The organism is Steroidobacter cummioxidans (genome assembly GCF_003104955.1).
On record NZ_LSRW01000011.1, the window covers coordinates 1 to 55,538 of the forward strand.

Sequence of the window (55,538 nt, forward strand, 5' to 3'; positions counted from 1 at the left end):
GCAGCGTCAGATGTGTATAAGAGAAGTGTACGGCACCGAGGCTGCAATCTGCTTCCACTGGTTCTGCACGCCGCCGCCAAGAGAGGTTTTGCAGGGGAAGAGAAAAGCGCGAGTGTGCGCTCTACCGCTCTACCGCTCTGCCGAATGCAACCGACGTCTCAGCGGTGGCTGTCGGGGGGAAGTGTCCTCCCGGCAAATGGATCCATCCAGGGATGGTGGTCCATTAGCAGCCACATGGGCTCGGCGGTGTCTTTCAGCGAAGCACGGCTTCGCTCCGCCGAGCGGGTGTACATGGATGTACACCCTGGGCTTGCGCGGAGCAGGACTGCGCAGCGCAATGTGCAGCAAAGTCGCGCGCGTTAGCGCGAGCGAAGCGGAGCGACGGCGTGTGTCGCGGTGCCGGGAGGACACTTCCCCCCGACAGCCGCCGCAAGCCACAACGCGGCTCTTAACTCTTAATCGAGCTCGACGATGCAATCGATCTCAACGTTCGCATTCTTCGGCAGCGCCGCCACCTGCACCGTCACTCGCGACGGATAAGGCTCGCTGAAATACTCCGCCATGATCTTGTTCAGCGTCGGAAAGATGCCGAAGTCGAGAATAAATACCGTCGCCCGCGTGACGTGCGAGAAATTTCCACCGGCCGCCGTGACGATCGCTTTCAGGTTGTCGAACACACGTCGGATTTCGACCTCGATCGAGCTGTTCTGCAGCTCGCCCGTGGTCGGATCGAGCGCGATCTGACCGGACACGTAGACGGTCTTGCCGACCTTCACGGCCTGGGAATAGGTGCCGATGGCCTTGGGAGCGTTCGGAGTCGAGATGATTTCGCGCGCCATGATGGTCCAACCGTTGCTGACGAGAAGCGCGGATTTTGCGCGTGTTCGCGCGCAATGGCCACCCGACTAGGCGATGACGCGCGTTACGCGAAGCACTTCCGGCATCTTGCGCAGATTCTTGATCACGTGCGCCAGATGCTTACGGTTGCGCACCTGCAGATCGAAGATCAGCGTCGATGCGTCGCCGTCGCGCTCGTCGACCGCGACATGCTCGATGTTGGTCTCCGTGGTCGCGATATTCGATGCAATCGCCGCGAGCACGCCCATGCGATTCGCCACGTCGATACGCACTTCGACGTTGAACAGGCGATCCACATTCGGCTGCCACGTAACCGTGAGCCACTTGTCCGGCTGCTTGCGGTAGTTGCGCAGATTGCCGCAGGCCTCGCGATGGATCACGACGCCTCGGCCGCTCGACAGATACGCCATGATCGGATCGTTCGGGATCGGGAAGCAGCAGCGCGCGTAGCTGACCACCATGCCCTCGGTGCCCGCAATTGCGAGCGGCTCGGCGTGCGTGGTCGTTTCCGGCTGATGGCTGCCGTCCGCGGGCAGCAAGCGACGCGCGACCAGCGCAGCCAGTCGTTCGCCGAGGCCGATCTTTTCGAGCAGCTCGTCCGGTGTCTTTAGATTGAGCTCCACGGCGACCGCCTGCAGGCGCTCCTCGGGAATCTTCTTCAACACCAGCGACACGTCCTGCAGCGCCTGGCTCAGCATGCGCTTGCCCAGCTCGATCGCTTCGCTGTGTTTCAAACCCTTCAAGTAGTGACGAATTGCCGCGCGCGCCTTCGCAGTCACGACAAAGTTCACCCACGCTGGATTTGGCGTCGCGCCTTTCGCGGTGATGATCTCTACCGTCTGGCCGTTACGCAGCGGCGTGCGCAGAGGTACGAGGCGTCGATCGACCTTCGCGGCGACGCAGTGATTGCCGATGTCCGTATGCACGGAATATGCGAAGTCCACCGCAGTGGCGTTACGCGGCAGACGGCGAATCTCACCGCGCGGCGTAAATACGTACACCTTGTCCGGGAACAGGTCGAGCTTGACGCTCTCCATGAATTCTTCGGCGGAGTTGCCACTGTGGGGCATCTCCATCAAATGCTGCAGCCACTCGCTCGCGCGGTCGCGATATGCGCGGCCCGCGTCGTTGGCATCTTCACCGGTCTTGTATTGCCAGTGCGCAGCAATGCCCGACTCGGCGATGCGATGCATGTCTTCGGTGCGGATCTGCACTTCGATGGGCATGCCGTTCGGACCGAACAGCGTCGTATGTAACGACTGGTAGCCGTTGATGCGCGGGATCGCGATGTAGTCTTTGAAGCGTCCCGGCATCGGTCGATACAGGCCGTGCACGATACCGAGCACGCGATAACACGTGTCGATCGAGTCTACGACGATGCGGAAGCCGAACATGTCGACGATCGACGCCAGCGGGATGCGTTTACGGCGCATCTTTTGATAGATGCTGTAGAGGTGCTTCTCGCGGCCTTCCACACGGCCTTTGATCTGCGCCTTCCCCAGCGCCGTGCGCAGGTTGTCCGCGATCTTGCCGACGAACTGTTTCTGATTGCCGCGCGCCTTTTTCAGCGCCTTCTCGATGATGCGATGACGGCCGGGATACAGCGCTTTGAAGCCCAGCTCTTCCAGCTCGGACTTCACGGTGTGAATGCCGAGGCGGTTCGCGATCGGCGCGTAAATCTCCAGTGTCTCGCGCGCTACTGTGCGCCGTTTCGCCGGCGGTACCGAGCCGAGCGTTCGCATGTTATGCGTGCGGTCGGCGAGCTTGACCATGATCACGCGAATGTCGCGGACCATCGCGAGCAGCATCTTGCGGAAGCTTTCCGCCTGCGCCTCGGCGCGGCTGCGGAACTGAATGTGGTCCAACTTTGAGACCCCATCCACCAATTCCGCGACATCGGCACCGAAGCGCTCGGCAATCTCGTCCTTGGCAGTGGGGGTGTCCTCGATCACGTCATGCAGGATGGCCGCCACAATGGTCGGCGCGTCCAGATGCAAGTCGGCGAGGATGTGAGCGACAGCGACCGGATGCGCGATGTACGGCTCACCGCTCAGGCGCTTTTGGCCCTCGTGGGCCTCGGCGCCGAATTCATAAGCATCGCGGATCCGGTCGACCTGCGCGGGCGGCAGGTAGGTCTCCAGCTTATTGAGCAGCTGGTTGACCCCGATCGAGCGTCTTCCGGTAGGTAACAGGTTAAGGATGGAAGACGCGTAGTCCATAAGCTGAAGCTGGGGACTTTAAGACGTGACTCAATCTCCGAGGCCGAGATGAGGCGCGCGCAGCTCGCCCGACATGCCTGCCATATCCGGCTCGGGCATCAGTTCAGGCTGCGGGCGCTGCTCGGCTTCCTCGAGGATCTCGGGGCCGATGTGACCGGCGGCGATTTCGCGCAGCGCGACCACGGTGGGCTTGTCGTTCTCCCACTCCACCGTCGCCTCGGCGCCGTTGGCCAGCTTGCGGGCGCGCTTCGCGGCGACCAACACCAGCTGGAACAGGTTCGGGATGTTGTGGAGCGAGTCTTCGACGGTGATACGAGCCATGGAAACCTCTGGCGGATCGCAAAGCTGGGGGGATTGGCTGGGCAGTATACCCGAGGCAGTGCCCAGAGAAGCCACTTCGGGTACCATACCGCGCCCCGCCGGCCGGGGTACCTCAGACATTCTGGCAATAGTGCGCCGGTAAGAAGCGGAGAGAGTGGGTTATGACGTTTCGATTGAGCCCGGTAACGGTGCTTGGCCTGGGCTTGCTGGCTGCTGTGTCCCTGTCGTCGACCGCGAGTGCGGCTGATGCCGCCAAAGGCAAAGTCCTGGCTTATACCTGCCACGGCTGCCATGGCGTTCCAGACTATAAGAATGCTTACCCGAACTACCGTGTGCCGAAACTGGGCGGCCAGAACGAGGCTTACCTGGTCAGCGCGCTGAACGCCTACGCCAAGGGCGAGCGTCCGCACCCCACCATGCACGCACAGGCCGCGACCCTGACCGATGAGGAAAAGGCCGATATCGCCGCGTTCCTGAGCGCGGGCGGCGGCATTCCGAGCAAGGATGTCGTGGGCACTCCGCCGCCGGCCACGCAGACCTGCGTCGCCTGCCACGGCGCCGACGGCGCCAAGACCGTGGCCCCGGATTATCCGAAGCTGGCCGGCCAGCCGGCCGACTACATCGTGCACGCGCTCAAGGACTACAAGAGCGGCAAGCGCAAGAACCCGATCATGGCCGGCATCATCAGCGGCGTGGAAGAGAAGGATTTCCAGGCGATCGCCGACTTCTTCTCCAAGCAGCAGGCGGTGTGCACGACCGATCAGGTTCGCGATCTCGGCAAGTGCGCCAGCAAGTAAGCGCCACTCGCTGCAGCTGATTCCTCGATCGACGACCACGCGCGGGAGCGACCACACATGCAGAGCTTTCGCGCGTTTCGCGTCCATCAGGAGGGCGGCAAGATCGTCTCGCGCCTGGAGACGATCGGACTGAACGATCTCGCCGAGGGCGAGGTCGTCGTCAAAGTCCGCTACTCCACCATCAACTACAAGGACGCGCTCGCCGCGACCGGCGCCGGCAAGATCCTGCGGCGCTATCCACTGGTCGGCGGCATCGACCTGTCGGGCGAAGTGGTCTCCTCCAGCGATCCGCAATTCCAGCCGGGCCAGAAAGTGCTGGTCACCGGCAGCGAGTTGTCGGAAACCCGCGATGGCGGCTATGCCGAGTACGCTCGTTTGAAGAGCGATTCGGTGGTGCCGATTCCGGCCGGTCTGGATGAGTTCCAGGCCATGGCGATTGGCACCGCCGGCTACACCGCCGCGCTCGCCGTGCATCGCATGGAACAGAACGGACAACAGCCGGACGATGGCGAGATCGTCGTAACCGGCGCCACCGGCGGCGTCGGTAGCATCGCTGTCGATATGCTGGCCGGGCGCGGCTATCGCGTCGTCGCCGTCACCGGTAAACAAGCTTCCGTCGATTATTTGCAACGTCTCGGCGCCGCGCGTGTGCTGCTTCGGGATCAGATCAACACCGGCTCGCGTCCGTTGGAAGAGGCGCAGTTTGCCGGCGCCATCGACAATGTCGGCGGCGAATTGCTCACCTGGCTGACCCGTACCACCAGGTTCTGGGGCAACATCGCCAGCATCGGCCTGGCCGCCAGCCCCGAGCTGAAGACCACCGTGATGCCGTTCATCCTGCGCGGCGTGAGCTTGCTCGGAATCAATTCTGTATACACACCGCGCCCGCTGCGCCTGCAGGTCTGGCAGCGGCTCGCGACCGACCTCAAGCCGCGTCATCTCGACAGTATCGTGACGCGTACGATCGCGTTCGAGCAGCTGCCGGGCGCGTTCGACGAGTACTTGAAAGCGGGTGTCACCGGCCGCACGGTCGTGCGCATCGCAGGTTGAGGTTGAGCGCTGCCGATGAGCGACCCCACTCTCATTGCCGGTGCGGCTCAGCTGGGTATCGAGCTGACCGACGCCCAGGCGCAACAGCTGATCCGTCTGCTCGACGAGCTGAACGACTGGAATCAGCGGATGAATCTCACCGCGATCCGCGAGCGCTCCGCGCAGATCACCAAGCATTTGCTGGACAGCTTGTCCGTGCAGCCGTTCCTGCACGGCGAGCGAGTGCTCGATGTAGGTACGGGGGCGGGTTTTCCCGGCCTGCCGCTCGCCATCGTCAACCCATCGAAGCAGTTCATGCTGCTCGACTCCACCGCCAAGAAACTCAAGTTCATAGAACATGTCGCGGCGTCGCTGCAGTTGCCGAATGTGCAAACCGTGCATACTCGCGCGGAAAATTTCCGCCCGGCGCAGCGATTCGATATCGTGCTGTCACGTGCGGTCGGGCCGGTAGAGCAATTCGTCAAATGGGCCGGTCATCTGTGTGTCGGCGGCGGGCGACTGCTGGCGATGAAGGGCCGGTATCCGGAGGGCGAGCTCGCCAAGTTGCCCAGCGGCTGGAAACTGGCGGCGGTCCATCGACTTAATGTGCCCACTCTGGACGAAGAGCGGCATCTTGTGGAAATCTGCCGCAACCACGACCGGCTCTAGCGCCAGGGCTGGCGGACCTGCCCCTACCTGGCTCGAAGATTTACCGTGCAGATTCAGTGTTGTGCCGATTGTGTGACTCACTAACGGACTGGTCCCATTCATTATTCCATGCATCGCATTCTCGCCATCACCAACCAGAAAGGCGGCGTCGGCAAGACCACGACGAGCGTCAATCTGGCCGCATCCCTGGCGGCGACCAAGCGGCGCGTGTTGTTGATCGATATCGATCCGCAGGGCAACGCCACCATGGGCTGCGGCATCGACAAGCGCGCCGTAGAGCGGTCAACCACTGACGTGCTGCTCGGAGACAGCGACGCGGCCTCGGCGATGCTCACCGTGGACTATGCGGATTTCAAAGTGATGCCGGCCAATCAGGATCTGGTCGCGGCCGATGTCCAGATGATGGGCAAGGCCGGTTGCGAATCCCGCCTGCGAGACGCGCTGCAGCCGGTGATGTCGGAATTCGACATCGTGCTGATCGATTGTCCGCCGGCGCTGAACATGCTGACGGTGAACGCGCTGGTCGCGGCCGAGGGCGTGCTGATTCCGATGCAATGTGAGTATTACGCGCTCGAAGGGCTCTCCGCCCTGATCAACACGATCGAAGAGATCAAGGCCGGCCCCAATCCGAAGCTGGAGATCGGCGGCATCCTGCGCACCATGTTCGACCCGCGTAACAATCTGGCGAACGAAGTGTCGCAACAGCTGATCGAGCACTTTGGCGACAAGGTGTTCCGCTCCATCATTCCCCGCAACGTACGGCTCGCGGAAGCACCGAGCTTCGGTAAGCCGGCGCTGCACTACGACAAAGAATCGCGCGGTGCGCTGGCTTATCTGGCGCTGGCCGGTGAAATGATTCGTCGAGAGGAAGAAACATTCAACGTGGCGCCGCCCGCCGCCGATGCGGTCGCGTCATAGTGACGAATTATGACAATGGCGAATAAACAACCCCGTCTCAGCCGAGGGCTGGGTGCCCTGATGGGCCAGCCTGCCGCAGCCGCATCTCCTGCCGCCGCTGCCGTGGTGACGGCGCTGCGTCCGGTCGACGAAGAGTTGCGCAAGCTGCCGGTGGATTTGTTACGGCGGGGCAAGTATCAGCCGCGCATCGATCTGCGTCAGGAAACATTGCAGGAGCTGGCCGATTCGATCAAAGCGCAGGGTGTGGTGCAGCCCATCGTGGTGCGTCCGATCAATGCCGATGGCTCGTATGCGAGCAATCCGGCCGAGAATCCGGCCGAGCAGCACTACGAGATCATCGCCGGCGAGCGTCGCTGGCGCGCTGCCCAACTCGCCGGTCTGCATGAGATTCCCGCGGTCATTCGCCGCGTGCCCGATGAAGCAGCCATCGCGATGGCGCTCATCGAAAACATTCAGCGCGAGAATCTGAATCCGCTGGAAGAGGCGCGCGCCCTGCAGCGCCTGATCACTGAATTCGAGATGACGCATGCGACTGCGGCCGAGGCCGTCGGCCGTTCACGCAGCGCGGTGAGCAATCTGTTGCGCTTGCTCGATCTGGGTGAAGACGCCAGCAGACTGGTCGAGCATCGCGAGCTCGACATGGGACACGCGCGCGCCTTGCTCACGATCGAGAACAAACGTCAGCAGGCCGACGTAGCGTCCCAAGTCGCACAACAGAAGCTGTCGGTCCGCGAGACCGAAGCATTGGTGAAACGGTTGCAGTCGTCGCCGTCGTCGAGCGCGCATGATGCTGCGACGCGGGCCGATCCGAACATCCGCAAGCTCGAGGCAGAATTGAGCGAAAAGCTGGGGGCGAAAGTGCAGGTTCAGCACGCCTCGTCCGGCAAGGGCAAGCTGGTTATCAGTTATCATACGCTCGAAGAGCTCGACGGCATCCTCGAGCACATCCGTTAAAGCGGCGCCGCCACCCACCACGCCTCGCCATCAGCAAGACCAGGTAAGGTTCATGATTCGGCGTTTCAGGGAAGTCCGTTCGCGGGAGGTCCGTTCAAAATGCGAACGGCGCCAGTGCTGAGCAGCGCGGCGCCGCGCACCCTGACCGCTCCAATTCCGTGTGCGTTGCTGCTGGCGTTTATCACAGTTTGCTGTGCCACCGCGCACGCCGAACTGGTGATCGATGGGCACATCGACGAGCCCGAGTGGCAGGGCGCCGTCACTTGCAAAGACTGGCAGCGCACCTTGCCGTTTGCGCGTGACGAGCCTCGTTACGGCAACCAGCTGCACCTGCTTTCCACCGAACGAGGCCTGGCCGCGGCGTTCATCCTCGATCAGCCGCCCAACGAACGACGCATCAAGCCGCGCACGCCGCGCGATTCGGATCGGTTGATCGGCGACACGGTCTCGCTGATGGTGGATTTCGATGCCAACGCGCAGATCGGCTACGAATTCACGGTCGGCCTGGGCGGCGGCATTCGCGACGGTTTGATCACCAATCAAAACAAGTTCGATCGCGACTGGGACGGGGCCTGGCAACACGCCGTCTACGAAACCGACCAGCAGTGGTTCGTGGAAATATTCATTCCCTGGTCCAGCATCAGCATGCGCGACTCGCGTGCCGAGACGCGCACCATCGGCGTGTATGGCACCCGCTATCTCTACGATCGCGGTGAGCGTTATTCCTGCCCGGGCATCACTAGCGAAGCGGCGGTGTTTCTTGCCGATTTCCAACGCGTGGAAATCTCCCAGCACGCTTCGGTAGGCAGCCTGGACGTGGTGCCGTACGGCACGGCGATCTCCGATTTTCTCGATGAGCACACGCGCTTCAAGGTCGGCGCCGACATCAATTGGAAAGCGTCGCCGAACCTGTGGCTGTCGGCGACGCTCAATCCCGACTTCGGCCAGGTAGAGAGCGATGAGCTGGTGGTGAATTTTTCGGCCATTGAGGTCGTGTTCACCGACAAGCGGCCGTTCTTTACCGAGAACCAGGGCATTTTCGATCTGCGCACGCCGACCAACGGCCAGCTCGTTTACACCAGACGCATCGGCGCAGCCGTCGACGATGGCAGTGCTGCGTTATCCGACATCGATGCAGCGTTCAAACTCACCGGCACGGCGGGGCGGCTGGTGTATGGCGGCTTCATCGCGCAGGAGAACGAGTATCGCAACGGTCCCGGGCGCTTGTTTGCTGCCACTCGCCTGGCGCTACCGATGGATCATGCGCGCGTCGGTTATCTCGGGACCTGGACGGATCGACCGTTCCTGGATCGCGACGCGTTGGTGAACTCGGTCGACTACGAGCTCACGCCGAGCGAAGACGTGCGTATCAGCGGTCAGGTCATCCGCTCCGATATTGGCACCAGCGGTTTCAATCTGATGGACAGCTCTGCCGCGCCCATTCGTCGCTCCGAAAGCAACACGCACGGCTACGAGTCGTGGCTGCAGCTCGACTTCAATCGCAGCTCACCGCTGATGCATACGTTGAAGCTGCTCTACATCGACGACACGTTCGACATGAACGATCTGGGCTACATGGAGCGCAACGCGCTCAAGCAGGTCGAGTGGGAGACGAATCTTCGGGTCGCCAGCGACGGCGGTCGCGTCAACGGTGAGACGCAGCGGCTCTACACGTTTTATCGCGAGAACACCGACGGGCAACGGTTGCAGTCGCGTTTCTCGTTGTCGCGAGATGTGAGTTATGTGAGCGCCTGGAAGGCATTCCAGGAACTGCGCTACGTTACCAGCGGCGTGGACGATTTGATCTCACGCGACAATGGTCCGGTGCGACTGCAAGATCGCGTGTCCGCCTATATGGACATCACGACGCCGCGCTACGGCGACTGGCAATTCACGTTCGGCAGCTATGTGTTCCAGCAGGGCGTCGAGAAATATTCCGGATGGCTGCAGTTCCTCGCGTCCTGGTATCCGACCGAGAAATTGACGCTGCGGCTGGATGTGTTGCCGCAGTACTCCTCGGACTGGCTGGTGTGGCAACAAGGCAATCTGTTCGGCTCGTTCCGCGCCGAGCGATTCGACTACGATTTTCGCCTGGACTGGATTCCCGCGCCGCGCCATGAGCTGCGTGTCAAATGGCAATGGATTGGCATCGATGCGGAGCTGCGTCGCGCGTATCGGACCGATATGGCGGGTAACCTCCTGCCTACCAGCGACCCGGTCGCGCCGTTCACCGTCAACAGTCTCGGCCTGCAGATCCGCTATCGCTACGAGATCGGGCCCATGTCGGAGCTATTCCTGGTATATGCTCGCGGCGGCTATAATTTCCTCGACGACGACGAGCGCCGGGTGGGCGAGTTGTTTCGCCACATGACCGATGTGCGGGACGCCGATCAGTTTTTGATCAAGCTCCGCTATAAGTTGTAAATCTGGCGTGCCCGGTGGTGAGTGTGGCCGCTGAAGTCAAGACTTCGGCGGCAGAATCTGACCCCGCATGGCGTCATCGTAGACGAATAGTCATAATTCGCGTTGAGGCACGCTGCATCTTCCTTGTAGCACTGCAAAATGCTCCGTATAATTCGCCGCCGTTTCCGACCGGGCGGTAATCCAATACGTGTCTGATACCGCGCGCGGCAAGCGCCTGGCGTTGAAATTCGCCGCGATACAGCTGGCAAGCACGGGTCTGGCAGCACTCGTGTTTTTGATGTCGAGCGGCTGGAACGCGGCCCGCTCGGCGGTCGTGGGCGGTTTGATTGTCGCGTTGGGGACTCTCGTGTTCGCTTGGCGGTTATTCGCCACAAACTGGCCGGCGGCCAGTGCGGCGCGCGGGTTCTACGCGGGCGAAGTGTTGAAGTGGATTTGGGTAGTAGGCGCATTTGCGCTGGCATTGACTCGCGGCGGTATGGAACCGCTGCCCCTGCTGATCGGCCTGGTGGCCAGTCAGTGCGGGTTCTGGGTCGCAATGGGAATCTTCAAATAGTTGCGTAGGCGAGGTGGATTTGATGGCTGAGCATGGTGGTCCGGCGACCATGACCGATTACATCAAGCACCATCTCCATCATTTGGAGATGCCGGTCGGTGAAGGCCGGTTCTGGGTGCTGCACCTCGACAGCATTTTCTTCAAGCTGCTGTGCGCGGCTATTTTCCTGTACCTGTTTCTGCGTGTGGCGCGGCGCGCGACCAGCGGCGTTCCCGGCAAATTCCAGTGCTTCATCGAGATGATCGTCGAGTTCGTCGACACCTCGGTGAAAGAAACCTTCCACGGCCGGAGCAAGCTGATCGCGCCGCTGGCGATCACCATTTTCTGTCTGACGTTCCTGATGAACTTCCTGGACATGATCCCGGTGGATTGGCTGCCGGCGGCGGCGGGTGCGGTGGGTGTTCCTTACCTGCGCGCCGTGCCGACCGCGGATCTCAACACCACGCTGGCCATGTCGCTGACGGTGTTCCTGTTGATCCAGTATTTCGGCGTCAAGCACAAGGGCGTCGTCACGTTCGTCGGTGAGATGTTCACCGCGCCGTTCCACGCCTCGAACCCGATCGGCAAGATTCTGCTGGCGCCGGCCAACCTGCTGTTGCGCCTGATCGAAGAGGCGGTCCGCCCGATTTCGCTGGCGCTGCGTCTGTTCGGCAACATGTACGCCGGCGAGCTGATTTTCGTCCTGATCGCCTGTATGACGCTCGGCGCGAGCCTGTCGAGCGGTCTGACGTACGTGATGGCGCCGCTGCAGTTCGTCGCCGGCTTCGTCTGGACCGCGTTCCACATCCTGATCATCACGCTGCAGGCATTCATCTTCATGATGCTGACCATCGTGTATCTCAGCATGGCCGCCGAACATCATTGATTTCGTTTCGATCGTTTGATTACTAACTAGCTGTTTTTCTGCACGCACCGGAGATTCAAATGGAGAACATCACTCAGATTGCCGACGTCATGAGCTTTACCGTGATTGCCGCGGGTCTGCTCATCGGCCTCGGCGCGCTCGGCACCGCGATCGGCTTCGCGTTGCTCGGCGGCAAGTTCCTGGAAGGCTCGGCTCGTCAGCCGGAGCTGACCGGCATGCTGCAGACCAAGATGTTCATCGTCGCGGGCTTGCTGGACGCAATTCCCATCATCGGCGTCGCCATCGCTCTGCTGTTGATCTTCGCGAACCCGTTCATCGGTCAGCTCGGCGGCTAATTCGCCGTTCGAAATCGATCGGCGCCAGGCGGTGTTCGCATCGTCTGGGGGCCGCCCCAAGTGAATCGGAGCAAGCATGGATCCCACAATAACCATCGTCGTCCAGGGCATCGCGTTCTTCGCGGTGGCCTGGCTGGTCATGCGGTTCGGCTGGCCGCACATCATCGCGGCGATCGAGGATCGGCAAAAGAAGATTGCCGAGGGTCTCGCGGCTGCCGAGAAAGGCGAGAAGAGCTTGGCGGAAGCCAAGAACTCGGCTGGCGACATCATCAAGGAAGCGCACGCGCGCGCCGCGAAGATCGTCGAACAGGCCAATCGCCGCTCGGTGGAGATGGCCGAGGAAGCTCGGGGCGTCGCGTCGGCGGAAGCCGAGCGCCTGGTTGCCGGTGCACGCCAGGAGGCCGCACTGGAATCCACCCGCGCTCGCGAGGAGCTGCGCCGCGAAGCCGCCAATCTGGCGGTGTTCGGTGCCAGCAAGCTGCTCGGTCGTGAGATCGACGCCAAGGCCCACGCCGACTTGCTCGACAAGCTGGCGTTGGAGATCGAGCGCGGTTGACCGCGCCCGATCTTTCGTAGACAGGAGCATTCATGGCCGAGAAAGCCACCATCGCCCGCCCCTACGCCAAGGCAGCGTTCGCATCGGCGCGTCAACACAACGCGCTCGAGCGCTGGTCCACGGTACTGGCAACCGCCTCGTCGGTGGTGCAGGACGAGCGTGTTGCCCAGCTGCTGTCGAGCCCGCGGGTCACGCCGGAGCAACTCTCCGGCCTGATCGCGGACATCGTCGGCGGGGACCTGGACGAGCAGACCCGCAATTTCCTCGCCACGCTCGCCGGCAATCGCCGGCTGGCGCTGCTGCCGGAAATTGCCACCATGTACGAGGGCCTGCGGGCTGAAGCCGAGAACACTGCCGACGTGCAGGTGATCTCGGCGGTGGAGCTGAACGAGGCACAGAAACAGCGCCTCGTCTCGGCCCTGAAGCAACGTTTGAAGCGCGAAGTGCGCTTGCATTGTGAAGTGGACGCATCGCTGATCGGTGGCGCCATCGTGCGCGCGGGCGATTTCGTCATCGATGGTTCGCTGAAGGCGCGCCTCGACCGCTTGGCGGTCGAGATGACTCACTGACGCCTTAGTGCCCAAGACGCCCACAACAGAATTGACCGAGGATTGAGCTCATGGCCATCAAGGCATCTGAAATCAGCGATCTGATCAAGTCGCGCATCGAGAAGTTCTCGAGCGCCACCGAAGAGGCGAACATCGGCACGGTCGTCACCGTCACCGACGGTATCGTGCGCGTCCACGGCCTCGCCGACGTGAAGTACGGCGAAATGTTGGAATTCCCCGGCGGCAGCTTCGGCCTCGCGCTGAACCTGGAGCAGGACTCGGTCGGCGCCGTGGTGCTCGGCGAGTACAAGCACATCGTCGAAGGCGACACTGTGAAGACCACCGGCCGCATTCTCGAAGTGCCGGTCGGCGAAGGCCTGCTGGGCCGAGTGGTCGACGCGCTGGGCAATCCGATCGACGGCAAGGGCCCGATCCAGGCGGTGCGCAATGCGCCCATCGAGCGCGTCGCGCCGGGCGTGGTGTTCCGTAAGTCGGTCAGCCAGCCGGTGCAGACTGGCTACAAGGCCGTCGACTCGATGGTGCCCGTCGGCCGCGGTCAGCGCGAGCTGATCATCGGCGACCGTCAGACCGGCAAGACCGCGCTGGCCATCGACACCATCATCAACCAGAAGAACTCTGGCATTAAGTGTATCTACGTCGCCATCGGCCAGAAGCAGAGCTCGATCGCGAACGTGGTGCGCAAGCTGGAAGAGCACGATGCGATGAAGCACACCATCATCGTCGCGGCGTCCGCTTCCACGCCGGCTTCGATGCAGTACCTCGCGCCGTACGCCGGTTGCGCCATGGGCGAGTACTTCATGGACAACGGTGAAGACGCGCTGATCATTTATGACGACTTGACCAAGCAGGCCTGGGCGTATCGCCAGATCTCCCTGCTGCTGCGCCGTCCGCCGGGCCGCGAGGCGTATCCGGGCGACGTGTTCTACCTGCACTCGCGTCTGCTCGAGCGTTCGGCTCGCGTCAACGAGGAGTACGTGGAGAAGGCGACCGGCGGCAAGGTCAAAGGCAAGACCGGCTCGCTGACGGGTCTGCCCATCATCGAAACCCAGGCGGGTGACGTGACGGCGTTCGTGCCGACCAACGTCATCTCCATCACCGACGGCCAGATCTTCCTGGAAGGCGATCTGTTCAACGCCGGTATCCGTCCCGCGATGAACGCCGGTATCTCGGTGTCCCGCGTCGGTGGCGCCGCGCAGACCAAGATCATCTCCAAGCTGGGCGGCGGTATTCGTCTCGCCCTGGCGCAGTACCGCGAGCTCGCGGCGTTCTCGCAGTTCGCCTCCGATCTCGACGAGTCGACCCGTCGGCAGCTGGAGCGCGGCCAGCGCGTGACCGAGCTGATGAAGCAGAAGCAGTACGCGCCGATGTCGGTTGCCGAAATGGCGCTGTCCATCTTCGCCGTGAACAACGGCTTCATGGACAAGGTCGAGCTGAAGAAGATCGGCGCTTTTGAAGCGGGTCTGCAGGCATTCGCCAAGACCAACTACAAGGCTGCCATCGACGGCATCAACAGCAATCCGGTGCTGTCGCCGGAGAACGAAGCTTCGCTGAAGAAGATCTGCGAAGAGTTCGCTCAATCTGGCTCTTACTGAGGCCGGCACGCACTGATCGCTACGCACCGAGAAAGTAAATGCCAGGCGTAAAAGAGATCCGGATCAAGATCGCGAGCTTCAAGAGCACGCAGAAGATCACCAAGGCCATGGAAATGGTGGCCGCCAGCAAGATGCGTAAAGCGCAGGAGCGCATGCGCGCGACACGGCCGTACGCGGAAAAGATCCGCACGGTGATCGGTCACCTGCGCCTGGCGAATCCGGATTACAAACATCCGTTCATGATCGAGCGCGATGTGAACGCGGTCGGCTTCATCATCATCACGACCGATCGCGGTCTGTGCGGCGGCTTGAACGTCAATCTGTTCAAGGCCACGCTGGCCGCGATTCGCGACTGGCAGAAGCAGGGCAAGAAAGTCTCGGTGTGCCTGATCGGCTCGAAGGGCGTGCAGTTCTTCCGCCGTCTCGGTGGCGTCGAGACGCTGGCGACGGTGACGCATCTGGGCGATCGTCCGCACGTGTCCGATCTGATCGGCACCGTGAAAGTGATGCTGGACCAGTACAAGGAAGGCAAGCTCGACCGCCTGTTCCTGGTCAACAACGAATTCGTCAACACGATGAGCCAGAGGCCCGTCGTGCGACAGCTGCTGCCGGTCGTCACCGAAGACGAAGACAAGCTGCAGAAGCTGTGGGATTACATTTACGAGCCGTCCGCGAGCGAGCTGCTCGAAGGCGTGTTGATGCGCTACATCGAATCGCAGGTCTATCAGGGCGCGGTGGAAAACGTCGCTTCCGAAATGGCCGCGCGCATGGTCGCGATGAAGAGCGCAACCGACAACGCCGGCAAGCTCATCGAGGAATTGCAGCTGATCTACAACAAGGCTCGCCAGGCGGCGATCACCAAGGAAATCAGCGAAATCGTCGGCGGCGCCGCTGCAGTTTAAGGCTCTCGCGCGCGAATACAGAATTATTGAGGAACGACACATGGCAAGCGGCAAGATTGTCCAGATCATCGGTGCGGTCATCGACGTGGAATTCCCGCGCGACCAGATCCCGAAGGTGTATGAAGCGCTCAAGCTCGAAGACGTCGATCTGACGCTGGAAGTGCAGCAGCAGCTCGGCGACGGCGTCGTGCGCACCATCGCCATGGGCGTGTCGGAAGGCTTGAAGCGTGGCCTGAAGGTCAACGCGACCGGCGCTCCGATCTCCGTGCCGGTCGGTAAGGGCACGCTCGGCCGCATCATGGACGTGCTGGGCACGCCGCAGGACGAAAAGGGTCCGGTGCAGACCAAAGAGCTGATGCCGATCCACCGCGCTGCGCCGTCTTACGACGAGCAGGCGGGCGGCCAGGACCTGCTGGTCACGGGCATCAAGGTCATCGACCTGCTCATTCCGTTCGCCAAGGGCGGTAAGGTCGGTCTGTTCGGCGGCGCCGGCGTGGGCAAGACCGTCAACATGCTCGAGCTGATCAACAACATTGCGAAACAGCACTCGGGTCTGTCCGTGTTCGCGGGCGTCGGCGAGCGTACTCGCGAAGGTAACGACTTCTATCACGAGATGATCGAGTCGGGCGTTATCGACACCAACGATCTCACCAACTCCAAGGTGGCGATGGTGTACGGTCAGATGAACGAGCCGCCGGGCAACCGCCTGCGCGTCGCGCTGACCGGCCTGACCATGGCCGAATACTTCCGCGACGAAAAGAACGAAGCCGGCAAAGGCCGCGACGTGCTGCTGTTCGTCGACAACATCTACCGTTACACGCTGGCCGGCACCGAAGTGTCCGCGCTGCTCGGCCGTATGCCTTCGGCGGTGGGTTACCAGCCGACGCTGGCCGAAGAAATGGGCGTGCTCCAGGAGCGCATCACGTCTACGAAGACCGGCTCGATCACGTCGATTCAGGCCGTGTACGTGCCTGCCGACGACTTGACCGATCCGTCGCCGGCCACCACGTTCGCGCACTTGGACGCGACCGTCGTGTTGTCCCGTCAGATCGCCTCGCTGGGTATCTACCCGGCCGTGGATCCGCTGGACTCCACCAGCCGTCAGCTCGATCCGCTGGTCATCGGCGAAGAGCATTACAACGTCGCCCGCGGCGTGCAGGCGGTGTTGCAGCGTTACAAGGAACTGCAGGACATCATCGCGATCCTGGGTATGGACGAGCTGTCTGAAGAGGACAAGCGCACCGTGTCCCGCGCTCGTAAGATCCAGCGCTTCCTGTCGCAGCCGTTCAACGTCGCGAAAGTGTTCACGGGTCAGGACGGCAAGATCGTCCCGCTCAAGGACACCATCCGCGGCTTCAAGGGCATCCTCGACGGCGAATACGACCACCTGCCCGAGCAGGCGTTCTACATGGTCGGCGCCATCGAAGAAGCCGTCGCCAAGGCGAAGACGCTGCAGTAATTGGAATCGATTGGCGGGCGATGTCGTTACATCGCTCGCCACTCTAGTGAGAGCACATGGCAACTATTCACGTAGACATCGTCAGCGCCGAAGGCCAGATCTTCTCGGGCGAAGCCGCCATGGTTTTCGCGCCCGCCGCCATGGGCGAGATCGGCATCGCGCCCCGTCACGCGCCGTTGCTGACCACGCTCAAGCCGGGCGAAGTGCGCGTGCAATTGCCGGGCGGTGAAGAGCAATTCTTCTTCGTCGGCGGTGGCGCCATCGAAATCCAACCCCACCTCGTCACCGTGCTCGCCGACACCGCGCTGCGCGCCAAGGACATCGACGAGGCCGCCGCTCTGCAAGCCAAGCAGCGTGCGGAAGAAGCACTCAAGGATCGCGCCGGCAAGATCGACGTCGCCGAAGCTCAAGCCGAGCTGGCCCGCGCCGTCGCTCAGATCAAGGCGATCGAGAAGCTGCGGAAGATCAAGCAGTAGTCGATCGAGGGCTGGCCGCGAGGCCCGCCTGACAATGTTTCTTTAGCATCGCCTCGCCATTCAGCGAGGCGATTGCTTTTTGGGAGCACGGATTCCTTGCGCTGCTATCGGCATCGCATCCGCATCCATCACGCCTTGAAATCATTATCCCGCGCGAGCACTGCCGCCTGCGTGCGCGATTCAACGTCGAGCTTCGCGAAGATTCGTGACACGATGTTACGAACCGTCTTCTCGCTGAGGTGCAGGCTCGTCGCGATCTGCGCGTTGGTGTGACCGGCAGCCAGGCCGCCGAGCACGTCGCGCTCGCGAGGGGACAGCTCGCCGAAACGATCGACCGCAGCTGCTTTGATCGACCCGCGTCCGGTGAATTCGAGCACGGTCTCCTTGAATTGAGCCCAGGCTGGCTCGTGTTCGAGCAGCACATGATTGCGCGATTCGAGCTGCACGAATTCCGCGTTGGCAATTTCCGATGCCAGTTCCCGGCTGGCATTCAGCGGCGTGACCTGATCGTCGACCGGATGGATCACCAGCGTCGGCACCTGCAATTGCGGTAACAGTTCTCTGACATCGACTTCCGAACGGGCCAGCATCAAATGCGCAGCGATGTCGGGCGTCGTGGTTCGGCGGCACAGCTCGTTGAACCATTCCAGTTGCTGTTGACTGGCGCCCGGCGCGAAGCGCGATGTAAACACCTGGCGGAAGGCGACGGTGTCAGTGCCCCAGCCCAGGCGAATCAGCTCGACGATGGCTTGAAACCGCCGCAGGCCCTGCGGATCGCCGCGCTTTGCCCAGCCGGTCGCGTAACCGCCGTAAAGAATCAAATGTGACACGCGCTCCGGGTGGCGGACGGCATATGCGATACAAGCTGACGCACCTTGCGAGATGCCGAGCAGCGTCATCGGCGCATTGCACTGAGCCGCATCGATCACCGCACTGAGGTCATCGACCCAGCGCGGCAAAGAAACTTCCGGCACTTCCCACTGCGACATGCCGCAGCCGCGTTCGTCGTAGCGAATGAAATGGAAATGTTCGGCGAAGAATTCGATCCAGTGCCGCCAGACGGGGCTCTCCAGATCGTATTGCAGATGGGTCAACCAGTTTGCGGCCTTGACCAGCGGCGGGCCGCTGCCCGCAGATGCCCACGCGAGCCGTACCCCGTCGCTGCCCCGGACATAGCGAATGGACTGACGAATCGTTTGCTGCCCCATACTCGCCTTCCCGCGGGGTCGGGACAAATGTCCCCACCACCGTCGACGATGATGCCTGCGTTCGGGACATCCTTCATCTGTTTCGCTGCGCTCGACGCGCCGATCCTATGAGCCTCGATACATCTCGGAGGTTCTATGAAACGCACCCCAGTTCTGCTGTACGGCGTGGCTTGTTACGCCGTGTTCTTCGCAACCTTCCTTTATGCCATTGCATTTCTGGGTAACTTCCTGATTGGCAACCCCATCGATGCGGTGCCCACGCACGGCGCCGGGCGGGCGGTCGCCATCAACATCGGGTTACTTGCAATATTCGCCCTTCAGCACAGCATCATGGCGCGCCCGGCTTTCAAGCGCTGGTGGACGCAACTCGTGCCCGCGGCGGGAGAGCGCAGCACGTATGTCTTGTTCTCCAGCCTCGCCCTGATCCTGCTGTTCTGGCAGTGGCAGCCGATCGGCGCCGTGATCTGGCAGGTCGACAGCCCGCTCGGCCAGGGCGTGCTGTACGCCGGTTACGCTGCCGGCTGGATTTTGCTGTTGGTTGCAACGTTTCTAATCAATCATTTCGACCTGTTCGGGTTGCGCCAGTCGTGGCTATTCTTTCGCGGCCGTCCGTACACGGACATCGCGTTCCGCACGCCGGGCCTCTATAAAGTTGTACGCCATCCGCTCTATGTTGGCTGGCTCCTGACGTTCTGGTGCACGCCGACAATGACGGCAGCGCATCTGCTATTTGCGCTGATGACCACCGCCTACATCCTGATCGCGATCCAGCTCGAAGAGCGCGATCTGACCCGGGCTTTTCCCGAATATGAGAGTTACCGTCGCAAGGTGCCCGCGCTCATCCCGTTCACCAAACGCCGGCGGACGTTTGATAGCTCATTTCACCACCCCAATCATCGGGCCGAGATCAACCGTTGAATCCCTGCGCCCCAGGTCCGGCGCAAACAGGGACGATACCGCGCCATCGAAGTAGAGTGCGTCTGTGCAGTGCAGTTGATCTTTGAAGTAGACCGCGAACTCATAGAATGTCACCGGCCCATTGCTGATCACAAAGATCGCCTCGTCGCCGCGCACGCCGACACCGTTGCGAATGTACTTCGACGTAGAGGCGGGGTTGAAGGCTGGATGGATGCTGCCGTCTTCCAGCAGGAGCGGCCCGGATTGCGTGGCGAGCAATACTTTGTCTGCCGGCGCAGAGTATTTCGTCGATCTGACGATTCTTGGTCCGGCCTGGGTCAGGAAAAACACGCCGTTGGGTTTCAGAAAGAAGTTACCGCGACCGTTAGCCAGATTCAGCGCTTTGAGCTCGCGACCCTGAGTCACAAACAGGCCGACGGGGGAGAGATCCGGCTCGAACATGCCGGCGTTCATGGCAAAGCGGAGTTGCCGGCGCTGAGACTCGAGCCAGGCGTCCAGGTTGTCCAGGCGTCGGAACGGTGCTCCGGTGTCATCGGTCAGAAAAAGCTCGAGTTGTTCCCTGCGGGTATCCACCGCAATCACCGTGAATGGGTCGGCGCTGGCTAGCAGCGGCGTCGCGAGGAAAATCAGAGCGAGGATGAGCGCCTTCATGCATCGCGCATCCGCAAACGCTCCGTGGTCGTAATGGTCGCGTATTCCCCGTCGAGATTGGCGAGCGACATGGCGTGGACTTCGTCCGCAGTTCGATGAGTTCCGTAGTAGTCGACCTGGTCGAATGCAAAGGTGGCATCGGCCACCACGTGCGTTTCAAATCCCAGGTTGCCCGCAGTTCGCGCGGTCGCTTCTACGGAGTTGTTCGTGCTGACGCCAACGATCACCAGCTTGGTGATACCTCGCACTCGCAGCCAGCGTTCGAGCCCAGTATTTACCAGAGCGTCAGGCACGTTCTTCTCCACCACGTGCTCGCCCGGCAGCGGCGCAAGCTCATCTTGAAACTCGACTCCCGGTTGTCCCGGCCAGAACGGCGAGCCAGGGTTTCTGGAGATGTGCCGAACGTGTACCACTGTGGCGCCTGCATCTCGCCACACGTTCAGCAACACCGCGATATTGCGCTCGGCGTCCGGATTGTTGCGAGGCCCGGCAGCCGGATGCGCCATGCCTTTCTGCATGTCGATGATGACGAGTGTCGCTAACGTTGTATTCATGGGTATGCAGCTGCAAACGTTGAAGTTCACTCTTCGGCAGGTTTCAGTCTAGCAGCTGCGGCTGCGCCCGGATTGAATGCAGCGAGCTGCAGCGCGCGCTAGGATGCGAGGATGAAACTTGGCTTCGAACACACTTACGCGGCCCTGCCGGCCCGATTCTACGCACGCGTCGAGCCTGCGAAGGTCGCCGACCCGCAGGTGGTCATTTTCAATCGTGCCCTGGCCACCGAGCTGCGATGGGATCCTGACATGGATGAGCGCCAGGCCGCGGCGTTGTTCTCAGGAAATGAGCTGGCGCAGGACTCGACTCCGCTTGCCATGGCCTACGCCGGCCATCAGTTCGGGACATTCGTGCCGCAGCTGGGGGATGGTCGAGCGATTCTGCTTGGAGAGGTCCGTGACCGTCACGGCGTCCTGCGCGATGTCCATCTGAAGGGTTCGGGCCGTACACCGTTCTCTCGGGGCGGCGATGGTCGCGCGGCACTGGGGCCGATGCTCCGCGAATATTTGATCAGCGAGGCCATGCACGCCTTGCGCATTCCCACCACGCGGTCGCTTGCAGTTGTCACAACCGGCGAGCAGGTATATCGAACAGAGGCCCTGCCCGGCGCGGTGCTGACGCGAGTCGCTGCGAGCCATATCCGAGTGGGGACGTTTCAGTATTTTGCCGCGCGCGGCGATCAAGAGGCCATTAAAGAATTGCTGGACTACGTCATCGATCGTCACTATCCAGAGGCGAGAGATGCTGCGGTCCCCGCACTTGCGGTCCTCGAGGCGATCACAGCGCGACAGGCGGCGCTGATCGCCGAATGGATGCGTGTTGGGTTCATTCACGGGGTGATGAATACGGACAACACGGCGCTCTCGGGCGAAACCATCGACTACGGCCCCTGCGCGTTCATGGATCGGTACGATCCCAAAACCGTGTTCAGCTCCATCGATCTCGGCGGCCGATATTCCTACACGAATCAGCCCGGCATCGCGCAGTGGAATCTGGCGCGACTGGCCGAAACCTTGTTGCCGCTGATCGACGCCGACGAGCAGCGGGCCATCGAGCTTGCGACCGAGGTTATCGAAGGCTTCGTGGAACAATTCGAAACGGCCTTTCTCGTGCACATGCGCCGGAAGATCGGTTTGGTTTCCGCCGAGGACGGCGATGCCGATCTGATCTCGTTGCTATTGGCGGCCATGCAGCAGGCCCAGGCCGATTTCACGCTGACGTTCAGCAAACTGTCTCGGGCCGCGCAGAGTCCGATTGAAGACGCGGCACTGTACGAACTCTTCACGGCACCTGCTGATATCGATGGCTGGCTCCAGGCCTGGCGTGCACGACTCGTGCTCGATCCTCAAACGCCAGCCGAGCGGGCGGAAACGATGCGCCTCGCCAATCCCGAGTTCATTCCTCGCAATCATCGGGTCGAAGCAGCATTGCAAGCCGCCACCGCCGGTGACATGCAACCGTTCCACGCATTGCTTGGAATTCTGCAACGCCCTTACGAGCAGCAGCCGGACGCCGCCGAGTTCACTCAGCCGCCGCCACCGTCGGAGGAGAAATACAAAACGTTTTGCGGGACTTGAGCGCGCCGTCAGGCCGCGTCTTGCGCCGGAATCGACTCCGGCCGAGCAGTCGATGGCTTCGACATCACGTCGTTAGCGCGGCGGCTACGCTCGGCTTGCCCGAGCAGCTCCAATGCCGCGGGCGCATTCTCTTCGCCGGCAAATGCAGCCAAGCCGGTCGTGAGGCGAAGCCCGCTCGCGGCCGAGCTCAAACCCCAATGAACAAAGGCATTGCGAATGGATTGCTCCATCGCGCTGGTTTCGGTCGGACCGCTCTCGGGCATGACGACGACGAGTCGGCAAGTGTTCGCGGGCGCAGGTAGCCGCACGACCCAGTCGAGCTTCGGTCGCATGGCTTCATGCGCAGCGCCGAGCAGAGTGTCTGAAATCGTTCCAGTCGTGCTGTGTTGATGGAACGCGGCGGCATCGGCTGCGTCGAGTCCGATGCTCAACAGCTGCAACGTTTTCTTGGAGCGTCCGGACTGAACGATTTCCGCGCGCAGGCGGCCGACCAGATGACGCGCCGTGTGCGCGCCGTTCTCCAGATCGACGGTAGCGGGCTCGTGCGCGCGGCCGGTTCTCGAAGACTGACGACGACGGATCGCCGTCACGCCCGCCTGCACCCGACCAACCAACTCGCTGAGCGAGTTCTGGCGAAGCAGGTACTGATCCACGCCCATGCAATAGCCCTGCTCATGAAAGCGCACGTCCGCGACTTCCGTGAGCATGATGATGTAGACCGGTGCCAACGAGAGAATGCGCAGACGAGCAACGAACTCGATGCCGTCTACCGCGGGCACCGCGCTATCAGTAATCACGACCGGGAACCACTCGCGGGCGAACATCGTGAGAGCTTCGACGCCATCGGCGGCCGCAGCGACTTCGAAGCCCTGTAGCTTGAGCAACGCAGACGCCGACTCGCGCAGGGCCTGATCGGCATCGACGATCAGGGCGCGGCGTGGTGGCGAGAAATCTGGCGAGGCGCTCATGTCGACGGGCTACTTATGTGAGATGGAGCTACGGTACTCCGGCCATCGTTACTAGCGTTAGCGGGCTTGCCGTTTCTGTGAGGCGGCTCCCGGAGCGGATGCGAAGTAGTGCACATTTCCAGCCGTGGCAGCCTCGTTGTGGCGGTGCTCAGGCCGCGAGCGCCCGAGGCTCGAATGTTTCTTCCGAAGCGAAATCCGCAGGTCCGATCGCCGGTGGATTGCCGACATCGAAGACACAGATGGCCGCGCTCAGTTCCTCGCCGCGCTCCTTGAGATTGCCGGCCGTGGTCGTCATCGAGCGCACCAGCTCGCCATTGCTCTGGGTCACCGCGTCCATCTTCTGCAACGACAGATCCACCTGTTCCAGGCCGCCGGTCTCGTTTGCAAACGAGGCCTGTAGCTTGTCCATGATGGCGGCGATGCCGCGCACGCCCGCGACCAGCTCGTTCATCGTGGCACCGGCCTCGCCGACCAGCGTGCTGCCCGCGGCGACGTTATCGACCGAATTCTCGATGAGCTGCTTGATCTCTTTCGCGGCAGTGGCACTGCGTTGCGCGAGATTGCGCACTTCCGAAGCCACGACGGCAAAACCACGGCCGTGCTCACCGGCACGCGCCGCTTCCACGGCCGCATTCAGCGCCAGCAGATTGGTCTGGAACGCGATCTCATCGATGACGCTGATGATGTCCACGATCTTGCGCGACGAGGAGCGGATCCCGCCCATGGTCGAGACCACGCGCGACACGACATCCCCGCCTTTGGCCGCGACCGTGACCGCCGAATCCACCAGCTTGCTCGCCTGCCGGGCCTGCTCTGCATTGTGAGCCACGATGTCACCGAGCTGACGGACGGCGTTGCCGGTCTCTGAGAGCGCTTCGGTCTGAGTTCGGTTGCGGTCGGCGAGCTCTGCACTGTCGCTGGCGCTTTCACGTGCCGCGTTGGCAACGAGCTGCGTGCCATTGGTCAGTGCGGCGATGGTGTCGCGCAGCCGAGTGATCACGCCCGACAAGGCGAGACCTGCGTCGCTGACGACGATGTCGTGGGACTCACGCAGGTCGATGGTCCCCTGGCGGTCCATGGCCTGCACCAGGCGCTGCAACTCCATTGCCTGCAAACTTTCGGCACGCATCAGAATGGCAAGATAGGACAGGACGACAGTCTCGGCGACCACATACGCCGCGTGCGTCAACACGATGCCAAAGCTGGGTTTGGTGAAACACATGACCCCATAGCCCAGCTCCTGAAAATAATAGAACGACAGGTGATGGGCCGCGGCCAGTCCGGCCGCCATGACGATGGGGCGCCAGTCGCGATAACAGAGCAGGAACGCAAGCAGCACGAAAATGCCGAAGTGCAGTTCCGTCAGGCCGTACGCCTGATGGATGTTGAGGGCGCAGAACACCATCAGCGACGCCGCCACGCTCATTCGTGTCAGCAGCGAGCCAGGGAAGATGAATGCGAATGCGCCCGGAATCAGCGCGGCCGGCACGCCGACCAGAAACGCCAGCTGCCAGGTGTCGTAGCGGGGAGCCAGCGCGAAGGTCAGGATCAGCAGACCTGTCAGTACACCGACCATGAGGCGGTCGGCCCGAACGTGAATGGCATGCATGGCGGAGCGAGCTGGGAGTGCTTTCATCGCGGACCACGGCACTGGCAAGTGTTAGTACCTATGTCGGTCCATCTTGGTGCGGGGTTGAGCCTGCAACGTGCCGCATCTCCCAGTTCCATCACGACCTGCGTCTCAGATTCGACGATTTCCACCGCTGGCGCAGTCCGGATGGGGGGATTGCCCAGGGTAGAGAATCAGTCCCTGGCGGCGGCAGGCGCCTGTCCCCGATAATGCGCCCCCATCGTGGCCGCGTTGGCCTGCAACCACCCATTGCCCATGCCCTTGTCCATCGTGATCCTGGCCGCCGGCCAGGGCAAACGCATGAAGTCGGACCTGCCGAAGGTGCTCCAGCCCCTGGCCGCTCGCCCCATCCTGTCGCATGTGCTGGACACCGCGAAGCAGTTGCAGGCGGACGCCATCCACATCGTGTATGGCCACGGCGGCGAACAGGTGCAAAAGGCGCTGGCGTCGGAACCGGTGAACTGGGTGCTGCAGGCCGAGCAGCTCGGCACCGGCCATGCGGTGGCCCAGGCCATGCCGGCCATTCCGGACGATCACGACGTACTCATTCTGTACGGCGACGTGCCATTGGTTCGTCAGCCCACCCTGCAAACGTTGCTCGAGCAGTGCAATGCCAAGGCCATGGGCGTGCTCACCGTCGTGCTTGCCGATCCGACCGGCTATGGCCGCGTCGTTCGTGACAACGCCGGCAACGTGGTGCGCATCGTCGAGCAGAAGGATGCGAACACCAAAGAGCGTGCCATTGGCGAGATCAATACCGGTCTCATGGCCGTGCCCGCGGCTGCGCTGCGTAAATGGCTTGCCGAGCTGAAGAACGACAACGCGCAGGGTGAGTATTACCTCACCGACATCATCGTCATGGCTGTGCGCGCAGGCATGAAAGTGAATGCCGTGATCGCGCCGACGGAAATGGAAGTGCTCGGGGTGAATGACAAAGTGCAGCTCGCCCAGCTCGAAGGTGCATTGCGCGCCGAGCGGGCGCGGGCGCTGATGATCAATGGCGTTACGCTGGCCGATCCGGCACGCATCGATATTCGCGGCAAGGTCACGGTCGGCCGCGATGTTTTCATCGACGTGAATGCGGTGCTCGTCGGCACTGTCGAGCTGGGCGATCGCGTTCGCATCGGACCGAATTGCTATTTGAAGGACTGCCGCATCGAGGCGGATACCGAGATTCATCCGAACTGCGTTATCGATCGCGCCGTGGTCGGGCCTCGCAATGTCATCGGTCCGTTCGCCCGCCTCCGACCGGAAAGCGTCCTGCACAGCGACGTCCACATCGGCAATTTCGTCGAAGTGAAAAAGAGCGAGATCGGCCAGGGCAGCAAGGCCAACCACCTGACCTACCTGGGCGACGCCACGGTCGGTAGCAACGTCAACGTCGGCGCCGGCACGGTCACCGTGAACTACGACGGCGTGAACAAACACCGCACCGAGATCGGCGACGGCGCCTTCGTCGGCTCAGGGTCCATGCTGATCGCACCGCTCAAGATCGGCGCCAACGCCAATACCGGCGCTGGCTCGACCATTACCAAGAACGCTCCGGAAGGCAAGCTGACCCTGGCGCGTGCTCGCCAGGTCACCCTCGACGGCTGGAAGCGGCCTCAGAAAAAGCCCAAGGAGTAGGGCGGCGGAAACCAGCGGTCGAAAGGGCGCTTTTCGGCCGCCGCCCGGGCTGTGAGACTTTCCGCAGCCCCAGGGAACCCCGGTCGGCTACACTCCCTTTTTCATAAACCTTGGGCTTACGGAACCTAATTCCCCATGTGCGGCATCGTCGGCGCGATTGCGGATCGCAACATCGTTCCCATCCTGATCGAAGGCCTGCGGCGCCTGGAGTATCGAGGTTATGACTCGGCCGGTCTGGCCATTCTGAATGGCACCGGCCATCTGCGCCGGCTGCGCACCGTCGGCAAAGTTCGCAAGCTGCAGGACGCCCTGCTCGAGACCCCCGTCGACGGTCACCTGGGCATCGCACATACGCGCTGGGCGACCCACGGCGTGCCGTCCGAGCGCAACGCCCACCCGCATATCTCGCGGGACGGCATTGCGATCGTCCACAACGGCATCATCGAGAATCACGAGGAGCTGCGCGAGGAGCTGACCAAGCTCGGCTATCAGTTCACCTCCGAAACCGACACCGAGGTGATCGCGCATCGCATTCACTTCCACAAGCAGAAGCTCGGCGACATTTTCCGCGCGGTCCGGGCTACCGTCGCGGAGCTGGAAGGCGCTTATGCGCTGGCAGTGGTTTCCGAAGATGCACCCGAGACCATGATTCTCGCCCGCGCCGGCTGCCCCGTCGTGATCGGTGTCGGCAATAACGAACACTTCGTTGCCTCCGACGTCGCAGCGTTGCTGCCCGTGACTCGCAAGTTCATCTTCCTCGATGAAGGCGACGTCGCCGAGATCCGTCGCACCGGCGTGCGCATCCTCGATCACGAAGGCAACAACGCCCAGCGCCAGGTTCGCGAAAGCTCGCTGTCCGCCGATGCGGCCGAGAAGGGCGAGTTCGCGCACTACATGCTCAAGGAAATTCACGAGCAGCCTCGCGCCATCGCGCAAACGCTGGAAGAGCGCGTCGCCGGCGGCAAGCTGCTCGAAGCCGCGTTCGGCCCGCTCGCGACCGAAGTGTTCCGTCGCTGCGAGGCGGTGCAGATCGTCGCATGCGGCACGAGCTATCACGCCGGCGCGGTCGCCAAGTACTACATCGAGCAGATCGCGCGTCTGCCTTGCTGGGTCGAGATCGCGAGCGAATATCGCTATCGCAGCCCGGTCGTGCCGAAGAACACATTGTTTGTTTCGATCTCGCAATCCGGCGAGACCGCGGACACGCTGGCCGCGCTGCGCATGGCCAAGCAGTCCGGCTATCTCTCGACGCTGTCGATTTGTAACGTTCCGGAAAGCTCGCTGGTGCGCGAGTCCGAGCTGGTGCTGCTGACGCGCGCCGGCCCGGAAATCGGCGTCGCCTCGACCAAAGCGTTCACGACGCAGCTGTGCGCGCTCGGCATGCTGGTCATCGCGCTCGCCAAGTTCCATGGCACCGATCCCGAGCGCGAGCGCGGTCTCGTGCAGCGGCTGATCGAGATCCCGAGCCTGGTCGAGAAGACCCTGCATCTCGACGAGACCATCAAGAAACTGGCTGAACGGTTCGCCGACAAACATCACGCCCTGTTTCTCGGCCGCGGCCAGATGTATCCGATTGCGATGGAAGGTGCGCTGAAGCTCAAAGAAATTTCATACATCCACGCCGAAGCCTATCCGGCCGGCGAGCTCAAGCACGGCCCGCTCGCGCTGGTCGATGCGGACATGCCGGTGATCGCGGTCGCGCCAAACAACGACCTGCTGGAAAAGTTGAAATCGAACCTGCAGGAAGTGCGGGCACGCGGCGGGGAGTTGTATGTATTCGCCGATCCGGATTCAGGCTTCCAGCCCTCCGAAGGCGTCACTGTCATCACTATGCCGAAGCACGTCAGTCATTTCCAAGCCTCCGCGGTTTACACCGTGCCGCTGCAACTGCTGGCGTATCACTGCGCCATCCTGAAAGGCACGGATGTGGACCAGCCGCGGAATCTGGCGAAGTCGGTGACGGTGGAATAGTGATGTTGTAGTCGGCGCCCTGCGCGATCGTCGTCGCCGTCCCACGGTCACTCGGAGGCGGGCCGATTGTATGGTCACCGGTGTCGTGCCACGCTGCCTGTTACCACAGGCCGCGGAGACACTGTCATGAGCCGATACCGTCAATTCGCTCTGCTGATGTTGATGTCCGTCGCATCAGCGACGTTCGCTATGGGGCAGACGACGCAGCCACCTCCGAGCAGCACCGAGCCGAGCGGCGCTGCGAGTCCGCACCAGCAGCAGGCAATGCAAGATCAGATGATGAAGGACTGCATGAAGAAGGAGCATCAGAAGGATTCGTCCATGTCCAAGGATCAGCTGAAGAAAGATTGTCAGAATCAGATGAAGATGCAGCAGCAACAGCAGCAGCAACCGCCGAGAGAGTAGGGCGCCGCGAGCACACGCTTCATCAGTACGAACTGCGACGCCCGGATTTCAAGCGACGGGATCGCGTGAGTCCGGACGTTCGCTGGTCAGTTCGTCGGCATGACTTTTTATCGACGCGCAGGCGCAGTCGGCCCCTGCTGAACATCACTTCTGGCACTGACTTGGATCGCTGCTGACCTCTTTCAGATACGCGATCACATCGGCGCGATCGGCGGCTTGTGAAAAGCCGGGGAAGCCCATGATCGTGCCGGGCAGGAAGATGTACGGTGCGGTGATGAACTCATCGATGGTCTGCTCGTCCCAGACCAATCCCGACGAGCGCATCGCTTCCGAATAGGGAAAGCCAGGCACAGTGCCGGCTTTGCGGCCGATCAAGCCACAGTGCAGTGGCGCGTCGGCGGTGCTGGCGGAGAGGGAGTGACAGGCCGCGCACTCCTTGGCGTACAGCTCCCCGCCTCGGGTCACATCTCCGCCGCCGCTTTTGGAGCCACACGCCGACAGCGCCAACGGCAGAACACAGGCCCACAGCCACGATCGATTCAACTTCGGCGAATACATTCAGGCACCTACCACCCTCCCCGGGCGCGGCGGAGTATATCCAACCTGTCCCGAGCTGCCGACGCGCGGGCGTTTGCGTCCCCGATGGTCCATAATGCCGCGTTTCGGCCACCAGACTTTCCGGGCCCTGTCATGCAAATCACCAAAGACGCCGTCGCACTGATCCACTACACGCTGACCGATGATGAAGGCAAAACCATCGACAGCTCGGCCGGCGGCGAGCCGCTCGCCTACATTCATGGCAACGGCAATCTGATCCCGGGCCTGGAGCGCGAGCTCGAGGGCAAGGGTGAGGGCGACAAGCTGGACGTGAAAATCACGCCGGCGGACGGCTACGGCGAATTCGACAAGGCGCTCATCCAGCAAGTGCCGCGTCGGGCGCTGAAGGGTGTAGGCAATCTTCATGTCGGCATGCAGTTGCATGCTCAATCGGAGCATGGCGTGCGCGCTGTGACCATCACTCAGCTGCAGGGTGACATGGTGACGCTCGACGGCAATCACCCGCTGGCCGGCAAGAATCTGAACTTCAAGGTCGAGATCGTCAGCGTGCGTGCTGCGACCGAGGAAGAGCTGTCGCACGGCCATGTGCATGGTCCCGGCGGTCACCACCACTGATCAGATCGCGACCGGCGTACGCACTGGCAACGTGCGTACGCCGAAGTGCCTGCACCAGCCTGAGTGCGTCCGCCGCACTCTGGATCGCGAGTTTCCGACATTTCCCGGTCATATCCGCACCGTAGAATGACGCCGCCTCGGTGGCACATTCCATGCTTAATTGAGGGAGTGATCTCTCACGGTTCGAGGAAATGTCGATGGAAATCAGCACTGACACCTCACCCGCCAAGCGCAGCCGCGCCAAGCCCAAGGTAGTCTCTACAAGCCCCGCGCCAGCGAAGTCGGCATCGGCAAAAAAGCCGCGTGCTCCTCGCAAATCACCGACAGCGAAGCCAGCACCCGCCGCTGACGTGGCCATCGTAGCCGCCACGCTCGAGCCGACATCGGAAGATGTGGGCGCCATGATTGCCATGGCCGCTTACTACCTCGCGGCGGCTCGCAATTTCGCGCCCGGGCACGAATTGGAAGATTGGCTGGAAGCCGAGCGCGCCGTACACGCCAGACTTTACGGCTGACGTCTGCACGCATTTCATCGAGTCTGCTTTTGGGAGTAGGCTGGTCCTCCGAAAAGAAGGAGGGCCGCGATGCTACGCGTTAGTTACCTGCTTGCCTTCAAGAACAAGAACGTCTGGACCATCGGTCCCGAGGAGCCGGTGCTGGAAGCCATTCAGCTGATGGCCGACAAGCATATCGGTGCGCTGCCGGTCCTGCGCGACGAGGAATTGGTCGGCATCGTCTCGGAGCGCGACTATGCCCGCAAAGTGATTCTGATGGGCCGCTCCAGTTCCGATACGCCGGTCTGGCAGATCATGAGTTCTCCCGTCAAAACGGTGACCCCTGACGAAGGGGTGCACCGTTGTATGGAGCTGATGACGGAGCTGCGCATCCGTCACCTGCCGGTCGTCGAGAAGAGCCGGATGGTGGGCATCATTTCGATCGGCGACCTGGTGAAGGCAGTGATCGAAGAGCAGCAGCAGACCATCACCCATCTGGAACGTTACATCGCTGGGTGATGGTGTAGGTGGATGCGAGGGCCGTTCGCGCGGGATGAGGCGCGAGGATTGCTGCGCAGATCGCGCGCCTCACCTGTGCGATGGCCGATCTGGCTCGACGATGAAATACCTAGAAGACAGAGGGTTGATGGATTCTGTCAGCCGGTCGTAGGTACAACGCCGGGATCTCGCGGCGATCACGCTCGTCGCCGTGCAAATACCCCGATCGCTCTTGGATGCAAAGCCCGGTGCCGCGCTCCAGCTTCTGACCCAGGTCGCCGCATCGTCGCTGCAGACAGTGGAATTGGACGCAGCCGAACTGGCGGTAATCCAGCCCGTCGGCGTGTGCCTGTTGGCCAATGCCGCTCGATACCTTCAGCGCGCCGGCAAGCGACTGCTGATTCGCAATGCCAGTCACAAGGTGAGCCAGGCCTTGGCCGATTTGGCTGCGCCCGTGGTGTTGCAGGGGAATGGGAGTATCGAGTCCTGGCAAGGACCCATGTTCGCCATGACCGTTGCATCTCCATCGGAGGCGAACGCGGTTGCCAACCGTATATCCCAAAGGATCGCCGAATTCATTCCGGCTGAGGACCGGGTGGCGATGCTGCAAGACAGATACGGAGTGCTCATCCATCATGCCGTCCAGCCCGCTCTCGCCCACATACTTTCCGAGCTGCTCGATAACGTCTTCTCACATGCACGCACGGTCGACCATCCCAGCCCCATGGCCTGGTTGGTGACCCAGTGGTACTCGGAAGGAGATCTGGTTCGAGTGGCTGTCGTCGACGACGGTTGCGGTCTTCTGGCTTCGTTGCGAGGGCTGCACGAGCCGCCCAAAAATCACTTCGAGGCGGCGGGTCTGGCGTTCAAGCCATTTGTGTCCAGCAAGAATATTCCGTCGATGTATGCCGAAAGGAGGCATATGGGGTTGGGGCTTACGGTGTGCCGCGACATTTGCCAGCGTCTAGGTGGCTGCATCTATGCGATTTCCGGAAACGCGTGGGTCGCAAATGCTGGATTGCCGGAGGAGAGGCGTCACAAGTTGGAAGCGCCTTATCAGGGCACTATCGTCAGCTTGGAGTTTCATCGCCGCGCCGCCACGACGCGCACGATTCAGGATATTCTTACGAGATATCAAGGCGTGCCACATTTGCGCGCTCGTTTCTCTTGATGTCTACTTATGCATAGCGACGCCACCGGGGAAACAGCATGTCTTTAGCATGTGAAACCACCATCGCCGCCGGTCCAGATCCATCCGTTTTCATTTTGGGAACGAGAGATGTGGCGACCCCTCTGCGCGTACAAGTAGAGGCTGCGCTGGAGCATGGGATGGGGTCGGTTTGTGTCGATTTCGGCGGGCTGCTCGTGAGTCAGTCGTTCATGGATGAATTTTTGGGCGTGATGATTCTTCGTCACGGCCCGTCGATCCTCGAGCGCGTCGTTTTCCGCAATTGTAATGACGATGTGAAGGCCGCCGTTGAATTGGTGGCTTCTGTGCGGGGCGCTGACTACGGCAAGGCGCGGGCTGCGCTTTCGTCGTAGAATAATTAAAGCCGGAGCAGGGAAGGTGTCCTGCTCCGGCAAGCTCCTTCAGGGCGGTTCCTAGCCCTGGGCGGTCGCGACTGGCATTGCGTCGTCCAGCAGGCCACGCTGCAAGGCGCGATTCACGGCACTCAACACTGCGAGCAGAGATGCGGTCACGATGTTCTCGTGATAACCGACGCCGAACAGCGTGGCGCGCGCCGGCGTGGTGATCTCGACGAACGCCATCGCTTTCGCGCCGCTGCCGGTGCCCACCGAGTGCTCCTCATAGGAGAGCACGTCAAAGCGCAGGCCCAGCGCATCGACGATGGCGTCGATCGGGCCGTTGCCTTCGCCATGGAGCAGTGCGCCCTGGCCGTTGCACTTCAGCTTCAGCGCCAGGCGCTCGACCTCGTGCTGATCGCGCAGCGATGTCAGTTGATGCCCGCCATAAACATACGTGCCGTTGTCGCCGAGGAATTCGCTTTGGAACAACGACCAGATCTGTTCCGAAGACAGCTCCTTGCCGGTGGCGTCGGTCACTGCCTGCACGACCTGGCTGAACTCGATCTGCAGCCGTCGCGGCATGGTGATGCCGTAGTCGCGCTCGAGCAGATACGCGATGCCGCCCTTGCCCGACTGACTGTTCACGCGAATGACCGATTCGTAAGTGCGGCCCACGTCGCGCGGATCGATCGGCAGATATGGAATCTCCCACAGATCGCCGTCGCGGCGCGCGGTGAAACCTTTCTTGATCGCGTCCTGATGCGAGCCCGAGAACGCAGTGAACACCAGATCGCCGACATACGGATGTCGCGGATGAATTGGCAGTTGATTGCAATGCTCGGCAATGCGCGCCGCTTCGTTGATGTTCGAAAAATCCAGGCCAGGATTGACGCCCTGCGTGTACATGTTCAATGCCAGCGTCACGATGTCGACGTTGCCCGTGCGCTCGCCGTTACCGAACAACGTGCCTTCGACGCGATCGGCGCCAGCCATCACGCCCAGCTCGGCCGCCGCTACGCCGGTACCGCGATCGTTGTGAGGATGCAGTGACAGGATGATGCAATCGCGGTTCTTGACGTGACGCAGGAACCATTCGATCTGATCGGCATAGATGTTCGGCGTCGCCATTTCCACCGTCGCGGGCAGATTGATGATGACCCGGCGCTCCGGGGTCGGCTGCAGCACCGCGTTCACGGCGTCGCAGATCTCCACTGCGAAATCCAATTCCGTGCCCGTGAAACTTTCCGGGCTGTACTCGAAGCGCCACTCGGTTTCGGGATGGCGCTCGGCATGCTCGCGCACGCACTGAGCGGCCTTCACTGCGATGTCGGTGATGCCGGCGCGGTCCAGGCCGAACACCACGCGACGTTGTACCGTCGAAGTGGAGTTATAGAAATGCACGATGGCGCGGCGGGCGCCCTGCAGTGCCTCGTAGGTGCGAGCAATCAGCTCGGGGCGACACTGCACCAGGACCTGAATGGTCACATCGTCCGGGATCAGATTCTGGTCGATCAATTCGCGCACGAAGTCGAAGTCGGTCTGCGAAGCCGCGGGAAAGCCCACTTCGATTTCTTTGAAGCCGGTTTTCACCAGCAGATCGAACATGCGCCGTTTACGGGCGCCGTCCATGGGCTCGATCAGAGCCTGATTGCCATCGCGCAGATCGACGCTGCACCACTGGGGCGGCGCGCTGATGACTTTGTTGGGCCAGGTGCGGTCTGGCAACGGGATGGGAGCGAACGATCGATACTTACTTGAAGGTTCCTGCAACATGGTTCCGTTTTCCTATTCGCGGCTGACCGTTACGGGGCCAGCCGGTGAAAGCGAGAGCGAACTAGAGGCTTTGTTTTTTGCGCCGGTCCCACCGTCTTTGCGGGGGAGGCGTGAGGTGTTTTTTTGCGTCTAGCGACGCAGGTGCAGGCGCGCACGCAGCAGCCCACTGCCATGGGGGGGCAGAGCAGACATTTGCTGGGTCGTACGCATGTGCATGAATCTAGCAGGGAGGCTCCGAGAAACGCAAGGAGTTCCTGCGACAATCCGCTATCAAGGTCACATCGAGTAGGGGAACTGCTCCCCGCGGCCCTGGATTGGTTGGTTATGGTGCAACGGAGTCATCGCATGGTTGGCCGCTGCAGGATGGGCCTGATTACGATTCTGTTAGCGGTGGCGTCGGGACTGGCCCAGGCGGTAGCCCAGGAAGGGCCCTTTCAGATCGTCTGGGTCGTCATCGGCGAAGCGTCTAGCGTCTCCGACAAGGACCCGGCACACGCCGGACGGCAACTGTTCATGGCCTCCGACCTGGTCTCGAAAAGTCTCGCCAACGTTCGCGTGGAACAGGTCGAGGTCGCACCGATCGTCAATGAGCTCGCCATCGGACAGCGACTGTGCCTGGCGAACATGAGTATTCGGGCCTTGGGACCGGGCAAAGAAATGGTCGGCGGCGCGCCGTTGTCGATCTCGGTGCGACAGGATCAGAAGCTGCGGCTCGGCCTGAGCCGGAGCAAACGAGATATCTGTTTGCAGCCGAGTGCACCCGGCGAATATCCGGTGCGCCTCACCAGTATGTTGCCGGCCCGCGATGGCACCACCCGTGGCGCGCAAGTGTACTTGCGCGTGAGCCAGCCGAATAAAATACCCAGTCCGTCGGCAGATATTCCCTAAAGGGGTCGCTCGCCGATTTCACGCGTTCTTCACGCGCTCTATCACTTTGCCGTCACGAGCCGGGGGCAAAGTCTCCATCATGAAAACCAGAAACTCATTGCAGGGCTGCATTGCCGCGCCTTCAGTTGCCGAAGCTGCGCTCATGCCGCGCAACTGGAGCGCTTCCGGACAGGTTCTACAGCTGTGGAGTACGACCCGTGAACATGCATACCAGGCTCGTTGGCGCGTTCGATGCAATCATTCTGTGTTCGCTGGCGGCCGCAACCGTGGGAATGTTGCTCGTGTTGCTCGAACCTTCATTCGACAACAGCTCACCTGAAACGATGGGCAAGCATGCGACAGTGACGGTCGAGCAGATTGCGTAACGATCAACGCAACGACAGGATCTGCAGCCAATCTCGTCCGCGATCGCCGTACACGAGGAAATGCGGATTCAGCAGCTCCGCTTTGGTGTTGTAACGCAAGCGCTCACCGTCCGTTTTGACGACCGCGCCGCCGGCGGCCTCGACCACTGCTTGTGCGGCCGCCGTGTCCCACTCGCTGGTCGGGCCGAAGCGCGGATAGAAATCCGCGCTGCCTTCCGCGATCAGACAAAACTTCAGCGAGCTGCCGACCGCGACCAGTTCATAGGGAGCGAGCTTCGGCAGATATCGATCCAGCGAGTCGCCGCGATGTGAGCGGCTGCCGACGATTCGTAGCGGCGTACTGGCGGGCGAGCAAACCTGTAGCGGCGCTGGCCTTTGTGCGGCCACTTGCTTGAACGCGCCGCTGCCAGTCACGCCGGTGTACGTCGTGCTCGTCACCGGCACATGCACCACGCCGAGCACGGGCACGTGGTTCTCGATCAACGCAATGTTGACCGTGAACTCGCCATTGCGGGACACGAATTCCTTGGTGCCATCGAGCGGATCCACCAGCCAGTAACGCGTCCATTGCCGGCGCTGCTCGAAGGGAATGTCGCTGGCTTCTTCCGAGAGCACGGGCACGTCCGGTGTCAGTGCACGCAATCCCTTCGAGATGATCTCATGCGAGCGCAAGTCCGCGACGGTCAGCGGCGACTGGTCCGTCTTGTGTGTGACTTCGAACTGCTCGCTGTAGACGCTCAGAATCGCGTCGCCGGCCTGCTGGGCCAGCTTGACTACGTTCGCCAACAGTTCTGATGAGGCCACGGCAGTTTCCTTACAGACCGGACAACTCGTCCGCCGGATACAGCATACCGGCGTCGCGCAGCTTGTTCATGATCTCCTCGGCTGCGGCTTCAGGCGAATACAACGCGGTGCGCAGATGAATCTCGGCATTCTCCGGCGCCTCGTACGGCGAATCGATACCGGTGAAGTTCTGCAGCTCGCCGCGACGGGCCTTCTTGTACAGGCCCTTCGGGTCGCGCTTCTCAGCCTCTTCCAGCGGGGTGTCGACGAAGACTTCGAAGAACTCTCCGCTCTGCATCAGCTCGCGCGCCAGGCGGCGCTCCGAACGGAACGGCGAGATGAACGACACGAGCACGATCAGGCCCGCGTCCACCATGAGCTTGGAGACTTCGGCGACGCGACGAATGTTTTCGACGCGGTCCGCATCCGTGAAGCCCAGATCCTTGTTCAGGCCATGACGCACGTTGTCGCCGTCGAGCGTGTACGTGTGACGACCGAGCGAGTGCAGTCGTTTCTCGACCAGATTTGCAACGGTCGACTTGCCAGCACCCGACAAGCCAGTGAACCACAGTATGCAGGCGCGCTGTCCCTTCAGCGCCGCGCGCGCCGGCTTGTTCACGTCCAGCGCCTGCCAATGAATATTTTCGGCACGACGCAGCGCGAAGCTGAGCAGACCTGCGCCGACGGTGTCATTGGAGATCTTGTCGATCAGAATGAAGCCGCCGGTCTCGCGATTGTCCGCGTACGGATCGAATGCGACGGCCCGATCCAGACTGAGATTGCAGACGCCGATCTCGTTGAGCTCCAGCTGCTTGGCGGCCAGATGCTCCAGCGTGTTCACGTTCACCTTGTACTTCGGCGCGGTGATGCTGCCAGTGACGATGCGTGAGCCGAGCTTGATGAGATAGGGACGTCCGGGAAGCATCGCTTCCTCGTGCATCCAGATGATGGTCGCTTGAAACTGATCGGCGACGGCCGGCGGCGATTCCGCTGCGGCGATGACGTCGCCCCGGCTGATGTCGACTTCATCGGTCAACGTGAGTGTGATCGATTGCCCCGCGACCGCCTGTTCCAGATCGCCATTGTGAGTGACGATGCGAGCGACCTTGCTGGTGCGGCCCGAGGGCAGTACGCGAATCGAGTCGCCCTTGCGAATCACACCGCTGGCAATCGTGCCGGCAAAACCGCGGAAGTCCTGATTCGGACGATTCACCCATTGCACGGGCAGCCGGAACGAGCGCTGCTGCAGATCGTCCTCGATCGCGACCGTTTCGAGATACTCCATGAGCGTCGGGCCCTGATACCACGAGGTCGCGGAGCTGCGCTCCAGCATGTTGTCGCCGCGCAGGGCCGACAGCGGCACCGGCACGATGTTGTCGAGGCCGATCTGGGCCGCGAACTCGCGATACTCGGTGACGATGGTGTCGAAGATCTGCTGCGAATAGCCGACCAGGTCCATCTTGTTGATGGCCAGCACGACATGCTTGATGCCGAGCAGCGACACGATGTAGCTGTGCCGGCGCGTCTGTGTGAGCACGCCTTTGCGCGCATCGATCAGAATCACCGCGACGTCGGCGGTCGAAGCGCCGGTCACCATGTTGCGCGTGTATTGCTCGTGGCCCGGCGTGTCCGCGACGATGAATTTGCGGCGGTCGGTGGAGAAGAACCGATACGCGACGTCGATGGTGATGCCTTGCTCGCGCTCGGCGGCCAGGCCATCGACCAGCAATGCGAAATCCAGCTCGCCGCCTTGCGTGCCGACCTTCTTGGAGTCGGCTTCCAGCGTGCTGAGCTGATCCTCGAAAATCATCTTGGATTCGTACAGCAGCCGGCCGATCAGAGTCGACTTGCCATCATCGACGCTGCCGCAGGTGATGAACCGCAGCAGGCTCTTGTGCTCGTGGGATTTCAGGTACGCCTGAATGTCGCTGGCGATGAGATCGGATTTGTGAGCCATGTTTCAAATTACCGAGGCCGCGCTGGGCAGCTTTGACCAGTCATTAATCATTAGTCACCAGTCACTTCGGCCTAGAAATAACCTTCCTGCTTCTTTTTCTCCATCGACGCGGCGCTGTCGTGATCGATCACGCGGCCCTGTCGTTCGGAGCTGGTCGTCAACAGCATCTCCTGGATGATCTCGGGCAAGGTGGCGGCCTCGCTCTCGATGGCACCCGTGAGCGGATAGCAGCCGAGCGTGCGGAACCGCACCGACTTCATTTCCGGCTGCTCGCCGGGGCGCAGGGGCATGCGGTCGTCATCGACCATGATCAGCGTGCCGTCGCGCCGGACGACCGGACGCCTCGCGGCGAAATACAGCGGCACGATGGGGATGTTTTCCAGATAGATGTACTGCCAGATATCCAGCTCGGTCCAGTTGGACAGCGGGAACACGCGCAGGCTCTCGCCCTTGTTCTTGCGCGCGTTGTACTGGCTCCACAACTCGGGACGCTGACGCTTCGGATCCCAGCGATGCTGAGCGGAGCGGAACGAGAACACACGCTCCTTGGCGCGCGACTTCTCTTCGTCGCGACGAGCGCCGCCGAAGGCTGCGTCGAAGCCATACTTGTCCAGCGCCTGCTTCAGGCCCTGGGTCTTCATCACGTCGGTATGCACGGCTGAGCCATGGGAGAACGGGCCGATGCCGCGATCCAGGCCGTCCTGATTGATGTGCACCAGCAGCTGCAGGCCGAGCTCCTGGGCCATCCGGTCGCGGAAGGTGATCATGTCGCGGAATTTCCACGTGGTGTCGACGTGGAGTAGCGGAAAAGGAGGCTTCGCCGGATAGAACGCCTTCATCGCCAGGTGCAGCATCACTGCGCTGTCCTTGCCGATGGAGTACAGCATCACCGGTCGCTCGCACTCGGCCACCACCTCGCGCAGGACGTGGATCGACTCGGCCTCGAGCCTCTGTAAATGGGTCAGTCTGGTCATCGAAGAATTGTGCGTTAAGGGCCTGACGAGTGCATATCGCAACTGGTACGGCGACGCGCACATCTGGTTATAAGCAGGTCACCGGTGCGGCGAGCGAACGCCAAAATCACGGTGATTTTCAGATACATATGCTTACAATCTTTTAACACTGCTGGGCGCGGCCCCGTGCTGAACTGCCATCCTGCCGCGGCAACCAACAGCAGGCCAGCTCCTGGCCGGCCATTTGTGTCGAGGGCTGGCCATCATGATGAAGTCGTCCGCATGCCAAGAACGCACTCACAATTGCCTTTGTCAGCGCCGCTAGCAGCCGAACGAAGCGGTGCCGCGGGCCTGTTCCGGTCGGTCGTGGCCGGCGCGGTGGCGCTGGCGCTGACCGGCTGCGCGGTGGGGCCAGACTATCGGCCGCCGAAGACGGTTACTCCCGACGAATGGCACCAGTTGCCGCAGACAGGCGTGCGCGTGGAGTCTGCCGACGCACCTTTGCTGGCCGCCTGGTGGACCACGCTCAATGACCCGCAATTGAATGAATTCATAGAGCGTGCGCTGGCCGACAACAAAACCGTGAAGCAAGCATACGCCCGCGTCGTTCAGGCTCGTGCACAGCGCGCCGTTGCCGGCGCGGGTTTTTGGCCAAATATCGGCTCGTCGACCAGCGCCAGCCGCACCAAATCCCAGTCGAGCTTCAACGAGCGCGGTGAAGCCGTCAGCATGGTGGGTGAAAACTATAGCGGCGGCCTGTCTGCCAGCTGGGAATTGGATCTTTTCGGGGGCCAGCGCCGCTCGTACGAAGCAGCCGCTGCACAACTCGCCGCCAGGGAGGCGGACCTGCGTGACGTGCTGGTCGTTCTGCTCGGCGACGTCGCGTTGAGCTACGTTGGGGTGCGGACCGCACAGTCGCGGCTCGATTTCGCCGAGCGCAATCTCGAAGCGCAGCGCGAGGCGCTCGACATCACTCGCTGGCGCGCCACCGCCGGTTTGACCACTGTGCTCGACGTCGAGTCCGCCAATACCAACTATCAGCAGACGCGCTCGCAGATTCCGTTGTTGGAATCGAGTCTGGTGCAAAACATGAATCGCCTGTCGGTGCTCACCGGTCAGACGCCCGGCGCGCTGGAAGCCTCGCTGCAGCAACGCAAACCGATTCCGGTCGCGCCGGTCGATGTCGTCGCCGGTGTGCCCGCTGATGTTTTGCGTCGTCGGCCGGATATTCGCAGTGCTGAACGTCAGCTGGCGGCACAAACGGCGCAAGTCGGCGTGGCGACCGCGGCGCTTTATCCGAGCTTGTCGCTAAATGGCTCCATCTCCTGGCAAGCGCTGAAGGCCAGTGATTTGCTCGATGGCAATCGTCTCGAACGCAATGGTTTGACGCTCAGTCTGCCCATCTTCAACGGGGGCGCGCTTCGTCAGAACATCAATGTGCAAAATGCACTGCTCGATCAGGCGTTGGCTTCGTACGAGTCCGTGGTGCTGGCCGCCTATGAAGAGGTGGAGAACGCATTGAATGCCTGGACCAGCGAGCAACGGCGTCATGAATCGTTGCTCGAGGCGGTCGGCAGCGCGCGGCGCGCCGCCGAGCTGGCGCTGGTTCAATACAACTCCGGACTGGTCGATTTCCAAACCGTGCTCACGGCGGATCGCCAGCTGATCTCCCTCGAAGATTCGCTCGCCGTCAGCGATGGCGAAATGACTTCCAATCTGATTCGTCTGTACAAGGCGCTCGGCGGTGGCTGGTCGGTGTTCCCGGCTGCGACCACTGGCAGTTGATCCCGCATCTCAATCACAGCGCCCAAGCACAGTTGCAAGGTCTATGGATACTGAAACCACCCACTCGACCGATCTGTCGCACACTCTGCGAGCAGGGCTCCATGAGCCGCCGGCCTGGCAGCGCTTCGCCAAATGGGCAGCGATCGCGATCGTTGTCATCGCGGCTGCGTATTACATCTTCGGTCGCGGCGACGGCAAGGCGGTCACCTATACGACGCAGGACGTCGTCAAAGGCGATCTGACCGTCACGGTCACGGCCACTGGCAATCTCGAGCCGAGAAATCAGGTCGAGATCGGCAGCGAGCTGTCCGGCCTGGTCGCGAAAGTGAATGTGGACGTGAACACCGAGGTCAAGGCGGGCCAGGTGCTGGCGGTGCTCGACACCACTCGGTTGAAGGCGCAGGTGCTGCAACAGGAAAGCTCGCTCGCCTCCGCCGAAGCGCGTGTGTTGCAGGCCCAGGCGAGCGCCAAAGAAGCTCGAGCGAACCTGGCACGCTTGGAGAAAGTGCGCGAGTTGAGCGGCAACAAGCTGCCTTCGCAGCAGGATCTCGACGTTGCCGAGGCCGCGGTTGCTCGCGCAGATGGTGAAGTGGCGGCTGCGAAGGCGGCTGTTGCGCAATCGCTCGCGAGCCTGGAGACGGTGCGCACCGATCTGAACAGGACCGAGATCCGCTCTCCTATCAACGGCGTGATCCTGGTCCGGTCGGTCGAGCCGGGGCAGACCGTCGCCGCCTCGTTGCAGGCGCCGGTGCTGTTCATCATGGCGGAAGATCTCAAGAAGATGGAATTGCACGTGTCGGTCGACGAAGCCGACGTGGGCGCGGTCGCGGTCGGCCAGGAAGCGTCGTTCACCGTCGATGCCTTCCCGAACCGGCGTTTCCAGGCGCACATCACGCAGGTCCACTTCGCGTCGAGCAACACCAAGGCGAGCTCGTCTTCTTCGAGCAGCTCCGGCCAGTCGAGTGCGACGTCCACGGGTGTCGTCACTTACGAGACCGTGCTCGAAGTAGACAATCCAGAGTTGCTGCTGCGTCCGGGCATGACAGCGACTGCCGAGATCGTCACGACGAACATCGAAGACGCGGTGCTGGTGCCGAACGCGGCGCTGCGCTTCAGTCCGGCACCTGTGAATGCCCCGAACGCCGCGCCGCAGGGCGGCGGTCCGTTGTCCGCGATCATGCCGAGAATGCGTATGGGGCCGCGTGGTGGCCAACAGCAGAGGGGCACGGGTCGCCGCATGGGCCGTGCCTATATTCTCGAAGCTGGCAAGCCGGCGATGGTGATGTTCCGTGCGGGCGCGACCGACGGCCGCATGACTCAAGTGCTGCCGATCGAGCGGCCGCCCAATGCTGAAGGGAATCGTCCCGCCGGCGGTAACGGCAACACTCCCCCGGGCGTCGATCCGGAGGAAATGCGCAAGGCGTTCGAGCGCAAGCTCGAACCAGGCACCAAGGTGATCACTGATGCTTCCGGGATGCCGGCGCCGTGACCGGCATGCCTTCGGGTCCCACGCCCGTCATCGACCTGTCGCAGGTGACCAAAATCTATGGTCGCGGCGAGGGCGAGGTGCGAGCGCTACGTGGCATCGACTTGCGCATCAACGCGGGTGAATTCGTCGCCGTGATGGGGCCCAGCGGCTCGGGCAAGTCGACGTGCATGAATATTCTCGGCTGTCTCGATACGCCGAGCGGCGGAACCTATAAGTTTCTCGGCATGCCTGTCGGCAGCCTGAATCCCGATCAACGCGCACTGTTGCGCCGGAATTATCTCGGCTTCGTGTTTCAGGGCTTCAATCTGTTGAGCCGCACGACGGCGTTGGAAAACGTCGAGCTGCCGCTCGTCTATCGACACGTGCCGAAAGAAGAGCGTCGCGCACTGGCGCGCAAGGCGTTGCAGGAAGTGGGCTTGGGCGGACGTGAATCTCACGTGCCGAGTCAGTTGTCTGGCGGCCAGCAACAGCGCGTCGCGATAGCGCGTGCCATCGTGACGCAGCCGCAAGTGCTGTTCGCCGACGAGCCGACCGGCAATCTGGATACGGCCACCAGCGCTGAAATCATGAAGCTGCTGACCGGCTTGAACGAACAACGCGGCATCACCATCGCGATGGTCACGCATGAGCCTGATATCGCCGGCTGGACCCGCCGCATCGTGCGCTTCCGTGACGGCCACATCGAAAGCGATCAGGTCAACGAGCCGGTGCGGGAACTGTAATGTTCGGTAACGCCATCATCCTCGCGTTGCGAGAGATCCGTCGCAACGTGCTGCGTTCGACGCTGACCATCCTGGGCATCGTCATCGGCGTTGGCGCCGTCATCACCATGGTGACCATCGGCGAAGGTGCGACGGCTCAGGTGCAGGCGGACATTCAAAAGCTCGGCTCGAATCTGCTCCAGGTCTTTCGCGGGCAAGGGTTCGGGGGCGGTGGCGGCGCACGTCAGTCTGCTCCGCCGTTTTCCATGGACGATGTCGAAGCGATCAAGAACGAAATCTCCGGCGTGCGCACGGTGGCGCCGACCATTGGCACGGGCGCGCAGGCGATTTACGGCAATTCCAACTGGTCGACTCAGGTGCAGGGCACCGACGATCAATACATCTCGGTGCGCGATTGGCCGCTCGCCAGCGGTCGTAACTTTTCCGATTCCGAGCTCAGAGCGGGCGCTGCGGTTTGTATTCTCGGTGCAACTGTACAGCGTGAACTGTTCAGTCGCGAAGATCCGGTCGGCGCGAACATTCGTCTGGGCAAGCTGTCGTGTCAGGTCATCGGCACGCTGTCGTCGAAAGGTCAGTCGGGCTTCGGTCAGGATCAGGACGACCTGGTGATCGTGCCGCTGCGAACCATGCAGCGACGCATGGTCGGCAACGCCGACGTCAATTCCATCATGGTGTCGGCGCGCGATGGTGTGTCGACCGAGAAAGTACAGGCCGACATCGAATCGTTGCTGCGTGAGCGGCGCAAGGTCCGTCCGGGCGGCGATGCCGATTTCAACGTACGCGATCTGAAGGAGATCAGCAGCGCGATGACGCAGACGACACGCGTGCTCACGAGCTTGCTCGCTGCGGTTGCGGCGGTGAGCCTGCTGGTCGGCGGTGTCGGCATCATGAACATCATGCTCGTGTCTGTGACCGAGCGAACGCGTGAGATCGGCACACGCCTCGCGGTCGGTGCCATGGCGCGAGATGTCCTGCTGCAATTTCTCATCGAAGCGGTGACGCTGGCGGCGTTCGGCGGCGTCATTGGTATCGCGTTGGGATTGACGGCCGGCGCACTTGCCACTCACGCGTTCAATGTACCGTTCGTGCTAAACGTGGGCATCGTCATGCTGTCGTTCGCCTTCTCGGCGGCGGTCGGCATCGTCTTCGGCTATTTCCCTGCGCGTCGCGCCGCGCAGCTCGATCCCATCGAGGCGTTGCGGCACGAGTAGTGGGGATCCAGATGGGTGACCGTCATGTCATCACGATCTGCGATCATTTTGTGCGCACTCTTGCTGTCCGGCTGTGCCACGTTGCCGAACGGCAAGGGCTGGGGTGAACAGGCGACGATTGCGCCCGGCTGGAAGCAGGTCCGGGAATCCGCTGTGAACGCCGCCAAAGACCCATGGACCTGGGGGCCGCTGCTCGGCGCCGCGGCTTTCCAGATCGACGATTTCGATCGACGCACTTCGGATTGGGCACGCGACAACACGCCGATCTTCGGCTCGCAGCAGAGCGCCGAGCAGTGGAGCGACGATCTGCGCGACGCGTCCGCCTATGCCAACTACGTAACCATTCTGGCGACGCCCAGCGGACCCGAGCCCGGCGAGTGGTTCCTCAACAAGCTGAAAGGAACATTGGTAAACGTCGCCGCGGTAAGCGCCACCGGCGCGATCACCAACCTGTTGAAGGACGCGGTCGGGCGCGAGCGGCCGAATGGTGCCGATGACAAGAGCTTTCCTTCCGGCCACACCTCCTCCTCCGCGGTCCACACTCGACTTGCGTCTCGTGAGCTGCAGTCGATCAAAATGCCCGACGCTGCGCGCACCACGCTCGACGTCGGATTGCATGCACTCACGATCGGCACCTCGTGGGCGCGCATCGAAGCGGGCTGGCACTATCCGTCGGACACGCTCTTCAGCATGGCGCTCGGCAATTTCATCGCGTCGTTCGTCAACGACGCTTTCATGGGACTGTCACCGTCGCAGCCGGCGCTAGCTGTGCAGGTCGTGGACGAGGGGGCAGTGCTCGAGGTGCACATGCGCTTCTAAGCGGGTGGCGCGACCTCGCCCGAAGGAGGACAATCCCAGGCCCCCGATCAGCCATCCCAGCACCGCACGCCATGAAAACCCGCGCCGCCGTCGCCCTTGCCGCTGGCAAGCCTCTCGAAGTCATGACTTTGGACCTGGACGGCCCGCGCGATGGCGAAGTGCTGGTGGAGATCAAAGCGTCGGGCGTGTGTCATACCGACGAATTCACCCGCTCGGGCGCCGATCCCGAAGGCTTGTTCCCGGCCATCTTCGGTCACGAAGGCGCCGGTGTCGTAGTCGATGTGGGCCGCGGTGTGACTTCGCTGAAGAAAGGCGATCACGTCATTCCGCTGTACACGCCCGAGTGTCGGCAATGTAAGTCGTGCCTGTCGCAAAAGACGAACTTGTGTACGGCCATTCGCGCGACCCAGGGCAAGGGCTTGATGCCGGACGGCACCAGCCGCTTTTCCATCGGTAAGGATATGGTGCATCACTACATGGGTTGCTCCACGTTCTCCAACTACACCGTAATGCCGGAGATCGCGCTCGCCAAGATTCGCGAGGACGCACCGTTCGATAAGGTCTGCTACATCGGCTGCGGTGTCACGACCGGGATCGGAGCGGTCATCAACACCGCCAAGGTCGAGCCGGGCGCCAACGTCGTCGTGTTCGGATTGGGCGGCATCGGTTTGAATGTGATTCAAGGCGCGCGGCTGGCCGGCGCCAACAAGATCGTCGGCGTCGATATCAATCCGTCGCGTAAGGCACTGGCCGAGCAGTACGGCATGACGCACTTCGTCAATCCGAAGGAAGTGGAGGGCGATTTGGTGCCCTATCTCGTATCGCTCACCGATGGCGGCGCGGATTACAGCTTCGAGTGCGTCGGCAATGTCGAGCTGATGCGTCAGGCGTTGGAGTGCTGTCATCGCGGCTGGGGCGAGTCGATCATCATCGGCGTCGCCGGTGCGGGTCAGGAAATCAAGACGCGGCCGTTCCAGTTGGTCACGGGGCGCGTGTGGAAAGGCACGGCGTTCGGTGGTGCGCGTGGCCGCACCGACGTGCCGAAGATCGTCGACTGGTACATGGACGGCAAGATCAAGATCGATGAGCTGATCACGCACCAGATGCCGCTCGACGACATCAACAAAGCGTTCGATCTGATGCACTCGGGCGAGTCGATCCGTTCGGTGGTGGTCTATTGATCCAACCTTCAGTCAAGCGAAAGGTGCGCGTCATGACACTCAATCTCGTTTCGGAACATGCCTGCTTCGGTGGCTGGGTGCGTTTCTATTCGCACGAGTCGCGCGAGTGTCGCACTGAGATGCGTTTTTCCGTGTTCGTGCCGCCGCAGGCAGAGCAGGGCAAGGTGCCGGTGCTCTATTACCTCGCCGGTCTCACCTGTACCGAAGAAACATTCATCGTCAAAGCGGGCGCGCAGCGCGTGGCTGCCGAGCTGGGATTGATGCTGGTTGCGCCCGATACCAGCCCGCGCAAGGCGCGGGTTCCGGGCGATGATGCGAATTGGGATTTTGGGCTGGGCGCCGGCTTCTATGTCGATGCGACTCAGGAGCCGTGGTCGCAGAACTATCGCATGTACAGCTATGTCACGCGGGAGTTGCCGGAGATCGTTCAATCGCTGGGTTCGGGGCGTGCGGACCGACAGGGAATCTTCGGTCATTCGATGGGCGGTCACGGCGCGCTCGTGTGCGCGCTGCGCAACCGGGATCAGTATCTGTCGGTGTCGGCGTTCGCGCCGATTTCGGCGCCGATGCAAGCGCCGTGGGGACACAAGGCGTTCGGTGGGTATCTGGGCGACGACCGCAACCAATGGAAGCAATATGACGCCAGCGAGCTGATTCGGGCGCAGCGTTACTCGCGGCCCATTCTCATCGATCAGGGCGATCGCGATAAATTCCTCACCGAGCAGCTGAAGCCGGAGATCTTCGCCGACGCCGCGCGCGCGTCAGGTAGCGAGCTGCACTATCAACTGCGGCCGGGCTACGACCACGGCTACTACTTTATTTCCACCTTCATGGAAGATCATTTGCGGCATCACGCGAGGCAATTGAGCTCCGCGTGACCCGATCGCCACGTCGCTTACCCGGCTGGCTGATACTCGTCGCTGCGATGACCGCCATCGGGCCGGTCTCGATCGACATGTATCTGCCCGGCTTTCCTGCCATCGAACGTGACTTCGCCACCCGTGGTGTCGAAGTCACGATGGCGGCTTTCATCATCGGCATTGCCGTCGGGCAGCTGTTCTATGGGCCGATCAGCGATCGCTTCGGTCGCAAGCCGCCGTTGTATGTCGGCTTCGCCGTCTACATGATCGGCGCGCTGGGCTGCGCATTGGCCACCAACATGACCATGCTGACCGTGATGCGTGTCGTGCAGGCGCTGGGCGGCTGTGCGGGGTTGGTGATTGGTCGTGCGATCGTGCGTGATCGCTGTGAGCCTCACGAGGCGGCACGCGCCTTTACGACACTCACCATGATCGTCGCGCTCGGGCCGGTGCTCGCGCCTGCGATCGGTGGCGTGATCGTGACCCACCTTGGGTGGCGCGCGACTTTCGTGGTGCAGGCGGCGATAGCGCTGACTCTGATGCTGACCATGCATCGGGTGCTCACGGAATCCCATGTCACTCGCGATACCTCCGTGAGCTTCGGCGACATTCTTCGCAACTACGCACGGCTGAGTCGCGATCGTCACTTCATGGCGCTCTCTTTGCTGCTCGGTTTCTCGATGGCGTCGATGTTTTGTTACGTGACTGGCGCGCCTACGGTGATCACACAGAACTACGGGCTGTCGGCCCAGCAGTTCGGCGCGCTGATCGGGTTGAACGGACTGGCATTCATGTCGGCCAGCATCTTGAACATGCGCGCGCTGCAGACGATGACGCCGCGTCAGGTGCTGGGCCGGTATGTGTGGGCATCGCCGCTGCTCGGCCTGGCTTTGTTGGTATTGAGCCTGCTGTTTGCTTTGCCGCTGTGGGCGGTTGTGTCGCTGCAGCTACTGTTCTTTGTCACCGTCGGCCGCGTCGGTCCCAACGTCTCCGCACTCGCTCTTGCCCCTCACGGCCGTGCCGCCGGCACTGCTTCGGCGTTGATGGGCGCTACGCAGTCGGCGCTGACTACGTGCGCCGGCGTTGCCGTCGCAATATTCAACGACGGCACGGTCCACACGCTGGCTGCCATCATGACGGCAGGCGCGGCGCTCGCTTTGCTTTGTTATTTATGGATTCGGCGCACGATATCCTAGTGTGCATCCGACCTCGCTAAGCCGTCTCTTAGCGTCAAAATTCAGGTCACGGAATATCGCGCCGATCTGGTGCTATCGCTTTCCGACGGAGGCTCGATACTGGGCATCATCGTCGAGGTGCAGCTGTCGCGTGACGATAGGAAGCGCTTTGTCTGGCCGGCGTACGTTGCCAACTTGCGCGCGCGTTGGCGCTGCCCTGTGTGCTTGCTTGTTGTTTGCACGGACCCTGCCGTCGCGCGCTGGGCTGCGAAGCCCGTACAGCTCGGCTGCAAGAACGTGTTTGTTCCGCGGATTCTCGGTCCTGATGCGGTTCCTGAGATCCTTGATGCGGTTGACGCGGCCCTGGACCCCGAGCTGGCGGTGCTATCAGCGATGGCGCATGGTCATGACGCCGATGTAGCAAAAGCCGCACGCATTGCTGCTCTCGCGCAGGGGGTCAGCGCCGGGCTCGACGCTGACCGCTCCAGGTTATATCTTGATTTGGTTATAAACTCAGTCAGTGAGGCAGTCCGCGGGGCCCTGGAACAGACTATGCTTCCATTCAAATATGAGTATCAGAGCCATTTTGCCAAGCACTATGTCGCGGAGGGGCTGGCGCAAGGGCGCATCGCGCTCATTACGAGGCTGTTAGCGGCTCGATTTGGTTCGTTGAGCGACGAAGTGAGGGGCAAAATTGCGGCGAGCTGCATTGAGGAGCTGGATGCAATTGGCGATCGCTTGCTGACCGCCGCAAGTTTGGAAGAAGCGTTAGCTCCGAAGAGCTAACGCCGCTTCATCAGGTCCAGCCTTCGAGCCTCGCCTCCATCGTGATCTCCGCTTTGAGCAGGCGAGAGATCGGGCAGCCCGCCTTTGCGGCTTCAGCGGCCTTCAAAAAATCCGGAGGCGTGGCGCCGGGAACCTTGGCGCGCACCTTCAGATGCACGGCGGTCACGGTAAAGCCGGCGTCGGTTTTCAGCAGAGTGACCGCGGCCTCGGTTTCGATCTTCTCGGCCGTCTTGTTCTCCGTGCCGAGTTGAGCCGACAGTGCCATGCTGAAACATCCAGCATGAGCCGCTGCGATCAGCTCTTCTGGATTGGTTCCTTTGCCTTCCTCGAAGCGAGTCGAAAACGAATACTGCGCGTCGTTGAGCACGCCGCTTTCGGTGGAAATCGAACCCTTGCCATCTTTCAAGCCGCCATTCCAGACGGCGGATGCAGTGCGTTTCATGCCGGTGCTCCAGTGGAAGTGGGTTGAGACTCGACGAGAGTGATGGTGTGCGTGAGCTCGGCGGTCTTCGCGATGATGGCGCTGGCGGAGCAATATTTCTCGGCCGACAGCGCCACCGCGCGCTCGACCTTCTTGCGATCGAGTGCGTGGCCGGTCACGGTGTAGTGCATCTGGATCTTGGTGAATACCTTGGGATCCGTGGTGGCGCGCTCGGCATCGATCTCGACGATGCAATCGGTCACCGACTCACGGCCGCGCTTCAGGATCAGCATGACGTCGAAGGCGGAGCAGCCGCCCAATCCGAGCAGCAGCATCTCCATCGGCCGGAAGCCCATGTTCCGGCCGCCGGCGTCGGGTGCGCCGTCCATCACGACGGAATGTCCCGAGCCGGATTCGCCGACGAACATCACGTCCTGAACCCATTTGACGCGCGCTTTCATCAGCTCACCCCGCCGATGCACAGGTACTTGATCTCGAGATAATCCTCGATGCCGTACTTGGAGCCTTCGCGGCCGATGCCGCTTTCCTTGACGCCGCCGAACGGCGCGACTTCGGTAGAGATGATGCCTTCGTTGATGCCGACGATACCGCTCTCCAGCGCCTCGGCCACTCGCCAGGCGCGCGCCAGGTCTCGAGTGTAGAAATAAGAGGCCAGGCCGAACTCGGTGGAGTTGGCCAGCCGGATGACTTCTTCCTCGGTGTCGAACTTCATCAGCGGCGCCACCGGGCCGAATGTTTCTTCGCGCATGGCGAGCATGTCGGCCTTCACGTTGGTGAGAACCGTCGGCACATAGAAGTGACCATTGCCTTCGGCTCGCTTGCCGCCGACCACGACTTTCGCGCCCTTGCTCACGGCATCGCGGACGTGCTCTTCGACTTTGGCAATGGCCTTCTCCTCGATCAGCGGCCCGATGATCGTGCCCTGATCCAAGCCATTGCCCACCTTCATCGCGCCGACCTTCTCTGCGAGACGCGCGGCAAAGCGGTCATAGATGCCGCTCTGAACGTAGATGCGATTGGCGCAGACGCAGGTCTGACCGGCATTGCGATATTTCGACGCGATCGCGCCATTGATGGCGGGCTCCAGGTCCGCGTCATCGAACACGATGAACGGCGCGTTGCCGCCCAGCTCCAACGAAACTTTCTTCACTGTGCCGGCGCACTGAGACATCAGGAGCTTGCCGACCCCGGTAGAGCCCGTGAAGGTCAGCTTGCGCACCAGAGGATTGCTCGTGAATTCGGCGCCGATGGGTTTCGCATCGCCGGTGACGACCGAGATGACGCCAGGGGGCAAGCCCGCCTTCTCGGCAAGCACGCACAGCGCCAGCGCTGAGTACGGCGTCAACTCCGCGGGCTTGATGACCATCGTGCAGCCGGCCGCGAGGGCCGGGCCGACCTTGCGAGTGATCATCGCAGTCGGGAAGTTCCAAGGCGTGATCGCCGCACAGACACCGATGGGCTGTTTGAGAACTACGATGCGCTTGTCCGGACCATGCGACGGAATCACGTCACCGTAGATGCGCTTGCCTTCTTCCGCAAACCACTCGATGAAGGACGCCGCATACGCGATCTCGCCCCGGCTCTCCACCAAAGGCTTGCCTTGTTCGACCGTCATGAGCACAGCGAGGTCTTCCTGATTCGCCATGATCAGATCGAACCATTTACGTAGCAGCTGTGCGCGAACTTTTGCGGTACGCGAGCGCCAATCGGGCAACGCTTTATCGGCGGCCTCGATGGCTTCGCGCGCTTCCCTGGCGCCGCAGTTCGGCACGGTGCCGATGAGTTGTCCGTTGGCGGGATTGAGGACTTGTTTGACCTCGCCGCCCGCTGCATCCACCCAGCGGCCGCCGACGAAGGCTTGCTGACGAAACAAACTCGGATCGCGAAGGGAAAGCGTGCTCTGAGGGGCGGCGGCCATGAAATGCTCCGGCAGGAAATGGAAGTGAAGCGCAGGCTCAGTCGTCGACCAGCGCCTGACCGGGGAACAAAGCTTCGTTGAAACCGAAATTGCGCAGATCGCGGATGCGCATGGGATAGAGGATGCCGTGCAGATGATCGACTTCGTGTTGCACGACGCGCGCGTGAAACCCATCCACCGTGCGATCGATGGGCTGGCCCTTGGGGTCGAAGCCGCGATAGCGCAACTTGCTATGACGGGGCACCAGTCCGCGCATGCCCGGCACCGACAGGCAGCCTTCCCACCCGTCTTCCATGCGATCGGTGAGCGGCTCCAGCACCGGATTGATCAGCTCGGTGTATGGCACTTCCTCGGCCTGCGGATAGCGCGGATTCCTGCCGACACCGAAGATCACGACCTGCAACGACACACCGATCTGCGGAGCCGCGATGCCGGCGCCGTTCAGTGCGGCCATCGTGTCTTTCATATCCCGCAGCAGGGCGTGCAGCTCGGGCGTGTCGAAGCTTTCCACAGGCTTGGCCACCTGCAGCAGCACGGGATCGCCCATTCTCAAGACCGGTCGGACCGACATAGCTCGTCGCAAGGGAGTGAAGTGAGATAACAGTATAGTATCGCCGAAGCGCTCCGGAGCTTGACCCAAAACGTCTGTCATCCAACAGTCACCCCACATGTCCGCCCCACCTCATATCCTGGTGCTGGCCGCTGGCGCCTCCCGGCGTCTGGGTCAGCCGAAGCAACTGGTGAAGCTCGCCGGCCGGCCGGCGCTGCATATCGTCGTGGCGAACGCGGTCGCGGTAGCGGGTCATGCGGTGACGGTCGTGGTGGGGGCGCATGCGCGAGAGATGACTCACCTGCTGGCGCATTCGCCGGCGTCGGTGATCGTCAATCGTCACTGGGAAGAGGGCATGGCGTCGTCCCTGCGCTTCGGAGTTGCATCGCTGCCGCCAGCATGTCACGCGGTGATGGTACTACTCGGCGATCAGGTGGCGGTCACTGCCGATGATTTGAAGCGACTGGTGAGCGCATGGAAAGGTGAGGAAAGCATGATCGCGGCCAGCGTTTACGACCAGCGCGTCGGGGTGCCTGCAATCTTTCCGCGCTTGAGCTTCACTGAGCTTGCCGAACTGCGCGGCGATCAAGGCGCGCGTATGGTGCTCGAACGTAACAATTACCGTCTGGTTCGAGTGCCCATGGCGAATGCGGCCATCGATCTGGATACGCCCGAAGACCTGGCCCGGCTGAACGAGCGCTTTCAGCGGGTGGAATCGACTTTCAGCGCGGAGAAGTAAAAAAATTGCGCGTCGTCATTATTCTGCTGCTCATTGCTGTCGTTATCGCCGTGATCTGGCTGCGAGCCAAACGCAAGCGGTGAGCAACTGCCGAAGGCGGGGAAACATCGCCACTCGTTCAGCCGTTACCTCTGACAGATCGTCGAGAGGTATGCGTCATGCAGGAGTTTTTCCAACAGAATTTTGCCATCCTGGTGGTACTGATTGCGCTGGCGGTCGCGCTGACCATTTTCGTGTTCCGCAAGCGGAAGTTCGAGCGGGGCTATCGCAAGGGCGAGGCCGCGGATCCGCAGCGTGTGAAGGAGCAGAACCGGCCCGATGAATGGAGCCGGAGTCACTGACGGCTAATCCTGGGGCGAGGGGGCAGCCACCCCCAGGGATGCGAGCGAATTGATCAGCATGGAAGCCGTGTACGGCTTCACCAGCACGCCGATGCGCTTGTCCGCCGCGAACTTGTCTTTGAGCTCGCGCTCACTGCGGCCGCTGGCGATGAGGATCGGCAGATTCTGTAATTTCGCGCGCATCTCCGCCGCCAGCTGGTCGCCGGGGCGATCGGGCAATCCCATATCGACGATGACGGCAGATACCTCCGGTGCGTCGGCCAGAGCGGCCGTCGCCTCCCCGGCGTCGCCGGCCTGTAACACTTGGAAGCCCACATCTTCGAGGGCGTCCACTGCAAACATGCGCACCAGCATTTCGTCTTCGACGATGAGTACGCGAGCGGGTCCCGAGTGCTGAACTGTCATGGGTCTGGGTTTTATTGCTGGGCTGCCGTCATGGCTACCTTTTAGCGCAGAGCGGCGCAGTGTACTGCAGGCCGCTGACGAAGCGTATAACGTACGGTAAAACTTGGGAAAAGTACGTCATAACGTACCACTTGTAAGGCTTTGAGGTACAGATTTACAGTGGCGACGTGGCGCTGCGGAACTTTCTACATCAGCCGCGCATTGTGTGGTCTGCGCCGCGACCTGACTCGAAACAACGACATATTCACAAGGTGCCGCGAGTTCGGGTGCAGTAGGGCGTGGCCCGAACGGCCGAGACGGTCTGCGAGACGGTCGGGCCGGGTTGAACGGCTGCGTTTTGGCACAACACTTTTCCGGAGTAGCGGCGCGGTGGACGTGCTCATCGCATGCAAATGAATTCCGATCCTTCCGCAACCGCCGCTACCACGCGAGTACTGCGCGTACTGATAGTCGAGGACGAGTCGCTGGTGAGCCTGTTCCTGCAAGGAGTGTTGCGGGATCTGGGCCATGAAGTCAGTGGTATCGCCCCTTCCTTGAGAACTGCCCTGGCTTTTGCCGCGGGCACGCCAACGGACCTGGCCATCGTGGACGTCGGCCTGGCTGGCGACGGCGGTGACGGCATCGATGCAGCCGTTGCCTTGCGCGCCCGCCATGGCATTCCCGCCCTGCTTATGACCGGAGCGCCATTGGCTTCCCTGGGTGAGCGGGTCAAGGACGCCCAACCTCTTGGCTTCCTCGCGAAGCCTTATACCGAAGCGGATGTGGAGCAGGCATTGCACGCGGCAGTGGCACAACTGCCGCACCAGGACTGACAGCTCCCGCCCGCACCTGGATCGTTGACGGGTGAGCTAATGGCCCAAGCTGCAATTGATACGACATCGTCACTGGAACGAGGCGACATCCTCAAGGCCCTGCGCCTGCTGAAGCGCGGCGACTTTTCGGTGCGATTGCCCATGGATCTGGGCGGCATCGACGGCGAAATCGCCACCACCTTCAACGACGTCGTCGAGCTCAACGACTCCATGACCCGGGAGTTCGCCCGCCTGCGCGAAATGATCGGTCGCGAAGGTCGCATTTCCGAGCGCGCTCACCTCAGCATGGCCAGCGGCAGCTGGTCGCAATGTATCGACTCGGTGAACGGCCTGGTCGGCGAAATGGCGTATCCGGTCTCCGAAGTAGCCCGCGTGATCGGCGCCGTCGCGAACGGCAACCTGTCGCAGACAATGAATCTCGAAGTCGATGCCCGGCCGATGCGAGGCGAGTACCTGCGCATCAGCACCGTTGTGAACACCATGGTGGATCAGCTCGCGTCGTTTGCGTCCGAAGTGACGCGCGTGGCGCGCGAAGTGGGTACCGAAGGCAAGCTCGGTGGCCAGGCACACGTGAAAGGGGTCGCCGGCACCTGGAAAGATCTGACCGATTCCGTGAACCACATGGCCGCGAACCTCACCGGCCAGGTGCGCAATATCGCCGAAGTCACCACTGCGGTGGCCAGCGGCAATCTTTCGAAAAAAATTACCGTCGATGTCAAAGGTGAAATGCTGGAGCTGAAGAACACCGTCAACACGATGGTGGATCAGCTCAACTCCTTCGCCTCCGAAGTGACGCGCGTGGCGCGCGAAGTGGGTACCGAAGGCAAGCTCGGCGGCCAGGCGAAGGTGGAAGGCGTCGCCGGCACCTGGAAGGACCTGACCGATAA

58 protein-coding genes are annotated in these 55,538 nt (G+C 61.9%); 40 read left to right on the top strand and 18 right to left on the bottom strand.

Going from position 1 to position 55,538, the window contains the following annotated elements:
* Positions 1 to 455 precede the first annotated feature (455 nt).
* The 3 genes from D0550_RS07075 to rpoZ all read right to left on the bottom strand — a co-directional run bounded on the left by D0550_RS07075 (position 456) and on the right by rpoZ (position 3,398).
* The gene (locus D0550_RS07075; protein WP_116808420.1) at positions 456 to 839 is read right to left on the bottom strand and encodes a Rid family detoxifying hydrolase; all 384 of its coding nucleotides are present in this window, start codon (positions 837 to 839) and stop codon (positions 456 to 458) included.
* 66 nt (positions 840 to 905) lie between these two features.
* Entirely contained in the window at positions 906 to 3,077 is a 2,172-nt protein-coding gene (spoT, locus tag D0550_RS07080; protein WP_116808421.1) for a bifunctional GTP diphosphokinase/guanosine-3',5'-bis pyrophosphate 3'-pyrophosphohydrolase, read from the bottom strand.
* Between the two features lie 30 nt (positions 3,078 to 3,107).
* Positions 3,108 to 3,398, bottom strand: a complete 291-nt coding sequence (rpoZ, locus tag D0550_RS07085) for a DNA-directed RNA polymerase subunit omega (protein ID WP_116808422.1) — start codon at positions 3,396 to 3,398, stop codon at positions 3,108 to 3,110.
* Between the two features lie 161 nt (positions 3,399 to 3,559).
* Between rpoZ and D0550_RS07090 the strand changes: the two genes are divergently transcribed.
* From D0550_RS07090 to D0550_RS07160, 15 genes are all read left to right on the top strand, one after another.
* Positions 3,560 to 4,195 (top strand): c-type cytochrome, encoded by a 636-nt coding sequence (locus D0550_RS07090; RefSeq protein WP_116808423.1) that lies wholly within the window; start codon positions 3,560 to 3,562, stop codon positions 4,193 to 4,195.
* A 57-nt stretch (positions 4,196 to 4,252) separates the two neighbouring features.
* A complete protein-coding gene (locus tag D0550_RS07095; protein ID WP_116808424.1) occupies positions 4,253 to 5,245 on the top strand; it encodes an oxidoreductase in 993 nt (330 codons plus the stop codon).
* A 15-nt stretch (positions 5,246 to 5,260) separates the two neighbouring features.
* Complete coding sequence (gene rsmG, locus D0550_RS07100) at positions 5,261 to 5,893, top strand: 16S rRNA (guanine(527)-N(7))-methyltransferase RsmG (protein ID WP_116808425.1); 633 nt, start codon at positions 5,261 to 5,263, stop codon at positions 5,891 to 5,893.
* 108 nt (positions 5,894 to 6,001) lie between these two features.
* Complete coding sequence (locus D0550_RS07105; protein WP_116808426.1) at positions 6,002 to 6,811, top strand: ParA family protein; 810 nt, start codon at positions 6,002 to 6,004, stop codon at positions 6,809 to 6,811.
* Positions 6,812 to 6,826: 15 nt separating this feature from the next.
* A complete protein-coding gene (locus tag D0550_RS07110) occupies positions 6,827 to 7,765 on the top strand; it encodes a ParB/RepB/Spo0J family partition protein (protein WP_116808427.1) in 939 nt (312 codons plus the stop codon).
* Between the two features lie 99 nt (positions 7,766 to 7,864).
* Entirely contained in the window at positions 7,865 to 10,189 is a 2,325-nt protein-coding gene (locus tag D0550_RS07115; protein ID WP_116808428.1) for a DUF5916 domain-containing protein, read from the top strand.
* Between the two features lie 220 nt (positions 10,190 to 10,409).
* Positions 10,410 to 10,742, top strand: a complete 333-nt coding sequence (locus tag D0550_RS07120) for an ATP synthase subunit I (protein ID WP_161965681.1) — start codon at positions 10,410 to 10,412, stop codon at positions 10,740 to 10,742.
* Positions 10,743 to 10,764: 22 nt separating this feature from the next.
* Entirely contained in the window at positions 10,765 to 11,607 is an 843-nt protein-coding gene (gene atpB / locus D0550_RS07125; protein WP_116808430.1) for a F0F1 ATP synthase subunit A, read from the top strand.
* A 59-nt stretch (positions 11,608 to 11,666) separates the two neighbouring features.
* Positions 11,667 to 11,942 carry a F0F1 ATP synthase subunit C gene (gene atpE, locus D0550_RS07130; RefSeq protein ID WP_116808431.1) on the top strand — a complete coding sequence of 92 codons (276 nt, stop codon included), beginning with the start codon at positions 11,667 to 11,669 and terminating at the stop codon, positions 11,940 to 11,942.
* Positions 11,943 to 12,018: 76 nt separating this feature from the next.
* A complete protein-coding gene (locus D0550_RS07135; RefSeq protein ID WP_206606146.1) occupies positions 12,019 to 12,498 on the top strand; it encodes a F0F1 ATP synthase subunit B in 480 nt (159 codons plus the stop codon).
* 32 nt (positions 12,499 to 12,530) lie between these two features.
* A complete protein-coding gene (locus D0550_RS07140) occupies positions 12,531 to 13,067 on the top strand; it encodes a F0F1 ATP synthase subunit delta (RefSeq protein ID WP_116808433.1) in 537 nt (178 codons plus the stop codon).
* A 50-nt stretch (positions 13,068 to 13,117) separates the two neighbouring features.
* Positions 13,118 to 14,659, top strand: a complete 1,542-nt coding sequence (gene atpA / locus D0550_RS07145) for a F0F1 ATP synthase subunit alpha (RefSeq protein WP_116808434.1) — start codon at positions 13,118 to 13,120, stop codon at positions 14,657 to 14,659.
* A gap of 38 nt (positions 14,660 to 14,697) precedes the next feature.
* Positions 14,698 to 15,561 carry a F0F1 ATP synthase subunit gamma gene (gene atpG, locus D0550_RS07150; RefSeq protein ID WP_116808435.1) on the top strand — a complete coding sequence of 288 codons (864 nt, stop codon included), beginning with the start codon at positions 14,698 to 14,700 and terminating at the stop codon, positions 15,559 to 15,561.
* Between the two features lie 40 nt (positions 15,562 to 15,601).
* The gene (atpD, locus tag D0550_RS07155; RefSeq protein ID WP_116808436.1) at positions 15,602 to 17,020 is read left to right on the top strand and encodes a F0F1 ATP synthase subunit beta; all 1,419 of its coding nucleotides are present in this window, start codon (positions 15,602 to 15,604) and stop codon (positions 17,018 to 17,020) included.
* 56 nt (positions 17,021 to 17,076) lie between these two features.
* Positions 17,077 to 17,496: a F0F1 ATP synthase subunit epsilon gene (locus D0550_RS07160; RefSeq protein WP_116808437.1), complete on the top strand. Its 420-nt coding sequence runs from the start codon at positions 17,077 to 17,079 to the stop codon at positions 17,494 to 17,496.
* Positions 17,497 to 17,624: 128 nt separating this feature from the next.
* On the opposite strand, the gene D0550_RS07165 is transcribed toward D0550_RS07160, so the two are convergent.
* Positions 17,625 to 18,704: an alpha/beta fold hydrolase gene (locus D0550_RS07165; RefSeq protein WP_116808438.1), complete on the bottom strand. Its 1,080-nt coding sequence runs from the start codon at positions 18,702 to 18,704 to the stop codon at positions 17,625 to 17,627.
* Between the two features lie 135 nt (positions 18,705 to 18,839).
* On the opposite strand from D0550_RS07165, the gene mddA reads away from it, so the two are divergent.
* Positions 18,840 to 19,622 carry a methanethiol S-methyltransferase gene (gene mddA / locus D0550_RS07170; RefSeq protein ID WP_116808439.1) on the top strand — a complete coding sequence of 261 codons (783 nt, stop codon included), beginning with the start codon at positions 18,840 to 18,842 and terminating at the stop codon, positions 19,620 to 19,622.
* On the opposite strand, the gene D0550_RS07175 is transcribed toward mddA, so the two are convergent.
* On the bottom strand, positions 19,581 to 20,273 hold the full coding sequence (locus D0550_RS07175; protein WP_116808440.1) for a phosphodiester glycosidase family protein: 693 nt from the start codon (positions 20,271 to 20,273) through the stop codon (positions 19,581 to 19,583). The genes mddA and D0550_RS07175 overlap by 42 nt on opposite strands.
* Positions 20,270 to 20,827, bottom strand: coding sequence for a cysteine hydrolase family protein (locus D0550_RS07180; protein ID WP_116808441.1), 558 nt, complete (start codon positions 20,825 to 20,827; stop codon positions 20,270 to 20,272). Before D0550_RS07180 ends, D0550_RS07175 begins: the two co-directional genes overlap by 4 nt.
* Before the next feature lie 111 nt (positions 20,828 to 20,938).
* Here D0550_RS07180 and D0550_RS07185 point away from each other — a divergent pair, with 111 nt between their 5' ends.
* On the top strand, positions 20,939 to 22,405 hold the full coding sequence (locus D0550_RS07185; protein WP_116808442.1) for a protein adenylyltransferase SelO: 1,467 nt from the start codon (positions 20,939 to 20,941) through the stop codon (positions 22,403 to 22,405).
* Between the two features lie 8 nt (positions 22,406 to 22,413).
* Here D0550_RS07185 and D0550_RS07190 read toward each other — a convergent pair whose 3' ends face one another.
* Together D0550_RS07190 and D0550_RS07195 are read right to left on the bottom strand one after the other, a co-directional pair.
* A complete protein-coding gene (locus D0550_RS07190) occupies positions 22,414 to 23,373 on the bottom strand; it encodes a response regulator (protein ID WP_116808443.1) in 960 nt (319 codons plus the stop codon).
* Positions 23,374 to 23,521: 148 nt separating this feature from the next.
* Positions 23,522 to 25,009, bottom strand: coding sequence for a methyl-accepting chemotaxis protein (locus D0550_RS07195; RefSeq protein WP_116808444.1), 1,488 nt, complete (start codon positions 25,007 to 25,009; stop codon positions 23,522 to 23,524).
* Positions 25,010 to 25,258: 249 nt separating this feature from the next.
* Between D0550_RS07195 and glmU the strand changes: the two genes are divergently transcribed.
* From glmU to D0550_RS07210, 3 genes are all read left to right on the top strand, one after another.
* A complete protein-coding gene (glmU, locus tag D0550_RS07200) occupies positions 25,259 to 26,629 on the top strand; it encodes a bifunctional UDP-N-acetylglucosamine diphosphorylase/glucosamine-1-phosphate N-acetyltransferase GlmU (protein ID WP_116808445.1) in 1,371 nt (456 codons plus the stop codon).
* 135 nt (positions 26,630 to 26,764) lie between these two features.
* Positions 26,765 to 28,600, top strand: a complete 1,836-nt coding sequence (gene glmS / locus D0550_RS07205; RefSeq protein WP_116808446.1) for a glutamine--fructose-6-phosphate transaminase (isomerizing) — start codon at positions 26,765 to 26,767, stop codon at positions 28,598 to 28,600.
* Positions 28,601 to 28,726: 126 nt separating this feature from the next.
* Positions 28,727 to 29,005 (top strand): hypothetical protein, encoded by a 279-nt coding sequence (locus D0550_RS07210; protein ID WP_153067078.1) that lies wholly within the window; start codon positions 28,727 to 28,729, stop codon positions 29,003 to 29,005.
* Positions 29,006 to 29,149: 144 nt separating this feature from the next.
* Here D0550_RS07210 and D0550_RS07215 read toward each other — a convergent pair whose 3' ends face one another.
* Positions 29,150 to 29,563, bottom strand: a complete 414-nt coding sequence (locus D0550_RS07215) for a c-type cytochrome (RefSeq protein WP_116808448.1) — start codon at positions 29,561 to 29,563, stop codon at positions 29,150 to 29,152.
* Between the two features lie 132 nt (positions 29,564 to 29,695).
* Here D0550_RS07215 and D0550_RS07220 point away from each other — a divergent pair, with 132 nt between their 5' ends.
* The 5 genes from D0550_RS07220 (at position 29,696) to D0550_RS07240 (ending at position 32,712) form a co-directional block, all read left to right on the top strand.
* Positions 29,696 to 30,178 carry an FKBP-type peptidyl-prolyl cis-trans isomerase gene (locus D0550_RS07220; RefSeq protein ID WP_116808449.1) on the top strand — a complete coding sequence of 161 codons (483 nt, stop codon included), beginning with the start codon at positions 29,696 to 29,698 and terminating at the stop codon, positions 30,176 to 30,178.
* Between the two features lie 197 nt (positions 30,179 to 30,375).
* On the top strand, positions 30,376 to 30,693 hold the full coding sequence (locus D0550_RS07225; protein WP_206606148.1) for a DUF2934 domain-containing protein: 318 nt from the start codon (positions 30,376 to 30,378) through the stop codon (positions 30,691 to 30,693).
* A gap of 69 nt (positions 30,694 to 30,762) precedes the next feature.
* Positions 30,763 to 31,191: a CBS domain-containing protein gene (locus tag D0550_RS07230; RefSeq protein WP_116808451.1), complete on the top strand. Its 429-nt coding sequence runs from the start codon at positions 30,763 to 30,765 to the stop codon at positions 31,189 to 31,191.
* A 211-nt stretch (positions 31,192 to 31,402) separates the two neighbouring features.
* Positions 31,403 to 32,341: an ATP-binding protein gene (locus tag D0550_RS07235; protein WP_116808452.1), complete on the top strand. Its 939-nt coding sequence runs from the start codon at positions 31,403 to 31,405 to the stop codon at positions 32,339 to 32,341.
* A 38-nt stretch (positions 32,342 to 32,379) separates the two neighbouring features.
* On the top strand, positions 32,380 to 32,712 hold the full coding sequence (locus D0550_RS07240) for an STAS-like domain-containing protein (protein WP_116808453.1): 333 nt from the start codon (positions 32,380 to 32,382) through the stop codon (positions 32,710 to 32,712).
* A 60-nt stretch (positions 32,713 to 32,772) separates the two neighbouring features.
* Here the strand turns inward: D0550_RS07240 and leuA are convergent, their stop codons facing one another.
* Positions 32,773 to 34,470: a 2-isopropylmalate synthase gene (leuA, locus tag D0550_RS07245; protein WP_116808454.1), complete on the bottom strand. Its 1,698-nt coding sequence runs from the start codon at positions 34,468 to 34,470 to the stop codon at positions 32,773 to 32,775.
* A gap of 345 nt (positions 34,471 to 34,815) precedes the next feature.
* On the opposite strand from leuA, the gene D0550_RS07250 reads away from it, so the two are divergent.
* A complete protein-coding gene (locus tag D0550_RS07250) occupies positions 34,816 to 35,358 on the top strand; it encodes a hypothetical protein (protein ID WP_153067079.1) in 543 nt (180 codons plus the stop codon).
* A 197-nt stretch (positions 35,359 to 35,555) separates the two neighbouring features.
* Entirely contained in the window at positions 35,556 to 35,723 is a 168-nt protein-coding gene (locus D0550_RS34835) for a hypothetical protein (protein WP_161965682.1), read from the top strand.
* A gap of 3 nt (positions 35,724 to 35,726) precedes the next feature.
* Here D0550_RS34835 and cysQ read toward each other — a convergent pair whose 3' ends face one another.
* The 3 genes from cysQ to cysD all read right to left on the bottom strand — a co-directional run bounded on the left by cysQ (position 35,727) and on the right by cysD (position 39,437).
* The gene (gene cysQ, locus D0550_RS07255; protein ID WP_116808456.1) at positions 35,727 to 36,527 is read right to left on the bottom strand and encodes a 3'(2'),5'-bisphosphate nucleotidase CysQ; all 801 of its coding nucleotides are present in this window, start codon (positions 36,525 to 36,527) and stop codon (positions 35,727 to 35,729) included.
* Between the two features lie 10 nt (positions 36,528 to 36,537).
* Positions 36,538 to 38,463, bottom strand: a complete 1,926-nt coding sequence (cysN, locus tag D0550_RS07260) for a sulfate adenylyltransferase subunit CysN (protein ID WP_116808457.1) — start codon at positions 38,461 to 38,463, stop codon at positions 36,538 to 36,540.
* Positions 38,464 to 38,534: 71 nt separating this feature from the next.
* Positions 38,535 to 39,437, bottom strand: coding sequence for a sulfate adenylyltransferase subunit CysD (cysD, locus tag D0550_RS07265; protein ID WP_116808458.1), 903 nt, complete (start codon positions 39,435 to 39,437; stop codon positions 38,535 to 38,537).
* A 261-nt stretch (positions 39,438 to 39,698) separates the two neighbouring features.
* Between cysD and D0550_RS07270 the strand changes: the two genes are divergently transcribed.
* The 9 genes from D0550_RS07270 to D0550_RS07310 all read left to right on the top strand — a co-directional run bounded on the left by D0550_RS07270 (position 39,699) and on the right by D0550_RS07310 (position 49,444).
* On the top strand, positions 39,699 to 41,201 hold the full coding sequence (locus tag D0550_RS07270) for an efflux transporter outer membrane subunit (RefSeq protein ID WP_116808459.1): 1,503 nt from the start codon (positions 39,699 to 39,701) through the stop codon (positions 41,199 to 41,201).
* Positions 41,202 to 41,244: 43 nt separating this feature from the next.
* A complete protein-coding gene (locus D0550_RS07275; protein ID WP_116808460.1) occupies positions 41,245 to 42,690 on the top strand; it encodes an efflux RND transporter periplasmic adaptor subunit in 1,446 nt (481 codons plus the stop codon).
* A 5-nt stretch (positions 42,691 to 42,695) separates the two neighbouring features.
* Positions 42,696 to 43,412, top strand: coding sequence for an ABC transporter ATP-binding protein (locus tag D0550_RS07280; RefSeq protein ID WP_116808475.1), 717 nt, complete (start codon positions 42,696 to 42,698; stop codon positions 43,410 to 43,412).
* Complete coding sequence (locus tag D0550_RS07285; protein ID WP_116808461.1) at positions 43,412 to 44,623, top strand: ABC transporter permease; 1,212 nt, start codon at positions 43,412 to 43,414, stop codon at positions 44,621 to 44,623. The genes D0550_RS07280 and D0550_RS07285 overlap by 1 nt, the downstream gene beginning before the upstream one ends.
* 24 nt (positions 44,624 to 44,647) lie before the next feature.
* Entirely contained in the window at positions 44,648 to 45,442 is a 795-nt protein-coding gene (locus D0550_RS07290; RefSeq protein ID WP_153067080.1) for a phosphatase PAP2 family protein, read from the top strand.
* 71 nt (positions 45,443 to 45,513) lie between these two features.
* Complete coding sequence (locus tag D0550_RS07295) at positions 45,514 to 46,623, top strand: S-(hydroxymethyl)glutathione dehydrogenase/class III alcohol dehydrogenase (protein WP_116808463.1); 1,110 nt, start codon at positions 45,514 to 45,516, stop codon at positions 46,621 to 46,623.
* A gap of 32 nt (positions 46,624 to 46,655) precedes the next feature.
* Positions 46,656 to 47,501, top strand: a complete 846-nt coding sequence (gene fghA / locus D0550_RS07300; protein WP_116808464.1) for an S-formylglutathione hydrolase — start codon at positions 46,656 to 46,658, stop codon at positions 47,499 to 47,501.
* Positions 47,498 to 48,679 (top strand): multidrug effflux MFS transporter, encoded by a 1,182-nt coding sequence (locus D0550_RS07305; protein WP_116808465.1) that lies wholly within the window; start codon positions 47,498 to 47,500, stop codon positions 48,677 to 48,679. The genes fghA and D0550_RS07305 overlap by 4 nt, the downstream gene beginning before the upstream one ends.
* A gap of 69 nt (positions 48,680 to 48,748) precedes the next feature.
* Positions 48,749 to 49,444: a DUF4351 domain-containing protein gene (locus tag D0550_RS07310; protein WP_116808466.1), complete on the top strand. Its 696-nt coding sequence runs from the start codon at positions 48,749 to 48,751 to the stop codon at positions 49,442 to 49,444.
* 10 nt (positions 49,445 to 49,454) lie between these two features.
* Here the strand turns inward: D0550_RS07310 and D0550_RS07315 are convergent, their stop codons facing one another.
* The 4 genes from D0550_RS07315 to def are packed head-to-tail and all read right to left on the bottom strand — an operon-like array spanning position 49,455 to position 52,375.
* Positions 49,455 to 49,886 (bottom strand): OsmC family protein, encoded by a 432-nt coding sequence (locus tag D0550_RS07315; RefSeq protein ID WP_116808467.1) that lies wholly within the window; start codon positions 49,884 to 49,886, stop codon positions 49,455 to 49,457.
* A complete protein-coding gene (locus D0550_RS07320) occupies positions 49,883 to 50,326 on the bottom strand; it encodes an OsmC family protein (RefSeq protein WP_116808468.1) in 444 nt (147 codons plus the stop codon). Before D0550_RS07320 ends, D0550_RS07315 begins: the two co-directional genes overlap by 4 nt.
* A complete protein-coding gene (gene gabD / locus D0550_RS07325; RefSeq protein WP_116808469.1) occupies positions 50,326 to 51,804 on the bottom strand; it encodes an NADP-dependent succinate-semialdehyde dehydrogenase in 1,479 nt (492 codons plus the stop codon). The genes D0550_RS07320 and gabD overlap by 1 nt, the downstream gene beginning before the upstream one ends.
* Before the next feature lie 37 nt (positions 51,805 to 51,841).
* Positions 51,842 to 52,375: a peptide deformylase gene (gene def / locus D0550_RS07330; protein WP_116808470.1), complete on the bottom strand. Its 534-nt coding sequence runs from the start codon at positions 52,373 to 52,375 to the stop codon at positions 51,842 to 51,844.
* A gap of 97 nt (positions 52,376 to 52,472) precedes the next feature.
* Here def and D0550_RS07335 point away from each other — a divergent pair, with 97 nt between their 5' ends.
* Positions 52,473 to 53,093, top strand: a complete 621-nt coding sequence (locus D0550_RS07335; RefSeq protein WP_116808471.1) for a nucleotidyltransferase family protein — start codon at positions 52,473 to 52,475, stop codon at positions 53,091 to 53,093.
* Between the two features lie 158 nt (positions 53,094 to 53,251).
* Positions 53,252 to 53,434 carry a hypothetical protein gene (locus D0550_RS07340; RefSeq protein WP_116808472.1) on the top strand — a complete coding sequence of 61 codons (183 nt, stop codon included), beginning with the start codon at positions 53,252 to 53,254 and terminating at the stop codon, positions 53,432 to 53,434.
* A gap of 3 nt (positions 53,435 to 53,437) precedes the next feature.
* On the opposite strand, the gene D0550_RS07345 is transcribed toward D0550_RS07340, so the two are convergent.
* The gene (locus D0550_RS07345) at positions 53,438 to 53,839 is read right to left on the bottom strand and encodes a response regulator (protein WP_116808473.1); all 402 of its coding nucleotides are present in this window, start codon (positions 53,837 to 53,839) and stop codon (positions 53,438 to 53,440) included.
* Positions 53,840 to 54,231: 392 nt separating this feature from the next.
* Here D0550_RS07345 and D0550_RS07350 point away from each other — a divergent pair, with 392 nt between their 5' ends.
* Together D0550_RS07350 and D0550_RS07355 are read left to right on the top strand one after the other, a co-directional pair.
* Positions 54,232 to 54,651: a response regulator gene (locus tag D0550_RS07350; protein WP_161965683.1), complete on the top strand. Its 420-nt coding sequence runs from the start codon at positions 54,232 to 54,234 to the stop codon at positions 54,649 to 54,651.
* Between the two features lie 39 nt (positions 54,652 to 54,690).
* Positions 54,691 to 55,538, top strand: an 848-nt coding sequence (locus tag D0550_RS07355) for a HAMP domain-containing protein (RefSeq protein WP_161965684.1), incomplete at its 3' end; no start/stop codon positions are given.

What these genes read in the sequence shown, in the direction of transcription:
- D0550_RS07095 (WP_116808424.1), top strand. Translation starts at nt 4,253, where the DNA reads ATGCAGAGCTTTCGCGCGTTTCGCGTCCATCAGGAGGGCGGCAAGATC.
- atpD (WP_116808436.1), top strand. Translation starts at nt 15,602, where the DNA reads ATGGCAAGCGGCAAGATTGTCCAGATCATCGGTGCGGTCATCGACGTG.
- D0550_RS07195 (WP_116808444.1), bottom strand. Translation starts at nt 25,009, where the DNA reads ATGAAAGCACTCCCAGCTCGCTCCGCCATGCATGCCATTCACGTTCGG.
- D0550_RS07225 (WP_206606148.1), top strand. Translation starts at nt 30,376, where the DNA reads ATGGAAATCAGCACTGACACCTCACCCGCCAAGCGCAGCCGCGCCAAG.
- D0550_RS07135 (WP_206606146.1), top strand. Translation starts at nt 12,019, where the DNA reads ATGGATCCCACAATAACCATCGTCGTCCAGGGCATCGCGTTCTTCGCG.
- glmS (WP_116808446.1), top strand. Translation starts at nt 26,765, where the DNA reads ATGTGCGGCATCGTCGGCGCGATTGCGGATCGCAACATCGTTCCCATC.
- rpoZ (WP_116808422.1), bottom strand. Translation starts at nt 3,398, where the DNA reads ATGGCTCGTATCACCGTCGAAGACTCGCTCCACAACATCCCGAACCTG.
- D0550_RS07340 (WP_116808472.1), top strand. Translation starts at nt 53,252, where the DNA reads ATGCAGGAGTTTTTCCAACAGAATTTTGCCATCCTGGTGGTACTGATT.
- mddA (WP_116808439.1), top strand. Translation starts at nt 18,840, where the DNA reads ATGAAACGCACCCCAGTTCTGCTGTACGGCGTGGCTTGTTACGCCGTG.
- atpA (WP_116808434.1), top strand. Translation starts at nt 13,118, where the DNA reads ATGGCCATCAAGGCATCTGAAATCAGCGATCTGATCAAGTCGCGCATC.
- D0550_RS07160 (WP_116808437.1), top strand. Translation starts at nt 17,077, where the DNA reads ATGGCAACTATTCACGTAGACATCGTCAGCGCCGAAGGCCAGATCTTC.
- D0550_RS07240 (WP_116808453.1), top strand. Translation starts at nt 32,380, where the DNA reads ATGTCTTTAGCATGTGAAACCACCATCGCCGCCGGTCCAGATCCATCC.
- D0550_RS07090 (WP_116808423.1), top strand. Translation starts at nt 3,560, where the DNA reads ATGACGTTTCGATTGAGCCCGGTAACGGTGCTTGGCCTGGGCTTGCTG.
- cysN (WP_116808457.1), bottom strand. Translation starts at nt 38,463, where the DNA reads ATGGCTCACAAATCCGATCTCATCGCCAGCGACATTCAGGCGTACCTG.
- D0550_RS07220 (WP_116808449.1), top strand. Translation starts at nt 29,696, where the DNA reads ATGCAAATCACCAAAGACGCCGTCGCACTGATCCACTACACGCTGACC.
- D0550_RS07250 (WP_153067079.1), top strand. Translation starts at nt 34,816, where the DNA reads ATGGTTGGCCGCTGCAGGATGGGCCTGATTACGATTCTGTTAGCGGTG.
- D0550_RS07190 (WP_116808443.1), bottom strand. Translation starts at nt 23,373, where the DNA reads ATGAGCGCCTCGCCAGATTTCTCGCCACCACGCCGCGCCCTGATCGTC.
- D0550_RS07180 (WP_116808441.1), bottom strand. Translation starts at nt 20,827, where the DNA reads ATGAATACAACGTTAGCGACACTCGTCATCATCGACATGCAGAAAGGC.
- spoT (WP_116808421.1), bottom strand. Translation starts at nt 3,077, where the DNA reads ATGGACTACGCGTCTTCCATCCTTAACCTGTTACCTACCGGAAGACGC.
- D0550_RS07320 (WP_116808468.1), bottom strand. Translation starts at nt 50,326, where the DNA reads ATGAAAGCGCGCGTCAAATGGGTTCAGGACGTGATGTTCGTCGGCGAA.
- def (WP_116808470.1), bottom strand. Translation starts at nt 52,375, where the DNA reads ATGTCGGTCCGACCGGTCTTGAGAATGGGCGATCCCGTGCTGCTGCAG.
- D0550_RS07115 (WP_116808428.1), top strand. Translation starts at nt 7,865, where the DNA reads ATGCGAACGGCGCCAGTGCTGAGCAGCGCGGCGCCGCGCACCCTGACC.
- D0550_RS07215 (WP_116808448.1), bottom strand. Translation starts at nt 29,563, where the DNA reads ATGTATTCGCCGAAGTTGAATCGATCGTGGCTGTGGGCCTGTGTTCTG.
- D0550_RS07275 (WP_116808460.1), top strand. Translation starts at nt 41,245, where the DNA reads ATGGATACTGAAACCACCCACTCGACCGATCTGTCGCACACTCTGCGA.
- D0550_RS07075 (WP_116808420.1), bottom strand. Translation starts at nt 839, where the DNA reads ATGGCGCGCGAAATCATCTCGACTCCGAACGCTCCCAAGGCCATCGGC.
- D0550_RS07290 (WP_153067080.1), top strand. Translation starts at nt 44,648, where the DNA reads ATGTCATCACGATCTGCGATCATTTTGTGCGCACTCTTGCTGTCCGGC.
- D0550_RS07350 (WP_161965683.1), top strand. Translation starts at nt 54,232, where the DNA reads ATGAATTCCGATCCTTCCGCAACCGCCGCTACCACGCGAGTACTGCGC.
- D0550_RS07175 (WP_116808440.1), bottom strand. Translation starts at nt 20,273, where the DNA reads ATGAAGGCGCTCATCCTCGCTCTGATTTTCCTCGCGACGCCGCTGCTA.
- atpG (WP_116808435.1), top strand. Translation starts at nt 14,698, where the DNA reads ATGCCAGGCGTAAAAGAGATCCGGATCAAGATCGCGAGCTTCAAGAGC.
- cysD (WP_116808458.1), bottom strand. Translation starts at nt 39,437, where the DNA reads ATGACCAGACTGACCCATTTACAGAGGCTCGAGGCCGAGTCGATCCAC.
- rsmG (WP_116808425.1), top strand. Translation starts at nt 5,261, where the DNA reads ATGAGCGACCCCACTCTCATTGCCGGTGCGGCTCAGCTGGGTATCGAG.
- D0550_RS07295 (WP_116808463.1), top strand. Translation starts at nt 45,514, where the DNA reads ATGAAAACCCGCGCCGCCGTCGCCCTTGCCGCTGGCAAGCCTCTCGAA.
- leuA (WP_116808454.1), bottom strand. Translation starts at nt 34,470, where the DNA reads ATGTTGCAGGAACCTTCAAGTAAGTATCGATCGTTCGCTCCCATCCCG.
- D0550_RS07210 (WP_153067078.1), top strand. Translation starts at nt 28,727, where the DNA reads ATGAGCCGATACCGTCAATTCGCTCTGCTGATGTTGATGTCCGTCGCA.
- D0550_RS07315 (WP_116808467.1), bottom strand. Translation starts at nt 49,886, where the DNA reads ATGAAACGCACTGCATCCGCCGTCTGGAATGGCGGCTTGAAAGATGGC.
- D0550_RS07345 (WP_116808473.1), bottom strand. Translation starts at nt 53,839, where the DNA reads ATGACAGTTCAGCACTCGGGACCCGCTCGCGTACTCATCGTCGAAGAC.
- D0550_RS07165 (WP_116808438.1), bottom strand. Translation starts at nt 18,704, where the DNA reads ATGGGGCAGCAAACGATTCGTCAGTCCATTCGCTATGTCCGGGGCAGC.
- fghA (WP_116808464.1), top strand. Translation starts at nt 46,656, where the DNA reads ATGACACTCAATCTCGTTTCGGAACATGCCTGCTTCGGTGGCTGGGTG.
- D0550_RS07280 (WP_116808475.1), top strand. Translation starts at nt 42,696, where the DNA reads ATGCCTTCGGGTCCCACGCCCGTCATCGACCTGTCGCAGGTGACCAAA.
- D0550_RS07105 (WP_116808426.1), top strand. Translation starts at nt 6,002, where the DNA reads ATGCATCGCATTCTCGCCATCACCAACCAGAAAGGCGGCGTCGGCAAG.
- glmU (WP_116808445.1), top strand. Translation starts at nt 25,259, where the DNA reads ATGCCCTTGTCCATCGTGATCCTGGCCGCCGGCCAGGGCAAACGCATG.
- D0550_RS07110 (WP_116808427.1), top strand. Translation starts at nt 6,827, where the DNA reads ATGGCGAATAAACAACCCCGTCTCAGCCGAGGGCTGGGTGCCCTGATG.
- atpE (WP_116808431.1), top strand. Translation starts at nt 11,667, where the DNA reads ATGGAGAACATCACTCAGATTGCCGACGTCATGAGCTTTACCGTGATT.
- D0550_RS07185 (WP_116808442.1), top strand. Translation starts at nt 20,939, where the DNA reads ATGAAACTTGGCTTCGAACACACTTACGCGGCCCTGCCGGCCCGATTC.
- atpB (WP_116808430.1), top strand. Translation starts at nt 10,765, where the DNA reads ATGGCTGAGCATGGTGGTCCGGCGACCATGACCGATTACATCAAGCAC.
- gabD (WP_116808469.1), bottom strand. Translation starts at nt 51,804, where the DNA reads ATGGCCGCCGCCCCTCAGAGCACGCTTTCCCTTCGCGATCCGAGTTTG.
- D0550_RS07285 (WP_116808461.1), top strand. Translation starts at nt 43,412, where the DNA reads ATGTTCGGTAACGCCATCATCCTCGCGTTGCGAGAGATCCGTCGCAAC.
- D0550_RS07140 (WP_116808433.1), top strand. Translation starts at nt 12,531, where the DNA reads ATGGCCGAGAAAGCCACCATCGCCCGCCCCTACGCCAAGGCAGCGTTC.
- D0550_RS07230 (WP_116808451.1), top strand. Translation starts at nt 30,763, where the DNA reads ATGCTACGCGTTAGTTACCTGCTTGCCTTCAAGAACAAGAACGTCTGG.
- D0550_RS07270 (WP_116808459.1), top strand. Translation starts at nt 39,699, where the DNA reads ATGCCAAGAACGCACTCACAATTGCCTTTGTCAGCGCCGCTAGCAGCC.
- D0550_RS07335 (WP_116808471.1), top strand. Translation starts at nt 52,473, where the DNA reads ATGTCCGCCCCACCTCATATCCTGGTGCTGGCCGCTGGCGCCTCCCGG.